This is a genomic window from Tamlana flava (assembly GCF_041287255.1).
In the GTDB taxonomy this organism is placed as follows: Bacteria; Bacteroidota; Bacteroidia; order Flavobacteriales; family Flavobacteriaceae; genus Tamlana; species Tamlana flava.
Genome location: NZ_JBGGTX010000006.1, coordinates 1 through 57,671 on the forward strand (window position 1 = coordinate 1; position 57,671 = coordinate 57,671).

Consider the following 57,671-nt stretch of genomic DNA (forward strand, 5'->3'; position numbering starts at 1 on the left):
CATAGCCACAGTTGTCAAGACCGCTCATATCGTCACTGTAGGTCGGTACAAGTGTACCGTCACAGTTGTCCTCTGCTGTTGCCATACCGGCATCGCCCAAGCTACATTCGAAGCTGGTGTCCGCTGGTAAGGTCAATTCAGGTGCAGTGTCATCGTAGATGGTGATCGTTTGAACACCACTTGAAGTGTTGCCCGCACAGTCAGATACTGTCCATGTTCTTAATATGTCACCGTAACCACAGTTGTCAAGACCTGATCTGTCGTCACTGTAGGTCGGTACCAAGGTACCGTCACAGTTGTCCTCTGCCGTTGCCATACCGGCATCGCCCAAGCTACATTCGAAGCTGGTGTCCGCTGGCAAGGTCAATTCCGGTGCAGTGTCATCGTAGATGGTGATCGTTTGAACACCACTTGAAGTGTTGCCCGCACAGTCAGATACGGTCCATGTTCTTAATATGTCGCCGTAGCCACAGTTGTCCAATCCTGAGGTATCATCACTGTAGGTCGGTACCAAGGTACCGTCACAGTTGTCCTCTGCCGTTGCCATACCGGCATCGCCCAAGCTACATTCGAAGCTGGTGTCCGCTGGTAAGGTCAATTCAGGTGCAGTGTCATCGTAGATGGTGATCGTTTGAACACCAGTTGATGTATTACCCGCACAGTCAGATACGGTCCATGTTCTTAATATGTCGCCGTAACCACAGTTGTCCAATCCTGAGGTATCATCACTGTAGGTCGGTACCAAGGTACCGTCACAGTTGTCCTCTGCCGTTGCCATACCGGCATCGCCCAAGCTACATTCGAAGCTGGTGTCCGCTGGTAAGGTCAATTCAGGTGCAGTGGTATCATAGATCGTGATGGTCTGTACGCCTGTAGAGGTGTTGCCCGCACAGTCAGATACTGTCCATGTTCTTAATATGTCACCGTAACCACAGTTGTCAAGACCTGATCTGTCATCACTGTAGGTCGGTACCAAGGTACCGTCACAGTTGTCCTCTGCCGTTGCCATACCGGCATCGCCCAAGCTACATTCGAAGCTGGTGTCCGCTGGTAAGGTCAATTCCGGTGCAGTGTCATCGTAGATGGTGATCGTTTGAACACCACTTGAAGTGTTGCCCGCACAGTCAGATACTGTCCATGTTCTTAATATATCGCCGTAACCACAGTTGTCAAGACCTGAAGTATCGTCACTGTAGGTCGGTACCAAGGTACCGTCACAGTTGTCCTCTGCCGTTGCCATACCGGCATCGCCCAAGCTACATTCGAAGCTGGTGTCCGCTGGTAAGGTCAATTCAGGTGCAGTGTCATCGTAGATGGTGATCGTTTGAACACCAGTTGATGTATTACCCGCACAGTCAGATACTGTCCATGTTCTTAATATGTCACCGTAACCACAGTTGTCAAGACCTGATCTGTCGTCACTGTAGGTCGGTACCAAGGTACCGTCACAGTTGTCCTCTGCCGTTGCCATACCGGCATCGCCCAAGCTACATTCGAAGCTGGTGTCCGCTGGTAAGGTCAATTCCGGTGCAGTGTCATCGTAGATGGTGATCGTTTGAACACCACTTGAAGTGTTGCCCGCACAGTCAGATACGGTCCATGTTCTTAATATGTCACCGTAACCACAGTTGTCAAGACCTGATCTGTCGTCACTGTAGGTCGGTACCAAGGTACCGTCACAGTTGTCCTCTGCAGTGGCCTCTCCGGCATCGCCCAGGCTACATTCGAAGCTGGTGTCAGCTGGTAAGGTAAGTACCGGTGCAGTGTCATCGTAGATGGTGATCGTTTGAACACCAGTTGATGTGTTGCCCGCACAGTCAGATACTGTCCATGTTCTTAAGATGTCGCCGTAGCCACAGTTGTCAAGACCTGAGGTATCGTCACTGTAGGTCGGTACCAAGGTACCGTCACAGTTGTCCTCTGCCGTTGCCATACCGGCATCGCCCAAGCTACATTCGAAGCTGGTGTCCGCTGGTAAGGTCAATTCAGGTGCAGTGTCATCGTAGATGGTGATCGTTTGAACACCAGTTGATGTATTACCCGCACAGTCAGATACGGTCCATGTTCTTAATATGTCGCCGTAACCACAGTTGTCCAATCCTGAGGTATCATCACTGTAGGTCGGTACCAAGGTACCGTCACAGTTGTCCTCTGCTGTTGCCATACCGGCATCGCCCAAGCTACATTCGAAGCTGGTGTCCGCTGGTAAGGTCAATTCAGGTGCAGTGTCATCGTAGATGGTGATCGTTTGAACACCAGTTGATGTATTACCCGCACAGTCAGATACGGTCCATGTTCTTAATATGTCGCCGTAACCACAGTTGTCCAATCCTGAGGTATCATCACTGTAGGTCGGTACAAGTGTACCGTCACAGTTGTCCTCTGCCGTTGCCATACCGGCATCGCCCAAGCTACATTCGAAGCTGGTGTCAGCTGGTAAGGTCAATTCAGGTGCAGTGTTGTCTTCTATAGTAATAATTTGTGAACAAGTCGCCGTTAAACCAACTGCATCTTCTGCTTGCCAGGTTCTAGTAACAGTTCCCAATCCGCACTCGTCCAAATCTTCAACTGTACTCAAAACAGTAACAGTAGGCTCACTACAATTATCAGAAGCAGAAGGTGCATCCCAAACTATTTCAGCCGGACATTCTATTGTTTTATCATCAGCACAATCTATTGTTGGAGGTAAATCATCAACTTCAACAGAAACAACAGCTACATCACTACCTTCACATTCATCTCCATTTATAACGGTATAAGTTACTTCATAGTTTCCTGCTACGCCAGGAGAAGTAAATAAACCAGTTGGGGTAACATACCCATTTGTATCACTCCAAGTTCCTCCTTCTGGACTTGCGGTAAGTTGTACAGAATCCTCATCACAGGCAATGGAAGCATCATTGGCCATTGGATCAGGCAAGGGGTTGACAATTAGTATACCAGTGGCATCTCCATCTTCTGGAGGACATCCAAAAGGACTAGTAACAGCAACCGAATATTCGCCTGCATCACTCAATTGAGCATCAGTAATAGTGATAGTTGGTGTACCTTGTCCTGTAAACAATCCTGGACCCGACCAAACAAAGGTATAGCCCGCTAATATCGGATCGGCAACAACTTTACCTTTCTGCGTTACTGTGGCTGATAACATGGCTTCACCACCTACACAAACCTCATCGCCCGTAACGTCTACCACTGGTGGTAAATCAAATCTTCCTCCTACGAAATCTTTGGAATCCGCTGTTATTTCATCAGAAGATCTTGTTTCTAACATCCATGTTGCTCCACAAATGGCAGATGGATTATTTTGTAAATCAAACACCTCTGTAATATCTATAACACCTTCGTAAAATTCATTCGTGTCATATTCTATTTGTCCTGCTGGAACGATAAAATTTGAAGGTACAGGAACAGGACCTGCATTATTCTGTCCAACTTGGGAATTAATACCAATTTCATATAAAGAATTATTATTGCCTCTATTCCCATTGCCAGGACCTACCCATTTTAGTACAGTAATGGCTGCATTTCGCCCACCACCAGTAAAATCGGCCAAAACCAAAAGGTCACCTATACAGGTATCAGCGTTCAATGGTGTTCCTGGATTACTGGGATCATCTTCACCAAAATTGGTATAATGATCTGGACTAAAATATTTGTCCTTTCCTCCATCAACAGCTGCAGAGCCATTTAACAGGAACCAAAAACCAATATATCCGGTACCATTGTTACTTTCTCTATCTCCCGCAAAAAATAGATACGTGTGTGTTGGGTCATAAGTATTAAATGGTGGATCCGCAGAACACAAAGGAGCCCCAGTAATGCCTGTGTAGACAACTGCAGCTGCATTCATGATATCACTCTTGGCCTGCATAGGGCTGTAGGTCCAATTACTGTAATCTGGTGTTGGAGAAACCTGCCCCCAACTCTTAAAATCTTTACCTCCTGTAAAGATGTCGTCTTGATTACCAGTAAAAACATCGTGTCGCAATTCGAACGAGGTTGCGCCTGTAACCGCAGTGCCATCCCATTCGCCAGAATCCCCATCAATACAAGGCACTCCCACTTGGGCATTTAAGCTAGCACTAACCAATAAAAAAAGCATAACAATGGCCAAACCGGTCATGCTTTTGGCTTGCTTCCTTAATAAACTAAGACGGCATGCAATCAAATTCAAACAGGCAATAGCCTTTGATTTTTTTGTAAAATTGTACATTAACATAACATTTTTAATTAATTAATAAAATACCATGTTAACATAAATAAGATATACAACGAACGCTTAAATGTATGTATGTTTCATACAAATAACCTTGTTGTTAAATTTTGGTAAGACGAGGGCATCTTTCAATTTGCTATTAATCAAAATATGCTCTAAATTCAAATAAGAAGGAAAGTGTAATTAGCAGAAACGAGGGCAATCAAAACTAGAAATTACATGCTCAAAACACAACGTAATTTCTCTACTTTTAGATTATCTGTATTAAAAATTAGACGATTTACTCTATTTTTTTTATTTTCTACTCGACGAATAGATTATCCACATTTTTTAACGATAACAGGTAATTTATTCTAAAAAAGGTCTAAAGCCTCTTATTTGACAGGTATTTTCGAGGTGCTTAAAAACCAAGACGGTGGCCAAAAATTATAGTTTTAATTTTAGCAATCTAAAAACCCCATAGAGCAAGAAGTAGAAACCATGGTGAAAAACCAAAACAACATATTCTCCTCTATCATTCTAGGTTTCAGAAGGTTCTTGTACAATTCAATTAAAAGTGTTTGGTCTAGATTATTTGCAATGTATTCCATAAGTTCGTAAGCCATTTTCAGGCTCTCAAATATTCCATAAAAAGCAAAAATGTTGAGCAAAAGTTATAGGGCTGGCATTACCATAATTTCTGCAATGATTTTGTACATTTGTGTTATTACCCTTAAAAATAAAATTTTATGACTTCCATTCCGAGTGTCAATTTAAACGACTTTCTTTCTGATGATCCTAAACGAAAACAAAATTTTGTTGATGCCATTGGTAAAGCCTATGAGGAAATAGGTTTTGTGGCTTTAAAGGGTCATTTTTTGGATGACAATTTAGTTGACAACCTTTACAGCGAGGTAAAGAATTTTTTCAGTCTTCCTGTTGAAACCAAACAGAAATATGAAATCCCAGGAATTGGAGGTCAGCGTGGTTACGTGTCCTTCGGAAAGGAAAGTGCCAAAGGCAAAAAGGAAGGTGATTTAAAAGAGTTTTGGCATTTTGGCCAATACGTTGAAAATAACGACAAGCTAAAAGCCGAATATCCCGATAACGTTTTGGTTGAAGAACTGCCAAATTTCAATAAAGTTGGAAAAGAAGCCTATAAAATGCTTGAGAAAACAGCAAAATATGTTTTGCGCGCTCTTGCTCTCCATTTAGGACTGGAAGAAACCTATTTTGATGAATATATCCACAACGGAAATTCTATTTTGCGCCCCATCCACTATCCGCCCATTAAGGAAGAACCAAAAGAAGCTGTTCGGGCTGCAGCGCATGGTGATATCAATTTAATCACTTTGCTGATGGGTGCCCAAGGAAGAGGACTTCAAGTTCAAAACCACAAAGGAGAATGGATTGATGCCATTGCAGAACCCGATGAATTGATGATTAATGTTGGTGATATGCTATCTAGGCACACCAATAATAAATTGAAATCCACCATTCACCGTGTGGTCAATCCGCCTAAAGAGTTGTGGGGAACATCACGATATTCCATTCCATTTTTTATGCATCCCATTAGCGACATGAAGCTAAACGTTTTGGAAGGGTGTGTTGACGAGAGCAACCCAAAACAATACGAGGATATTACGGCAGGAGAGTTTTTAAACGAACGATTAATAGAATTAGGACTCATAAAAAAGTAACCCACAAGTCTTAATTTTTTGAACACAGAGCACATGGACTTAAAAGACCAATTGAAAAACTTATTTCCAGAACATGTTGAGGAAGAAACCCCATCTGAAACGAATGACGCTCCTGAGATTTGGATACAAGACGACCCCATAATTTGCAAATATGAAAAGCGAAAAGGAAAGCCAATAACCATTCTTGAAGGGTATAACGGCGCACAAGAAGATTTTAAGATTCTGGCCAAAGAGATAAAAACCAAACTAAGTGTTGGTGGAAGTTTTAAGGACGAAAAAATAATTATTCAAGGGGATTATAGGGATAGAATCATGCAAATACTCAAGGAAAAAGGGTTCAAAGTAAAACGAGTTGGGGGCTAAATCATGGAAAAAAAACCACTTCATATAACCAATGGTAGCGTTTTAACAAACGTTTTAACCGATTTAAAAGTTGAAGGTGACATGTTGACCTGGCAGGAAATGCTTTGTGAAGGCCCAACAATAGAGCATATAAATTCTGAGGAATTTCTTGAAATCCGAAAATCTTTCCTAAATGAATTCTATGAAATAGAATTGAATATAGACGAAATTAAAGAAGAGCTTGATAAACTAAATCACGTTGAAAACTATTCAGAAATTGTGCTCTGGTTTGAATACGATTTGTTTTGCCATATTAACATGGTGGCGGTGATAAGCCTGCTTCATCAGAAAAAAATAAACCTTCCACTTTATTTGGTGTCCAGTGGACGAGGCGAAGGAAGTAAAGGACTAAAAGGGCTTTCTGAGCTTTCTACACAGCAACTTATAAAGCATTACAAAAAGAAAGTTCGCCTAACTGATGAAGATATTGAAATAGCCACTACGGTTTGGGGCATCTATTGTGGTGTTGACCATAATTTACTAAAGCCCTTTATTGTGAAAGCATCTTCTTTCGACTATTTGAGCAATTGCCTGAAAGCGCATCTAGAGCGATTTCCAAATTCAATTGACGGCTTAAATGTCATGGAAAGAAATATTTTGGAAATCATCAATAATTACGGCATAACATCAAAAAACCATTTATTAGGCTATGCCCTGAATTATCAGGGATACTATGGATATGGCGATTTGCAACTTTCCCGAATTATTGATTATCTGGAAGTATTTTATACGGTTGAAGAGGATGGATTAAAACTAAACAGAAAAGGTCATGAGGCACTTTTACGGAGCCATAATTTTTCTAGAGACATTGATAGCAATATGGTTTTTGGCGGTGTTAAAAAGTCTGATTTCTTTTTCAGCGTAGAGAAAAATAAACTCATAAAGTCTGTTATAAATGCCGATTAAGGATTCTGAGCTTATTTTAAATGCCGATGGCAGTATTTACCATTTGAATTTAAAGCCCGAGAACATTGCCAATACTGTCATTCTTGTTGGCGATCAGGATAGGGTTGAAAAAGTGACTAAACATTTTGAAACCATTGATTTTGAAACTCAAAAACGTGAGTTTAAAACCCAGACCGGAATTTATAAAGGAAAACGCCTAAGTGTGATTTCAACAGGCATTGGCCCGGATAATATTGATATTGTTTTAAATGAATTGGACGCTTTATTGAATATAGATTTTAAAACCAAAGAAATTAAAAACCAGCTTAAAAGTTTAAACATTGTTCGAATAGGAACTTCCGGTTCATTGCAAAAAAACATTCCTGTAGATTCTTTTTTATCAAGTAGTTATGGCCTAGATATTAATGGAATGCTTCATTCTTATAAAATAGAATCCATTACGAATCCAGATATTGAAAGCGCATTCATAAACCATACCAATTGGAGTAAGGATAAGGCTAGACCAATTGTTGTTAAAGCTAGCGAAAAACTGCTCGAGGTTTTTAGAGGCAGTCAAATGTTTGAGGGCCTCACTGCAACCGCAGGAGGGTTTTATGGTCCACAAGGCAGGGTTCTTCGTCTGCCAATTCAAGACGAAAATCTGAACTCTATAATGGGTTCTTTCAATTTTAAAGGTACCCAAATTACAAACTTTGAAATGGAAACATCTGCCATATACGGCTTGTCAGAGTTGCTTGGGTATCATGCAGTTTCATTAAATGCAATCATAGCCAACAGGGCAAATGGAACATTTAGTAAAAACACATCTAAAGTCATAGACGATTTAATTGTTTATGCTTTACATAAAATAGTGGAAAAAATTACAGATTAATGAAGAAAGTGAAAATAGGTGGTGTGCCGGAACATTTTAATTTGCCGTGGTACTTAACGTTAAAGGATGGCGAATATAAAGACAAGGGTATCAATCTAAGGTGGATTGATTATCCGGATGGGACCGGCGCCATGTGCCATGGACTAAGAAATGGTGATATTGATATGGCCGTTATTTTAACAGAAGGCATTATTAAAGACATTATTGCTGGTAATCCTAGTAAAATTGTACAAACATTTGTTGAGTCGCCTTTGGTTTGGGGCATTCATGTTGCACACAAATCAAGTTACAAAGCCATTGAAGATTTGAAGGGCACCAAAGCCGCCATTAGCCGATATGGCTCGGGGTCACATTTAATGGCCTATGTAAATGCGAAGAACAATAATTGGGATTTAGAAAAAGACTTGGATTTTGAAGTCATTAAAGATTTGGAGGGTGCCGTCGAAGGCTTAACCAATGGTGCTGCAGATTATTTTCTTTGGGAAAAATTTACAACCAAGCCATTGGTTGACAAAGGTGTTTTTAGAAGTATTGGCAATTGCCCTACTCCATGGCCATGTTTTGTAATAGCCGTACGTGAGGATTTTATTCAATCAAACAAAGATGATTTAAAAACTATTCTGGAAATCATCAATAACACAACTACCGATTTTAAAAACATACCTAGCATAGACAAAACCATTGCCAACAGATATGAGCAAAAGCTTGAAGACGTTCAGGAATGGCTCACAATTACAGAATGGTCACAAGAGTTAATTGATGAAGAAACCATCAATACAGTGCAAAATCAATTATTTGCGTTAAACATTATTCCAGAAATTGTTGCTTATAAACGATTGACTCACAAATTATAATGCAAAGTCTTTAAATTCTGGACATCCTCTAAACTATTGTTAAAATTTAACGTTTAAGTCTGGTATTGCTTATTTTTACCAAAAATCAATATAGAAAAATGAAGAAGCTTCTTATAGTTGCCTGTGCAGTGGCACTAATGAACTGCAATGAAAATCCAAAATCCGGTTACGCCATCATATCAGGTAAAATCAGCAACAAAATCCCTAATGAGCTTTCTATCAATAGCTACGACCAAAGCTTCAAGGAAGTTCTTGCTGTTTCTGCTGACGGAACTTTTTCAGATACTTTGAGTACAAATAGAAGCAACTACGTACTTTTCGATGGTAAGAACCCTGTATTTTTGTATGTGGAACCAGGTTTTGATTTGAATATAAATTATAACGCCCAGGACTTTGCCAACACACTTAATATTACAGGAAACGGCGCTGAAATAAGCAATTACCTTTCTGAAAAAAGAAAAGAGGAACAAGAGCTACTAGGAAACTTGAGAACTATTTATGCACTTGATGAAGCTGAATATTTAGACAAGCTCAATTCTTTTAAAGCTAAGCAAGAATCATTGTTGCACAATGCCAATAATATCCCTGAAAATTTTATTAAAAAAGAGGAAAGAAATATCCATTACAACTATTTAAGGATGCTTGGTGTTTATGAAATGGCACACATACAGTTGGCACAAGATGCAAACTTTAGGGTCTCAGAAGATTTTCTAAAAGAGTTGAATGAAATAGATTATTCAAATGAAGAGGATTTTGAATTTTCCCATCATTATAAGGCCTTGGTTTCAGAATATTATAAAAAGAAAGCGGACAACCTCTCAAAAACGGAAGGTATGCCTTTTGATTTAGCCCTTTTGAAAACCCTTGGTGAGATTCCAAATAAAGCTATAAAAAATGGTCTTTTGTTTGATTTCGCTAATTTCCATTTGGTTAAAAGTGAAAATGTAAAAGAGTTTTACAAACTGTATTCTGAATATTCTACTGATGAGGAAAACAACAAATTAATCGCCGATAAATACAAAAAACTAACCGCTATAGAAATTGGGAAAGCTTCGCCAAAATTTGTTGATTATAAAAATCATAAAGGTGGCACAACTTCACTGGACGACCTTAGGGGAAAATATGTTTATATTGATGTTTGGGCAACATGGTGCGGCCCTTGTGTTAGGGAAATACCTGCTTTAAAGAAAGTTGAAGCCCAATTCCATGACAATAACATTGAGTTCGTTAGTATTTCAATTGATAAGGCCTCAGATTTTACAAAATGGCAAAACATGGTTGCTGAAAGAGAACTTCAGGGTATCCAGCTATTTGCAGATAACGATTGGAACTCTTCTTTTGTTAAAGACTATGGCATAAATGGTATTCCACGATTCATTCTTTTGGATCCGAATGGGAACATTGTAAATCCAGATGCGCCAAGACCTTCAGACCCTAATCTTGTGAAGGTTTTAAGCGAATTGGGCGTTTAAAATATTGACATGGCCTGGTTTTTTTATCTAAACTGAAGCTTTCGTTACCTTTTTTTAAAAATTGAGGTTTTGTTTCGCCAAAACCATTCTAGTTTATAATATTAATGATAATTCATTTTTATCTTGTTTTGACTTAAAATAATGCAGCCAAAATAAAATATAATTTGTTTTTCATTAATTGCAAAGGTTAAAATTTTGTCAGAATAATTCAGTTTTATTTATATTTGAGAACCTAAAAAAATTGTAATGCTAAAAAATTATTTTAAAGAAAGCCTGTGTGCGGTTATGTGCATGCTTTTCGTTTCCGTTGGTTTCTCGCAAACCCAAAAGGAACTTAAAAAAATCACCCAAGATTATAATTCCGAAAAATTAGAAAAGCTTCAAACTAGATTTGAAACCACTTTCAAAGCTAAGTATAATGCGGCAATCAGATTGGCAAACCAAAATGGTTGGCCAATTAGCTTCAAAGAAAACGCTACAGCTTACAGATTAAAGGAAGTTGTAAAAGGAAAGCCTATTTATTGGAAAACAGATAATGCCAATGCTGCCATATCAACTCGAACAAACTTTTTGCATACTGGAGGCAGTTTAGGTTTAGATTTGGAAGGCCAAAATATGACCGTTCATATTTGGGAGGTTGAAGGTGTTGGACTTGTAGAACATAATGAATATGATGGAATTGGGGGCGAAAACAGGTTGTCTATTGGAGATGATGAAACTGCATTAAGCGACCATGCTGCCCACGTTACCGGTACAATAATTGCTTCTGGTTTACAGGCAGCTGCCAAAGGAATGGCACCTCAAGCATACGCCATAAATTACAATGTAATTAATGATTTGGGAGAAGCCACTACCGCGGCAAACATTGGAATGCTGCTCTCTAACCATTCCTATGGTGTCGACCCTCAAAACTTAACTGGAGACCTTAGTTTTTATATAGGTGCCTATACCCAAGATTCTAGGGATTGGGATGAATTAATGTATAATGCACCTTATTATTTACAAGTTACGTCCGCAGGTAATTCAGGAGACGATAATACCTCAAATACTTCTCCACTTGGAGGAAATGCCAATTTTGATAAATTAACTTATAATGCTACTTCCAAAAACAATTTGGTTGTTGCCAATGGAGAGGACGCTTCCATAGATGATGATGGCTCATTAATCAGCGTTATTCGGAATTCAAGTAGCTCTGAAGGCCCAACGGATGACTTTAGGGTTAAACCAGATATTATGGGTAACGGAACGGCTCTTTATTCTTCATTTAGTAGAAGACCTTTTTCATACGGTACGACTACTGGAACATCCATGTCCTCCCCAAATGTATGTGGTTCTTTACTATTGTTACAACAGCATTACCACAACGTCAACAATAAATATATGAAGGCCGCAACCTTGAAAGGTCTTGCTTTGCATACAGCAGATGATACCGAAATGACAGGACCAGATGCGACAACAGGATGGGGCTTGCTTAATGCCAAAGCAGCTGTGGAGACCATTTCTGAAAATGGTTTTTCATCTTGGGTTTCTGAAGAAGTCTTAGAGAATGGGGAAACATTTACATTAGAAGTTGAATCTGATGGAACCAGTCCATTATTGGCATCCATTTCTTGGACGGATATGCCAGGTGAAGCAATCACAAATACTGGAATTCCAAATGACGGAACGCCAGTTTTGGTAAACGATTTGGATATAAGAATTAGCCAATCAGGAACTGCTTATAGACCTTGGAAACTAACAGGGGTTGATTCAAATACCCAAGCAGATAATATTGTTGATCCCTTTGAGCGAATTGATGTTGTAGGTGCTTCTGGAACATATACCATCAGGGTTACACACAAAGGAACACTTGTAGGTGGTTCCCAGAATTTTTCCTTGATTATTACAGGTTTGTCCTCAAACTTTACATTTAACACCCAAGAATCAGCGCAAGCAATATGCTCTCCAAATGAGGCAACTTATAGCTTTGATTATTTGCAAACTGGTGGAGGTACTACTAATTTCTCATTGAGCAATGTTCCAGCTAACGCTACGGCAAATATAACGCCAACTTCTTTGAATGCTGATGGAAGTTTTGATGTTACTTTTGGTAATCTATCGAATGTACCTGCCAATACTTATCTTATCGATGTCATTGGTGATGATGGCAATGAAACCGAAACCAGATCAATCGAATTAAGGGTGTTGCATTCTGATTTTTCGCCGTACCCAATGATTTTGTCCTATCCAGTAAATGGTAGCGCTACATTGCCTTCATCATTATCCTTGGAATGGCAAGAGAATTTAAATGCAGAAAATTATTTGGTTGAAGTGTCTACAAGTCCGTCATTTTCATCAATCGAATTTTCAGGCACCGTAAGTAATTTAAAATTTGATCTGTCTGGGCTTGTTGGACAAACCGTTTATTATTGGAGGGTTAAACCAAGTAATAGCTGTGGTAATGGCACTTATTCAGAAATATTTAGTTTTCAAGTTGGGACGATTGATTGCGGCAATAATGTGTTTAGCGCCACGGATTTTTCAGATGCCAATATCCTAACAACACCAAACGATGCGGCTTCTGTGCCTGTGACTGTGGATACAGGAGGATTGACTGTTAATTCCATTGAAACGAGCTTTGAAATCAACCATACTTGGGTGAACGATATTTCCATTGCTTTAGAAGGCCCAATCAGCATAGGTAATGCCAATGTGTTGCTTTTTGATAGTTCATGCGACACTGATACGGGAGGTGACACCACTAATCCTGGAGATGGTGATGATTTTAACGTTACTTTCTCAGATAATGGCGCAGCTTTATATTGCGATGATGCTGCAATTCCAAGTATCAGTGGTACGGTTTTGCCTCTGGAAAGTCTATCGTCCTTTAGCGGAGTGGCTGCGGATGGTGTTTGGACACTTAGAGTTTTTGATCCTAATAATAATGACGGTGGAGATATTATAGCATTTAGTGTTGATATATGTGTTGTAGAGGCTGTAAATTCTATTCCTAATTTTGAAAATAATGGGTTTAATGCACCATTAAATAGCACATACACCTTTTTGAGCTCAGACATTGAAGCAACATCTACAAGTGAGACCGCTTTACAACAAATATATACTGTAGTGACATTACCAAACGGAGGCACACTTGAAAAGGAAGCTATTGTTTTATCGGTTGGAGATACCTTTACACAAGATGATGTAAATACAGGGAAATTAGCCTATAAAAACAGCAACACAGTTGCTTATGCCGATAGTTTTAAAGTCGACATAAAGAACGGTGCAAACGGATGGTTACCTAACCAAGTTGTCAATTTGAATAGTACTTTAAGCACAAACGAGTTTGAATTGGCCAATGTTTCCATTTGGCCAAATCCAACAAATAGAGATATCAATATTAAACTGGATAATTTATTAACTAATAATAAGGTTTCCGTTAATCTTTATGATATCCAAGGAAGGTTAATCAATAGCTTTGAATACAAAGTAAACTCCAAAGTTCTTTACAAAACCATTGAATTGGACGATATCCAAAATGGCTTATACCTAGTTGAAATAAGACAGGACAATTTAAAAGCCACAAAACGAATTATTATTAATCACTAATAAAAGAATACTAAAAATTAAAAGCCACAAATTGCGGCTTTTTTTATTTACCATCAGCTTGTTCTTCCTCTTGCTGTGGTGGCTCGGGTTGTTTAAACAAATCTAAATAAGCCTCGCCCAAATATTCAATAATATGGCTTGCAATCAAACTTTGATAACCAATGTCTTCAACAGCAATATCGGCCGACTTTCCGTGCAAATAAACACCAAAAATAGCTGCAGCCAAAGGATGATAGCCTTGTGATATCAATCCGGTTATAATACCCGTTAACACATCGCCACTACCCGCTGTGGCCATTCCCGGATTTCCTGTGGTATTTACATAAAGTTTTTCTTCAAAAACCACAATGGTGTGTGCTCCTTTGATAACTACAATAACATGGTGTTTTTTTGAAAATGCTTTTACCTTTTTAAGTTTATCAAAATCGTCTTTCCATTTACCAATCAGACGTTCCAATTCATTTGGATGGGGTGTTAAAACGGTTGGGGGTTCAGGTAATAATTTTAAAAACGCTTTGTTTTTGGATAATATGTTTAACCCGTCTGCATCCATAACCAAAGGTGCATTATTGAATTTTAGGAAACCTTCTAAGGCTTTTGTTGTTTCAGGATTAGTCCCCAAGCCAATTCCCAGCCCAACAACAGTGGGTTCAAAATCCAGTTTTATTGATGTTATTTTTTCTTCATCGGTATCCGTTAAAATCATGGCCTCTGGAAAAGACGTTTGCAAAGGCACATAACCACATTTAGGAATATAGGCAGAAACCAATCCTGCTCCCGATGATAACGCTGCCCTGCTTGCTAAATTCACTGAGCCAATTTTCCCATAACTGCCACCAATAATTAATACATGACCGTAAGTTCCTTTATGGGCGTATTTTTCTCTTGGAATATAATTTGGTAGAACTTCAAGTTTTCCAATAAGTTCAGATTCTGTTTCCGTGGTTTGCAAAAATTCCTGATCTAATCCAATATCCAAAACTTCCCATTGCACCGTGTATTTTGCCGTTTCGGGTAAAAAGAAGACTAACTTTGGCGAAGCAAAACTCAAAGTAAATCCAGCCCAAACCACCGCGTTTTCATCTTCCACAGCCTTATCCGTGTACAGTCCAGAAGGGATGTCAATTGAAAGTGTAAAAGCTTTCGTTTCTCTGAAATGCACAAACAAAGCTTTTACCCAATCGTCAACGGGTCGATTTAAGCCAATACCAAAAACGCCGTCAACAATAATGTCCTCTGGCTGAATTACTGGAAATTCGTCCTCATCCTTCAATAAAGTTGGCCAATGCTTGGTAACATTTTTTATTCTATCATAATTAATTAAAAAATCCTTGGAGCGCTTGTCACTATAATTTACCACATAGGTTTTCACATTGTAACCATGCGTAATGAGGTGTCTTGCAATGACCAATCCGTCTCCACCATTATTACCAATGCCACAAAAAACATGAACAGGCACTTGGGCACCTTGCATTCGCATATGCATCCAATTGAAAATTTGCGTTCCGGCACGCTCCATTAAATCTGTCGACGAAATATTTTGTCTTTCAGTGGTAAGTTTGTCGCCTTCGTATACTTGTTCTTTGGAAAAAATCTTCATTTTAATCGATTATAGATTTTTCAGTTCTTATTGGGGTTTGCCGTTTATTTTCTACAAAAGATGCCTCAATATAAGAATACTGCAAAAAAAATATTTTAGTTTTTTTATTAGCTTAAAAGTAATACTTTTGAGGTGTATTATTCACTACAATGAGTTATTTAAGCCAAAATATTGCAACTGTTGTTTCTGTTACTCCTAAAGGAGCTGCATCTTTTTTTGGTACAATCACAAATATTACAACCCCTTGGGGTTGCTAATTATATACTCTTCAGGCTATCTTTGTAATTTTAAGAATTACAATATTTCAAGTATTTTTTCAATTATTCAACATATTAAAACATGAAAGTTTTAAAATTTGGAGGAACTTCAGTAGGTTCTTCAAAAAACATAAATAACGTCATCAACATTTTAGAAAATTATGGTAAAAGCGGCAATATAGCTTGTGTTGTTTCTGCCGTTGGTGGGATTACCGACAAACTGCTTTTGGCCGGAAAACAGGCTCAAAAGAAAGATGATGCTTTTATTGATACGTTTAATTTGATAAAAGACATCCATTTTAATATTATAAAAGAATTAAATCCTGGTAAATACGAAGCTATCATCAATTATACTATTGAAAAGCTTAATGCATTAAAAAGTTTATTGGACGGTATTTATCTGATTAACGAATTGTCGCCCAAAACATCTGATAAATTGGTGAGTTTTGGCGAGATTCTTTCATCGTTCATTATCGCAGAAACTATGAAAAATAGAGGCTTATCTGCGAACAGAAAAAATTCTCAAGAATTAATTACCACAAATTCAAACTTCACTAAAGCGGAAGTTGACTATAAAATCACAAACAAAAATATTCAAGAGTATTTTAAATCTGCTTCTGAAAAGATAATCATACTCCCAGGGTTTATTTCTAAATCAAAATCAGGGGAACAAACTACCTTAGGCCGCGGTGGTTCAGACTTTACAGCAGCCATTGTTGCCGCAGCATTAAACGTTGAGCAACTTGAAATCTGGACAGATGTAAGTGGTATGTTTACTACCAATCCGAAAATGGTGAAACAGGCCTACCCTATTGAGAAAATATCTTATCAAGAGGCGATGGAACTTTCGCATTTTGGTGCCAAGGTTTTATATCCACCAACTGTACAACCTGTATTGAGTTTGGGTATCCCCATCCATATTAAAAATACTTTGGAGCCTGAGGCTGTTGGCACCATCATTTCTAACGATCCTGTTAATACAAACGGACCTGTTAAAGGCATAAGTAACATCAACAATATTGCTTTACTTACTTTACAAGGAAGTGGTATGGTTGGCATTCCTGGTTTTTCTAAGCGTTTGTTTGAAACCTTGTCACAGGAAAAAATCAATGTTATTCTAATTACCCAGGCTTCTTCAGAACACTCCATTTGTCTTGGTATAGAAGCGAAAGATGCCGAATTGGCCAAAAGCTCTATTGACGCTGTTTTTGAAAATGAAATTGCATTAGGCAAAATCGACCCCATTATTGTTGAAACAGGATTGTCTATAATTGCGTTGGTTGGTGATAATATGAAAAACCATCAAGGCATAAGTGGCAAAATGTTCAGTAGTTTAGGAAAAAACAACATTAATATTAGAGCGATTGCCCAAGGTGCTTCTGAAAAGAATATTTCTGCAGTTATTTTAGAAAGTGATGTAAAAAAAGCGCTAAACACATTACACGAGCAATTTTTTGAGTCAAAAACCAAACAGTTGAACGTTTTTATTACAGGAGTTGGAAATGTTGGTGAGCGTTTGGTTGAACAGATAAAACAACAAAGAAAGTACTTAAAGGAAAACTTAAAAATAAACTTGCGCGTTATTGGGTTGTCAAATTCCAGAAAAATGGTTTTCAATGAAGATGGCATCGATTTAAAAACTTGGAAAGAACAACTCGAAAATGGTGAAAAAGCTACTTTGCAGGGTTTCTTCGATAGAACAAAATCCTTGAATTTACGAAACAGTATTTTTGTTGATGTAACCGCAAATAAAGATGTAGCTGATTTATATGCCCAATATCTAAAAGAAAGCATCGGCATTGTTGCTTGTAACAAGATTGCATGCTCAAGTGATTTTGACAATTATAAATTGCTAAAGCGTTTATCGTTGGAATATAATGCGCCTCTTTTATTTGAAACTAATGTTGGCGCAGGTTTGCCTATTATTGATACGCTTAATAATTTAATAGCCTCTGGAGATAAGGTGACGTCTATTCAAGCAGTATTGTCGGGTAGTTTAAATTTTGTTTTCAACAATTTTAATAATCAGACAAAATTTTATGATGTTGTGAAACAAGCAGGAGTTGAAGGCTATACTGAGCCTGACCCAAGAATTGATTTGAGCGGTGTTGATGTGGCCAGAAAGATTTTAATTCTCGCCAGGGAAAGTGGAACACAAATGGATTTGGAGGATATTGAAAACACATCTTTCCTATCTGAAGCCGGCTTAAAAAGTGACACAGTTGATGATTTTTATAAAACGTTGATTGCCGATGAAGCGCACTATCAGAGCTTATATACTTCTGCAAAAACAAAGAATTGTCAATTAAAGTATGTTGCCCAATTCAATAACGGTAAAGCAAGTGTAGGTTTACAGGAAATCCCAGAGGGACATCCATTTTACAATCTTCAGGGGAGTGACAATATCGTGATGTTTTACACCCACCGTTACGTCAACCAACCCATGATTATTAAAGGTGCAGGTGCTGGAGCAGACGTTACGGCATCAGGTCTGTTTGCTGATATCATTAGATTAGGAAATGATTAAAAACTTAATTGATGACTTTGCTTAAAAGAAGTTCCAGCTACTGTTCGAGTGCCGCCGAGAACTATTTAATAGATAAAATGAACGAAATAAAAATATTTTCACCAGCTACGGTAGCCAATGTGGCTTGTGGTTTTGATGTTTTAGGATTTTGCCTGGACAGTGTTGGTGACGACATGGTTATACGCAAAATTGATAAAAAGGGAATCCATATCACTCATATTGAAGGTTTCGATTTACCTTATGAAGCTGAAAAAAATGTCGCAGGTGTTTCGGCTCTTGCGATGTACAATGCGATTGATGTCGATTTTGGTTTTGAAATAGAAATTTACAAAAGAATTAAACCAGGAAGTGGAATTGGAAGTAGTGCGGCAAGTGCTGTAGGCAGTGTTTTTGGGATGAATGAATTATTGGGAAGACCTTTCAATAAAACCCAACTGACAGAATTTGCCATAAAAGGGGAGGCTTTAGCTAGTAAATGTGAGCATGCCGACAACCTCGCTCCTGCTCTTTTTGGTGGATTTACATTGGTAAAAAGTGTTGCACCTCTAAAGGTTTTGGAAATTCCTTGTCCAAATGATTTGTATACCACTATTATTCATCCTCAAATTGAAATAAAAACATCTGAGGCTAGAGCTGTTTTGCCAAAGGAAGTCCCTCTCGCCGATGCTATTACGCAATGGTCTAATTTAGGAAGCTTGGTTCATGGCTTGCATACAAGTGATTATGATTTGATAAAAGATTCCCTTAAGGATGTAATTATTGAACCTCACAGAAGCAAGCTCATCCCTTTTTATAATGAGGTTAAAAGTGAAGCCTTAAAAGCAGGGGCTTTAGGAGCAAGTATTTCTGGTTCAGGACCTTCAATTTTTTCTTTAAGCAAAGGATTTGAAACTGCTAAAAACGTGAAAGATGCGATTGAATATATATATGAAAAATCTGCAATTGATTTTGATATACATGTTTCCAAAATAAACACTAAAGGCATAAAAATAATCGACTAAACAAAAAATGAATTATTACTCATTAAACCATAAAGCGCCTAATTCAAGTTTTAAAAATGCTGTTATAAAAGGGTTAGCTCCAGACAAAGGCCTATACTTTCCTGAAAATATAACACCATTACCCAAGTCATTTTTTGACAATATCGATAATTTGCCATATTCTGAAATTGCATTTGAAACCATAAAACAATTTGTGTCGCCGGAAATTCCAGATGATGTTTTAAAAACGATTGTTGAAGAAACCTTGTCTTTCGATTTTCCTGTAGCAAAACTTAGTGATAATATTTCCACTTTGGAATTGTTCCATGGGCCAACTATGGCGTTTAAGGATGTTGGTGCGCGCTTTATGGCACGTTGTTTGGGCTACTTTAATCAAAATAACGATAAGGAAGTTACCGTTTTGGTGGCCACTTCTGGCGATACCGGAGGTGCTGTAGCCAATGGCTTTTTAGGCGTAAAAGGGGTTAATGTCGTCATTCTATATCCTAGCGGAAAAGTTAGTGATATTCAAGAGAAACAGCTAACTACACTGGGGCAAAACATCAAAGCCTTGGAAGTTAATGGCACTTTTGATGATTGCCAAGCAATGGTTAAAACTGCATTTTTGGATGAAAGTTTAACAAGCAAAATGCAGTTGACATCAGCTAACTCTATTAACGTAGCACGTTGGCTACCACAGTTGTTCTATTTTATTTTTGCTTACAAACAATTGCATAAACAGCATAAAGACATTGTGTTTTCTGTACCTAGTGGCAATTTTGGTAATATTTGCGCCGGTATGATGGCGCAACAATTAGGTTTGCCTATTAATCATTTTGTTGCTTCAAATAATGTAAATAACGTGGTAACCCGTTACTTAGTATCACAGTTATACGAACCAAAACCATCTATACAAACCATTAGCAATGCTATGGACGTTGGAGCACCAAGTAACTTTATACGCATCCAAGAAATCTACAGAAACAATTTTGAAACCTTAAAAAATAATGTTTCTTCTTACAGTTTTACCGATGACGAAACGAAAGAAGCTATGTTGGAGATTTACAACAGCTATGATTATGTGGCCGATCCCCATGGCGCTGTTGGCTATTTAGGTTGTAAGGAATATTTAAAGGAGAATCCTAATGCGCACTGTGTGTTTTTGGAAACAGCACATCCAACCAAATTTTTGGATGTTGTAGAGGAAGTTATTAACGAAAAGCAGCCTTTGCCCGAACAAATACAATCAGTTATGGGAAAAGATAAGGAAGCTTTTGTTATTTCAACATACGAAGACTTAAAAGGCTTTTTGTTGCGCAGTTAACGGTTCATTTCCAATGATAAACAGTAACTTCTATCTGAGCAAAACTGAACTGAACAAAAGCTGTTTGCTCACCCTCAGAAAGTTATTCTGAATCAAGGCTAAAGCGTTTCGGAAACAACAAAATATGGCATGCCATGTTTTTGCTACAGGAAAAAAATGTTCTGCTACCTTTGGATCGATAAAGAAACAGATGAACCTTATCTGCTTTTTGTTGAAGGCAGCTATTTGAACCATCAAAATTGGAAGCAGGCAACCGAAATAGAATGAAAATTTTCAGGGTGAACCCCAACAAAGATATTCCATTAAATACTATAGAAAATTTGTAGAAGAAAGCGTTAGACCTTTATAGAAGTGGTGCTATAGCTATCAAGTAGAAACATAAAATCCTCCCAAATTTATTGAGAGGATTTTACTCCAAAAACTAATGTTAATAACGGTTAAGTTATCAATAATTACCAGTTTAATTTAATCTTGGCTATTAATCAGTAAATCAAATGGTTAATTTTAATTGTTTCAATGCGAAATAATTTTATTTTTTTATAAAGATATTGGTGTAATACCATCTACCTTCTTCGTTTTTTTCAGCGGAAATATCAAAGTTTGTGTAATTTCCTTCTAAATTTTCTTTATGTGCTTCACTTTTAAGCCAGGCGTTTACAACAGATTCTGCCGAGCTATAGCCATAAGCCACATTTTCAGATACACTCTCTGCTCCGGCATGTGACTTTAAGTAATTGCTTCTAGTATAGAAGTTAGCGTGCGATACTTCACCCGTACCCACCATATAGTCGGTATGACTGAAAGCAACAGATTTTATAATATTCATGCCTTCAAGAGGACTTAATCCTTGAGAAAGTCTATGGTCGTTGATAAGATCAAGAATTTCAACTTCAATTGATTTGGCCTGAACGGAAACAAGATTCATTTCCACAGCTTCGGCCATGTCGTCTAGGTTGTCTGTTGAACATGAAGAAAATGTCAACACAGCCAATAGAGCCAATAACGGCAGTTTGATTGGTAACTTCATAGGTTAAGTCATTTAGATTTGGGATCATAAATTTATTTACCCTAATGACTATTTGAACTATTGAAGCTTTACAATTCGATGAACGACAAGCTTAAAATCGATGAAATACACAATACATCGATGTAATGCATTATAAAATTAAAATATGAGTATTTTAACGGTGTTTTATGGAGATAGTCGATTAATCAACCAATTATAGTCTTTTTGTAAAGTATACAGAATTCTATCGTGTAGCCTATTGGGGCGCCCTTGCCAAAATTCAATTTCAACAGGCTTAACAATATAGCCTCCCCAATGTTTTGGTCGTGGAATGTCCTTGCCTTCAAATTTAGTTTCCAATTTTGACAATTCCGATTCAAGGTATGCTCTATTCTTCACCACCTCACTTTGATTGGAAACCAAAGCACCCAATTGGCTTCCCCTAGGTCTCGACTCAAAATAGCCATCGCTTAAATTCTCTGCTATTTTTTCAGCCGTACCCTTAATTATAACTTGTCTTTCAGCCGCATGCCAAAAAAAGGAAAGACAAACGTTTGGGTTCGCCTCAATAGCTTTTCCTTTCTCACTTTTATAGTTGGTATAAAAGATGAAACCCTCATAGGTGTATTTTTTTAACAGTACTACCCTATTTTTCGGGTAACCGTCTAAACCTATTGTTGCTAAGGTCATGGCATTGGTTTCATCTTCACTAAAATACATATCCACTTCATAAAACCACTTTTGGAACAATTCCAATGGGTTTTCGGGTACTTCATGTGCACGCAACTCTCCTTTTTGGTAAGTTTTTCGGTAATTGCTTAAATCCTTATCCATACTTTAATCTTAGCAAATTATTGATGCTTTAGTGAAACCACTAATTTACTTAAAATGATTTATTAAATCTTTTTAGCAAGCCTTGAATAACTCATAAGTTTTGTAAAAATAAGTTAGAAGCTAAAACTCAAAAAACTTACCATCTTCAGCCAATTCAACGTTTTCAAATACTTCCTGGGCTTCTTTCTTGAACAAATTTAAGCTATCGTATCGTGTTGAATAATGCCCAAGAATCAATGTGCCTACATGCGCCTTTTTTGCAATTAATGCCGCTTGTTTTGCCGTGGCATGCTTGGTTTTTATAGCCAAGTGCTTATGTTGGTTTAAAAATGTGGACTCGTGATATAATACATTCGCATTTGCTATAATTGGAACAATATCCTCTTTATACATCGTGTCACTGCAAAACGCATAACTTTTGGGTTTTGGCCCTGGTTTTGTTACTGTTTCATTTTTTATCAGAATGCCATCTTCATTTTCAACATCAAAACCTTGAGTAAGTTTTCTGAAGTAGGCCACATCAATATTGGCTTTTTCGGCTGCTTTTCTGTTGAGCTTTCTCAGTCCTTCCTTTTCCTTAAACAAATACCCATTGGTATAAATTCTATGATCTAAAGGAACGGTATACACTTCAACCTTATCATCCTCAAATATCAATTCAGATTGCTTGGAAGTCAATTCATGAAATATCAAATTATAATTTGTCCATGAATCAGACAATTTCAATTGAAGCGTAACTACTTCCTTAATTCCTTTAGGCCCATAAACATGCAAGTCCGCTTCGCGCGTGAGTAACCGAAATGTAGAAATCAAGCCAACCAATCCAAAAAAATGGTCGCCATGAAGGTGCGAAATAAAAATATGCTTTATTCTATTGAATTTTATTTTATGTCTGCGCAATTGCACCTGCGTACCTTCACCACAATCGATTAAAAACATGTGATTATTAATCTCTAAAACCTGTGCCGTTGTATTGTTTAATGTTCTTGGTGTGGCACTATAACAGCCTAAAATGGTTAATTTCATAATATTGTATGTTGTAAAGCTGTTAAGTTGTTAAGTCGAAAAATCTACCAAACGACAAACAACTAAGCAACAAACATTAGAACCCTAAATCACGCTCCATTTCTTCCATTTCTATAATATCGTAAGCTTCTTGGGTGGTAGGAACAACAACAATTTCATCTGGAACAATGTCAAGGTCTATCTTGTCTGAAACGATTACAAAGGAATGCTTTGCGCCTCTGTGTTTGTTTGAAATTTGTAAAAACTCAACAATATCATCTAACCCCAAAGGTTTTAAGGAGGTTAAAGAAACAATAACATTATCGTTTTTAAACTTTGGATATAACTCTTTGAGTTTTTTAACCAGTTCTACAATCGTGGCTTTTTCTTGCGTGATTGTGGCTATATTTCCGTCTTGGTCTAAAATCATAATCTACTGTTTTATTTTTGACGCCAATAAGTATATAACGGCCATTCTAACGGCCACACCATTTTGAACTTGGTCTAGGATTATGGATTGTTTTGAATCGGCCACATCACTAGTAATTTCAACACCTCGATTTATGGGACCAGGATGCATAATTGTAATTTCCTTGTCCAAAGAATCGAGCAGTTCTTTGTTTACACCAAACTGTTGCGTGTATTCTCGTGTTGATGGAAAATAACTAATATCCATTCGCTCATTTTGCACACGTAACATGTTAGCTACATCACACCAATTTAATGCTTTACAAAGATTTGTTTCAACCTTTACTCCAAGCTTGTCAATGTATTTTGGCAAAAGTGTTTTTGGCCCACAAACCATAACTTCAGCACCTTGAAGTTGAAGTGCGAATATATTGGATAGCGCTACCCTACTGTGCAGAATATCGCCAACAATAACCACCTTTTTTCCTTTCACCTCTCCCAGTTTTTCCCTTATAGAATATGAATCCAGCAAGGCTTGCGTGGGATGTTCGTGGGCGCCGTCACCAGCATTTATGATTCGGGCATTGACATGTTTTGACAAAAATACTCCTGCTCCAGGGTTTGGATGGCGCATCACAACCATATCTACCTTCATGGACAAAATATTGTTAACCGTATCAATCAAGGTCTCTCCTTTTTTAACTGATGATTGTGCCGAAGAAAAATTAAGCACGTCAGCGGACAAACGTTTTTCAGCCAATTCAAAAGATAATTTTGTTCTGGTAGAATTTTCAAAAAACAGGTTGGCAATGGTAATATCCCTGAGCGAAGGCACTTTTTTAATGGGTCGGTTAATCACTTCCTTAAAATGATCGGCAGTTTCAAAAATAAGTTGGATATCCTGTTGGTTAAGATATTTAATTCCCAATAAGTGATCTACACTTAATTCGCTCATTCTATTTTATTTTTCAATTAAGTAAACCGAATCTTCTTTGTCGTGTTCTGCCCAGTTTACTTTTACTTTTTCGTTATTTATAACATCTACTTGACGACCTCTATAATCTGGCTGAATAGGTAAATGTCTACTAAAACGTCTATCTATAAGGGTTAATAGCTCAATTTCATTCGGTCTACCAAATGATTGTATGGCTGTTAAAGCCGCCCTGATACTACGTCCCGTATACAAAACATCATCAATAAACACAATGTTTTTATTTTCCACCAAAAAGTTGATTTTCGTTTTATTGGCTTCAAGCGGTTTGTCGCCTCTTCTAAAATCGTCGCGGAAAAAAGTAATATCCAAATACCCCAGTTGGATATTTTTCACTTTATAATCTTCCCGTAAAATTTTGGCCAAACGGTCTGCCAAATAAACTCCACGGGGCTGCAGCCCAATTAAAACAGTATCTGAAAAGTCGTTGTGTTTTTCAATAAGTTGACAAGCCAAACGGTGTAGAATGATGTTTACCTCTTTTGCGTTAAGTAAAACTTTTTGACTCATATAAATCCAAACGTATCTGGAAAACAAAGGTAATGTAAAATTTTAGAAGTTGAAAGATGTTTAGAGATATAAAGTTAATACGGATTTTTAACGAACCCATAGCTTCGCAACACTTGCATTGATAAACAAAAAGCCCCGCAAATTGCGGGGCTTTGTTCATTTAGGATGAATATAGAATCTAATTATTTTTTAGATTTCTTTCCGTCCATTTTATCCTTAAGCGCTTGTAAAGCATCGTTGGCATCTCCTAAAGTTGGTTTAGCTTCTGCTGCTTGAGCTTCAGCTTTTTTAACAGCTTGCTTCACTATTTTTGCTTCTTCAGCTTTAAACACAGCAGTATGCGAAGCTACAACACGTTTAAACTCTTTGTTGAATTCAATGATTTTAAACTCAGCTTTCTCTCCCTTTTTAAGTTTGCTTCCGTCTTCTTTTTCAAGGTGACGAGATGGTACAAAAGCAACGATGTCTTCATTAAACTCTACAGTAGCACCTTTGTCAACTATTTCAGAGATTTCAGCTTCGTGGGTTGTATCTAAAGCGAATTCAGTTTCATATTTATCCCAAGGATTGTCAGTAGTTTGTTTGTGACCTAAACTTAATTTACGTCCTTCAACATCCAACTCTAAAACAACAACATCTAATTTGTCGCCAACAGCGCAGAATTCAGATGGGTGTTTGATTTTCTTAGTCCAAGATAAATCTGAAATGTAAATCAATCCGTCAATACCTTCTTCCAATTCAACAAAAACACCAAAGTTTGTAAAGTTACGTACAATACCCGAATGTTTAGAACCTACTGGGTATTTACCAGTAATGTCTGTCCATGGATCCGGTGTCAATTGCTTGATACCAAGAGACATTTTTCGGTCTTCTCTATCTAAAGTCAAGATAACTGCTTCAACTTCATCACCTACAGAAACGAAATCTTGAGCAGAACGTAAGTGTGTTGACCATGACATTTCAGAAACGTGGATTAAACCTTCAACGCCATCAGCAACTTCAATAAATGCACCGTAATCTGCTATTACAACTACTTTACCTTTTACTTTGTCACCAACTTTTACCTCGTCTGCAAGAGCTTCCCAAGGGTGTTTGCTCAATTGTTTTAATCCTAATTGGATTCTTGATTTATCTTCATCAAAATCAAGGATTACCACATTAAGTTTTTGGTCTAACTCAACAATCTCGTTCGGATGATTGATTCTAGACCAAGAAAGATCTGTAATATGGATTAATCCATCAACACCACCAAGATCAATAAATACACCGTAAGATGTGATGTTTTTAACAACACCTTCCAATACTTGACCTTTTTCTAATTGGCCAATGATTTCTTTCTTTTGTTCCTCGATATCAGCCTCAATAAGTGCTTTGTGAGAAACTACTACGTTTTTGAATTCGTGGTTGATTTTAACCACTTTAAATTCCATTGTTTTATTTACGTACTGGTCGTAATCTCTAATTGGCTTAACATCAATTTGAGAACCAGGTAAGAACGCCTCGATGCCAAATACATCTACGATCATACCACCTTTAGTTCTGCATTTCACAAAACCGTTTACGATTTCGCCAGTTTCGTGTGCTTTGTTTACACGGTCCCATGCTTTAATTACACGCGCTTTTCTGTGAGATAATACCAATTGACCTGTAGCGTCTTCGCGTACATCAATTAATACCTCAACTTTATCGCCTACTTTTAAATTAGGGTTGTAACGGAACTCGTTTAAAGAAATAACACCTTCAGATTTTGCGTTGATGTCTATAATGGCATCGCGGTCTGTAATATGCACCACTACACCAGTTACAACTTCATCATCCAATGTGTCAACAAAGTTTTCCGCTACTAATTTTTCAAATTCTTTTAATTGTTTGTCATCAACTTCATCAATACCTTCTTGGTAGTTATGCCAGTTGAACTCTTTTAAGAATTTTTCAGGATTTGCTTGAGCTTCAGATACTTTTGGAGCTTCGGCAGCTTGTGCTTCAGTTGCTACAACTTCAGCTTGGTTTTCGTTTTCAGCCATGTGCTGATTAATAATTTGTATTCTGTATGCCTCGGAAGTTTTAAGCGATTAACACACAGAAGTGTTATTTTTAGTTTAAATACTGCTCCTTCTATTTTTCCGACGATTCGCTAAAAGGAGTGCAAAATTAAACAATTTTATTATAATTACCTAAAAACGAGAAAATAAAAACAATTGTGACTTTGTATTAATTCTTGTGTCTTAAAATTGAAAGAAATCTTAATATTTTAATAAAACTTTTAATACAAGAAATTAATATATTTAATACTCATTAAAAAATTAATAATTATGGCAGTAAAAGAAAAATATCAGCCTGTTTTAGATCTGGGGGAACAATTGAACATTCAAGATGGTGACGTTACGGTTGAAGGCGACATCCTTAAAATTAAAGGCACCGCTAAAACACAGTACGAAAAGAATATACTTTGGGACAAAATAAAGGAAATTGGAGGCGAAAATCCAAGCGACATCAAGGCTAACATTAAAGTGGCAGACGAAAGTGTTTATGCCCGACATATTGTTAAAAAAGGTGAAACCTTAGGTAAAATAGCCAAGCACTATTACGGTAATGCCGCAAAATACCAAGCCATATTTAAGGCCAACACCAATATTTTAAAGAACCCAGATTTAATTTATCCGGACCAAGAATTGGTTATTCCAAATCTATAAGATTCAAAAACATTGAAGCATCAAGCGAAACTGCAAAAGTTTCGCTTTTTTTATTTTATTACATTTGAAAAGCATTCTTTTTAAACCTTATGGAAGCACCAACCCTGGAAAATCATCGTGTAAAACTAACGCTATTCGGCATGGGCAATTACAAGCATTTAACCGATATTGCCAAAGAAAGCAATTTAGTGCAATACTCCCCTAGTAAAATTAATACGCCTGAAGATTTAAAGGAATACGTTCAAGAAGCTGTTGACGCCTATTACCATAAAACTGCCATACCCTTTATTGTTTTTGATAAGAAAAGAAAAGCCTTTGCTGGTTGCACTCGTTTCGGGTTAATCAATTGGCACAATAAAGTATTACATATTGGCTGGACATGGATCGGCGACGCATTTCAAGGTACGGGACTAAATAAACACATGAAGTTTTTAATGCTGCAATATGCCTTTGAAACCCTGAAATTTGATAAAGTTGAATTTCGGGTTGATGAGCGCAACATAAAATCTAGAAAAGCCGTTGAAAAACTGGGTGCCAAACTGGAAGGTATTTTACGTAAAGACACGTTGATGTTGGACGGTTTTAAACGAAGCACCTGCTGTTACGGTATTTTAAGCGAAGAATGGGCGAAAATTAAACGCACTGTTTTTGGTGGGTTTTAGGGTATTGCGCTTATCAATGATAATTAAAAACTAGTTATCAACAATTTAGCCCGTAAGCATATTTTTTCTAATTTTAAAGAAACCTAAACAGTTATGCAAGTAGATATCCAAAAGCAATTATTAAAACAGCGCAACAAGCACAACAAGGGCGTAGATATTTTACAACAGGTGCAAGAGGTTTTGGCACAAGATTTCGCCCACGAAACTTCTATTCAAAACGCTTTGGCAGATAACACAACTAACCTTGAACACAACACCTTGAACCTAGATTTGCTGGAAACCAACAGGATTTTCCATATTGAGGATATTAAAAATATTTGTATTACCTACCGTTTACGTTTTTTGGAAAGCCATTTGTTTAAAAACGATATCCCAGCTGAAGCTATTCGTAAAATAAAACAAATGGAAAAAGCGCACAACACTACCCTAGGCGGTTTTAAAATTATGGCACCCAGCAAATTGTTCCGTTTAGAAAACTACGACGACCCTTTACTTTTTGCGCCCATTGGCAATGGCTATTACTATTTAATCCACAAATGGGGCAAAGATTTAAGCGTGTGGCGCAAATGGCTTATGTATCCGTTTAGAAACCTGGATACCATTATTGTAAGTACCGTTGTGGCGGCCATTTTAATTGCCCTTAGTTTTCCAGAAAGCTATTACCACCCCGATTATAAAACCACGCAATTTATCTTTCTGTGCTTTTTTTGGTTTAAGGTTATTGGGTTCTGCCTCATTTTCTTTGGGGTAAGCCGTGGCAAGAATTTTAATTCCGCTATTTGGGATAGCCGATATGTGAATCATTAAAGAACAGGAGACCTATATTCTATTTTCGGTTTTTTTATACATACATTCGGCCAAAAAGCACACGAAAACAATAGCTGCAGAAACCACGACTCCTATGAAATTTGAGGCATATTGTTGGTTTATTAAAACAATTGAAGCCACAATACACAGTACAAAACCAATTAAAGGAATGGTTTTATTGCTTTGTGTTTTCTTTGACAATCGATAGCCTGCTAAATTAACTATGCTAAAAATGATTAAAAAACCAACACTTCCCGCCGTTGAAATACTTTCCAAGTCAAGCGTATTCACCAAAATTAAGGTCGCTACTGAGGTAATCAACAAGCCAATGGGTTGGTTCCATAATTTAAAGGTGAAATGTTCCGGTAGTTCGTCGTCTTCAGCAATCTCATAATTCACCCTGCTGCCTCCGTAAAGCGAGGCGTTAATGGCTGAAAACGTTGAAATTAATGCTGCAATGGTGATAATGGTAAATCCAATACTGCCTAACATCGGTTTTGCGGCTTCGGCCAAAACATAATCTTCGGCTGTTTTAATTTTATCAAAAGATAACGAACCTACCGTTACCAAAGCAATAACAACATAAAGTACAATTACGAAGATTACCGAATAATAATAGGCTTTTGGAATATTTTTATCGGGATTTATTAGATTTCCGGCAACATTTGCTATTAGCTCAAAACCTTCATAAGCAACAAAAATAACCATCCCACCAGCAAACAATTTTACAGGTGCTTGCCAATTAGAAATTGCCAACTGCGTTAAATTAGGATTACCAAACAATCCGTAAACACCAATGGCCACAAAAGCCAAAAGAATAATTAACTTAATGATTACGGCAAAGGATTCTATTTTCCCAACAACAGCAATGCTGTAATAGTTGATGGCTGTAGCAAAAATAATGATGAAGCTGCTGTAGATATGGAAATCGACACTTTTATCCTGAGTGATTTCCCATAAATTGGGCGCATATGAGCCAAATGCCGAAGCATAAAGAGATAACATAATCATGTAACTGACCCACAGCAGATTGTTTATACCACCACTAAAGACAGATTTTCCAAATCCTTGGTTGATAAATTTAACCGTACCACCACTTTCAGGATATTTTTTGGACAAATGAACATAACTGTAAGAGGTAATCAATGCCAAAAGACCCGCCAATAAAAAAGCGATTAGTGTACCGCCCTGCGCTAATGAAACGGCCAACCCCAATACGGCAAAAATGCCACCGCCAACCATGCCACCAACACCTATGGAAATGGCATCCTTTAGTTTTATTTTATCGCTCGTTTATACTGCAATTATAGCTTAGATCAATACCCACCACGTATATGTTGGTGCACTTGGGTTTCATAAAGTTTCTTTAACTGTTCGTGTATTTGAGGTGATAAATGCTCTAAATTTGAAACCACGGCATTACCAATAACTTGTTTTGGCGAGCTTGCCCCAGGAATGATGGTGCTAACCGCATCGTGGTCCAATATCCAACGCAAGGCCAATTGCACCATAGTTAAGTCATCAGGGAGGATGTCTTTCTTAATAGTTTCAACAAGTTCTAAACCTTTTTTAAAAGGCAATCCGGCAAACGTTTCACCCACATTAAAAGACTCACCATCTTTATTGAAATTTCTATGGTCGTTTTCTGGAAATTTAGTTTCAGCATCAAACTTCCCGGTCAGCAAACCACTGGCCAATGGCAGTCGGACAATAATCCCAACTTCCTTTTCTTTTGCTTGAGGCAATAACTCTGAGACTAATTTTTGCCTAAAGATGTTAAAAATAACCTGCAAGGACAGCAAGCCTTCTTGCTTCATACAAATTAGTCCTTCCTCTACCGTTTCAACACTGGCACCAAAATGTTTGATGAGTCCTTCAGTTTGTAAATCGCGCAGCCAATTAAAAACTTCTCCATCTTTTAAATATTGGGTAGGAATGCAATGCAGTTGCAACAAATCCAAAGCATTCACCTGTAAGCGCTGTAAAGAACCTTCCACGGTTCTTCGCAAAACATGTTTTGAATATTTATCGGGATAAGCATTTCCTGCCCTTCCAAACTTGGTTGCCACGCGGATATGCGCGTCGCATGTTTTTAAAAATTCGCCAATAAGGGTTTCACTTTTGCCGTTACCGTAAACATCGGCCGTATCAAAAAAGGTGATGCCATTATTAACAGCTTCATCTAAAATATCGAACGCTCTATCTTTGGAAATAGCTTCGCCCCAATCAGCTCCCAATTGCCAGCAACCTAAACCGACTTCACTCACTTTAAAACCTTTTTCACCTAATATTCTTTTTTTCACACGTTTGAATTTTATTAATTACCTGATTATAAATTAATTATAAAATTAAGAACATGTGTAACCACCACGTTCTCACATTAAAAATTTTAAACATTCCCTTTTGTGAATGTACTTTTAAAATTTATTTATGCTCGTTTTATCTATTTAATTTTTTGCAGCAACTTATTTTTCAGATATTCTAAATCGTATTGATAAAGATTCATTAAAATTACATTTATTAAATTGAAAATATCCTTTAAAATGAAAATGTTTGTCTTAATCATGACTTTGTGTTTTAGTGGTTATTGTCAGGCCCAATTCATATCCGTGGGCGATGAATTGCTTTTTGGAGCAGCATATTAATATCGGGCACCACCTATGGTGTAGTGTACACCGCAACAAAGGACAAGAAAAAAACGTTTTAGTATAGTTTTGGTGCTTCGGTACTTACTGGTGTTGCCAATGAAGCTGTGGATAGCCAAGAGGAAAATAATAAGTTTTATACCGGAGAGGTCATTGCCACAGGAATTGGCGGACTAGTGTAAGCACAACTTTAAGCCTATTTGTTGGGAAAAAGAAAGACAAAAGACGTGAGGAAATTGCTTTGGTTAACTAAATAATATTTTAGTTTGGAATAAGTTCATAATAATTTTTATTTTGAGAATAAAAAAGCATGATTGTTGAGTTTAAAAGTTCATCAATCATGCTTTTCGCTATTAATCTTACACCATAAATTTACGGTGTTAATACGGCTGTAATTACATGAATAACACCATTTGTAGCCTGAACATTTAATAAACCAGGAACTAGCATGGCACTGTCGTTGATAGTTAAGGTTTCTAAATCCAAATCAAAATCTCCGTTAAGGGTAGTTACAGAGCCGCTAGATAAATCACTTGAATATACACGACCTTCAACAACATGATATAATAAAATAGGAGCTAAATCATCAGCTGTTAAGCTATTAACCACTTCTATGGCCTCATCAACAGTTGAAACCCCAAGAAGATCTATAAAAGCTTGATTTGTTGGGGCAAAAACAGTTAATTGGTCAAATGGACCGTCACCCATAAGTACTCCTGCTAAATTAGCCTTTGTTGCTGCAGCTAACAAAACTGAAAACTCAGGGGCAAAACTACTAGCCAATTCAACTAAATTTTGAGTTGGAGGAAATAAAATGTCGTCAATCGCATGAATCACTCCATTACGAGCTTCAATATCTGCTATAATTACATTAGATGAATTAATCATAACGCCAGAATCCAAATTAACTTCAATAGCGGCACCATTTAATGTTGGCACTAATCCGTTTGATAAATCAGTACTAAAAACCATACCTGCAACGACATGATATAATAGGATATCTTTGATGCCCGGAAATGAACCTATGTTCTTTTGGTCTAGACCATATTTTGCAAATGCAGCATCGGTTGGTGCAAATACAGTTAATTGATTTGATGATACCGTTCCTGCCAATTGGGTTTTGGCCAAAGCAACGCTTAAGGTCTTAAAAGTCGGTTTCTTCTCTATTTTTTCATTTGATTTTAGAGAACCAGCAGATGAAGATTCGTAATTTTTTAGTACATCAACGATTGATGGCTTTTCTATTGAGTCATTTTGAGGCACGACTGCTTCGTTACTACAGGAAAATGTAAAAATTGATAAAACAAAAATAAGTATCATGGAAAGCAAGGTGGTAGAAGTCTGGGGTTTCAAATAATGGACAGTTGTTTTCATTTTATTGTTTTTTGTTTAATGTTATTTAATTTTAGTTAAACATAATAATATTGTTTAACTTTATGAAATATTTATTAAACAAAAAGACGAACCGTATAATATAATCCACCAAAAACCTAATTTGTGAGAAAAAAGAAAGAGTCAGCCAACTAAACGACTAATAATCTGTTTTGTAGGAAGAATTCGGGTCGTGTATTCTATACTTGGACCAGCAACCCAAACGGTCTTGTATGTTGCTTGTTTTGCAGCTTTTTCGGTAGCCCGCATACCAATTGAAAACCGAATCATCTTCACCCATTTTTTAAGCTTCTTGTTTTTATTCAAAATAGATTCAAGCCACGTTTGTTTCGTTCCTATTTTTTGCACGTAAGGTGTGTTTATAACGGTGCAAGGCGTGCCTGAAATGCGCTCGGTCATGACAATATCATCGGCTCCATAATCCACACAAGCTTGTTTGTATTCTTCGGTAACATTGGCTTCCTCCGAGGCTATAAACGGACTTCCCACAGAAACCCCGGCTGCACCATAGCCCAACATTTTATCAACATCGGCCTTGCACCCTACACCACCAGCAGAAATAATGGGAATATTGCAATGAACCTTTAATTCTTTGATTAGTTTTTCAGGAGCAATGTTTCCACGATGTCCTCCTGCCTCATTGTTTACAGCAATTATGGCATCTGCCCCCAAATCTTCCACCTTTTTGGCAAAGTTTAAATCTACCACATCACAAAACACCTTGATACCAACTTCATGCGCGCGATTAATGGTTTCGGCAGGATTGCCCAATGACGTAATGATAAAATCACAGCCTTCTTCACAAATCACATCCAACTGCCCTTTATATTTTACGTTGGATTTGTTTACAATGAGATTAAACCCAAACGCCCCTCCTTTTGGCTTGGCGGCTTTTAACTCTCTCAAAGCTACTTTCAATTCATCGAGTGTTCGGTAATTCAGTGCAGGAATACAACCCGCAATACCACTATTCATGGCTTCTTTTACCATGGCCACATTGGAAACCAAAAACATGGGCGCTTGAATTATTGGATGCTTAATTTGGAGTAATTTAGTTAGTTCGGTTTCCATAGTGAAATTGATTTCAACAAATATATAAAATATTATGCGTGCATAATACTTGATTATTAATTAGTTGCAAAATTATACTATACAAATTTATAAATATCTGATTGCATGATATTTATCATGTTTTTATTATGCGTGCATAATTATTTTTGACAATCAAATTTATTAATTGTATTACCATGAAAAATCTATTTTTAGGTGTAATGACTTTAGTTGTTGTCATTAAAGCCTATTCACAAACTATTAACTTGCCTGAAACAATAATTACTATTAATTCAGATTATTTAAACGCCATAAATTTAAACGATTCTAACTTTTATGTAGCAAAGTTAGAACAGGCTTTGTTGAATTATAATCATTCTGACATATCGGAGCTTTATGATGATAAAAATGATATCTATAATGTGTCATTTAAACTTCCTGAGGCTGAAATAGTTGCTTCTTTCAACAAAGATGGAAAAATAGTAAAAACCTTTGAAAAATATAACAACATGCCTTTACCACTTGTTGTTATGAAAACCATTGCCGAAAAATATCCCGGTCATGGTATTATAGAGGGTGTTTACCTTATTAAATACTACAGCCAAAAAGAGATACTACAACAAGAGTATAAAATTAAACTCAAAAACAACGATAGTATTCTTACCGTTAAAATCAATGAAAAGGGAGAGTTTATCTAGTTGTCAAAACGGTAATACCCACATTTTAAATAGGCCCCTTCAAGAAAACCGATGGGGTGGTCAATATCATGAAAGGTTTGCAGAATAAGGTCAAATCTCCTGTTCGTGCTATTTAAAACTTGATGATTAATATCAAAAAATTCTTGTGAAACCACACGGGATGAACAAGACGCCAAAACCAATAAACCATCTCTTGCCGTCAGTTTTTCACCCAATTCAGCCAATTGAGCGTACTTTTTTTTTGCCAATTCTATTTCCGAAGCTTGTTTGGCAAAACTAGGCGGATCAATCACAACCACGTCAAAAGTAGTTTTCGTTTCAATAAGCTTATTGAGTTCCTCAAAAGCGTCGCCAGCAATGGTTCTATGGATTCCTGAATAATCATTTAATTTTCCATTTTCAATGGCAATTTCCAAAGCTTGTTTGCTGACGTCTAAACTGGTCACTTCCTTTGCCCCGTTTGCCAATGCATGCACCGAAAAACCGCCTGCATAGCTAAATACATCCAAAACTGTTTTGTTTTTGCTCCACTCACCCACTTGCCTTCTGTTGGCCCGATGATCTAAAAAGTAACCTGTCTTATGGCCCTTAATTACATTGGCTGAAAAGTTTATGCCGTGTTCCACAAACTCCACAACCTCATTTTCAAGTATTCCGTAAACAACCTCCCCGTCTTTTAATTGATTTGATTTCGAGTTTTCTAAACTTCGACTTAACCGAATAACTACCGTTTGGGCTCTGGATGTTTCTTGTAAACTAGGAAGAACAGTTTCTAAATAAGGTAACCAAATTTCAGAATATAGTTTTACCACCAAAACAGAGGCATAGACATCGGCTATTAATCCAGGAAAGCCATCGTTTTCACCAAATATTAAGCGATAACTATTGGTGTCTGTTTTTAATAAAGGTGCCCTTTTATTGAAGGCTTCCTTAATTTTCCTTTGAAAAAACGTGGCGTTGATTTCAACTTTTTCAGCTCCACTATGAAGCATTTTTATTTGGATTGGCGAATCAGCATCATAAAAACCCAAACCAATTACCCGATTTTTGCTTTTACTAAATATAATGGCTAAATCGCCAGTTTTGGCATCTTCATTTATTTTGGTAATGCTATTTGAAAACACCCATGGATGACCTTTTAACACAAATTGTTCGCCCTTGGCATTAAGCTTAATAGCCAGTCGCTTTGGGATGTATTGAGATTTAATCTTATCTGAAAAAAGCATTACAATATTTTGCTTGCAAAGAAACTAATTTATTTGCCATTTCTCCATCCCGCTGATATATATCATTGCGAGTGCCGTATTTAACAAATAAATTTAGACTATTAACCTTAAAATCTTTGTATCATGAAAAAATTAATTTTTAGTCTGATTGGTTTTGGCCTTTCTCTAGGAATGTATGCACAAATACAATTACCTGAGGTAGAAATTACGGCCGTAAACTACAAATACCTGAACAGCGTTGATAGCGGAGACAATGATTTGTCGGTTCAGATGTTGGAAGAACAAGTAGCCATGTATGATTTGAAAAATTCTGATCTTTATAGTGATGAATATGATACTTATACGGTATCGTTCTATATTCCACAAGGAAAGATATTGGCTGCTTACGATAAAAATGGAAAAGTAATACGCACCATTGAAAGATTTAAAAATATAAAACTTCCAAAAGATGTACGCAATGCACTTGCCACCCGATTCCCAAATTGGGATTTAGACAAGGATGTATATTCAGTTACTTACCATACCGTAGGACCTAATGTAAAAAAACAATACAAGGTGAAACTTACCAACGGCGATGAAGTTGTTAGAGTAAAAATAAATGAAGAAGGTGATTTTCTTTAATTAATTAACACCTTGAAAACAAAAAGCTCAACCATTTTGGTTGCGCTTTTATTCACTTATCAAAACCTAGACATACAAAAACCAATTTATTTCTCTGCTTATTGATTAAGTGAAGGTTTAATCATCCCTGATATATCATTGCTGGGGCTGTTTAAAAAAATAAATTTAAACTATTAACCTAAAAATCTTAAATCATGAAAAAATTAGTTCTAAGTCTGATTATTTTTAGCTTGACATTTGGGATGTATTCTCAAATAGAGCAACTATCTGAAGTGATTATTGCGCCATTAAACTACAGATACTTGAATGCTGTAAACACTGAAGACACAGATTCGGCTGTTAAGTTGTTAGAAGAAAAAGTAGCGATGTACGATTTGAAAGGCTCTGAACTTTATGATGATGAGTATGAAACTTACACTGTATCTTTTTATATTCCTGAAGGAATAATTTTAGCAGCTTATGACAAAGATGGTAAGGTAATAAGAACTATTGAAAAATTTCAAAATGTAAAATTACCAATAGCCGTACAAAATTCTATTAATAGGAGATTTCCAAATTGGAAGTTAGAAAAGGATATATACTTCGTTACTTATCATTTGGACAATGATGATGCCAGCAAGGTAAGAAAACAATATAAGATGACACTTAGAAATGATGATGAAGTTATTAGAATAAAAGCAAATGAAGATGGTGATTTCCTTTAATTAATTACCATCTTTAAAACAAAAAGCGCAACCAAAATGGTTGCGCTTTTTTCTTTTATCATAAATCTTTAGATATTAAGCTTATTTTACTTCTTCGAAATCTACATCTTCTACATCACTGCTCTCTCCTTGACCATTTTGACTGGCATCAGGTCCTGGTTGAGCTTCGCCACCAGCTTGTTGTGCTTCCGCTTGTGCTTTGTACATTTCTTCTGAAGCTACTTTCCAAGCTTCGTTTATTTTATTTAAAGCAGGCTCTATAACTGCAATATCTTTGCTTTCATAAGCTTTTTTCAATTCTTCCAGAGCATCCTCGATTGGTTTCTTTTTATCATCTGATAATTTATCGCCAAACTCTTCCAATTGCTTTTCCGTTTGGAAAATCATAGAATCTGCTTCATTCAATTTTTGAGCTTTTTCAGCTGCAGCTTTATCTGCTTCTGCATTAGCTTCAGCATCTGCTTTCATTTTTTGAATTTCTTCCTCAGTCAATCCAGAAGAAGCCTCAATTCTGATATCTTGTTTTTTACCAGTTGCTTTATCTTCGGCAGACACTTTGATGATACCATTGGCATCAATATCAAAAGTTACTTCAATTTGAGGTGTACCACGTCTTGCTGGTGGAATACCATCTAAGTGGAAACGTCCAATAGTTTTGTTATCGGCTGCCATAGCTCTTTCACCTTGTAACACATGGATTTCTACAGAAGGCTGATTATCGGCCGCAGTTGAGAAAACTTGTGATTTTTTAGTTGGGATGGTTGTATTTGCCTCAATTAATTTGGTAAATACGTTACCCATAGTTTCAATACCAAGAGATAGTGGAGTGACGTCCAATAACAATACATCTTTTACATCTCCGGTTAATACACCACCTTGGATACCAGCGCCTAAAGAAACAACTTCATCTGGGTTAACACCTTTGCTTGGTGCTTTTCCGAAGAATTTCTCAACCGCAGCTTGTACCGCAGGAATACGCGTAGAACCACCTACCAAGATGATTTCATCAATATCACTTTTGCTTAAACCAGCTGCTTTGAGTGCAGATTGGCAAGGCTCAATAGTACGTTTCACTAAATCGTCAATTAATTGTTCGAATTTAGAACGTGTTAGCGTACGTACCAAGTGTTTTGGTCCACTGGCTGTAGCCGTGATATATGGTAAGTTGATTTCTGTTTGAGAAGAAGAAGATAATTCAATTTTGGCTTTTTCAGCAGCTTCTTTTAAACGTTGAAGAGACATTGGGTCTTTTCTTAAATCCATACCTTCTTCAGCGTTGAACTCATCTGCCAACCAGTTGATGATTTTTTCATCTACATCATCACCACCTAAGTGTGTATCACCATCGGTAGATAATACTTCAAAAACGCCATCACCTAATTCAAGGATAGAAACGTCGTGTGTACCACCACCAAAGTCGAATACCACTATTTTTTGGTCTTTTCCTTTTTTGTCCAATCCATAAGCCAATGCAGCAGCAGTAGGCTCATTGATAATACGTTCTACTTTTAAACCAGCAATCTCACCAGCTTCCTTTGTAGCTTGACGTTGACTGTCGTTAAAATAAGCAGGCACAGTAATAACAGCTCTAGTTACATCTGTTCCTAAGTAATCCTCAGCCGTTTTCTTCATTTTTTGAAGAATCATAGCTGACAATTCTTGAGGCGTATATAAACGTCCGTCTATATCCACACGAGGTGTGTCGTTGTCACCTTTTACTACTTTATAAGGAACACGTTCTGCCTCTTTTTTAGATTCAGAATATTTATTACCCATAAAACGTTTAATAGAATAAACAGTTTTTAAAGGGTTGGTCACTGCTTGTCGTTTTGCTGGGTCACCAACTTTAATTTCGCCACCTTCCACGAAAGCGATTACAGATGGTGTTGTTCTTTTACCTTCAGCATTAGGAATAACTACAGGCTCGTTACCTTCCATTACCGAAACGCAAGAGTTGGTTGTTCCTAAATCGATTCCAATAATTTTACTCATAATATTTTTATTAATTGTGTTGAATGTTCGTTTTAATTGTCGGTTTGTATAAGTCAATCATTATGCCAACAAAAAAATGCTGACACAGTGTCAGCATTTTGATATAAAATATATAATAGTTCTTTATTTTTCACAGGTTGAACGTCGCCGCGTGTCAATTAAATAAATGATTTTCCATTGTTCACCATCTTTAAACAGTTGAAACGAATTTACCCCACAATGACTAAAAGTGTCATTAAACCAAAACTCATATGGTGTCCAAGCATTGGCCATATTACCATCTACTTGAATGCTATAATCCAATAAACGTTCATCCCATTTTTGGTCATCTGGTCTATTAGCAATGGCATTAATGAGTTTTTCAGGTTCGTCCGTAACTAAAATAGCTTTGCCTTCCTTGCTTTTATAGGCTGTTTGTAATAGAACTTTATCCATCATAACCGATTTCATTAACGTTGTATCGCCCTTATGAAAGCCTTCAAAAAAGGTATCTACTGCTGCTTTAACTTCAAATTCCTGACTGGTTTGACCAAAAATTGCTGAGGTGATTAATAGTGCCAAATAGAATATTGCTCTTGTCATCTTATTTAACTTTTGGACTAAATTAATTGATGTACAACGATATAGAACCCTTTTAAAGAAAAGTTTAACAGTATCTTCTTATTTTAGTACTTTTACGGTCAACCAAGAACTAAACATTTCCTGAAAAATGAAGCATTTTTTCCTTTTACTTACTCTTGTCGTATTAACTTCTTGCCAGCAAACCACCAAACAAGAAACTAAAAACAGCAATACTGATTTATTTCCTGATGGCACCGAAATCCCAGAATGGTTTAAGGATGATTCAAAAATAGACCCAACTTCTCTCGGAAAACAATATATCATTACGGACTATGAAGTAAGTACCGATAGCACTGTGGTTCAAACAAAAGCCATACAAAATGTCATTGATGAAGCGTATAGAAATGGCGGAGGCGTTGTGGTTATTCCAAAGGGCACTTTTTTAAGCGGTGCGTTGTTTTTCAAGCCCAACACACATTTACACGTGGTAAAAGGCGGAACTTTAAAAGGCTCGGACAATATTGAAGATTATCCTTTTTTGCCATCAAGGATTGAAGGTCAAAGTATCGAATATTTTTCTGCATTGGTTAATGTCAAAGCCGTTGATGGTTTTACTATTACTGGTGATGGTATTATTGACGGTAATGGTTTAAATTATTGGAAAGCCTTTTGGCAAAGACGTAAAGAAAACCCAAAATGCACCAATCTTGAAGTGTCACGCCCACGTTTGGTGTTCATTTGGAAATGTAATAATGTACAAGTGCAGGATGTGCATCTTCGCAATTCCGGGTTTTGGTCCAGTCACTACTACCAATGCAATAATGTAAAAGTGCTTGATTTACGCATTACATCACCACATGAGCCCATAAAAGCGCCAAGCACCGATGCTATTGATATTGATGTGTGCTCTAATTTTTTAGTTAAAGGTTGTTATATGGCTGTTAATGATGATGCCATTGCACTTAAAGGCGGTAAAGGCCCTTGGTCTGACAAAAATGCCAGCAATGGAGAAAATACAAATATCATCATTGAGGATTGCGAGTTTGGTTTCTGCCATTCTGCCCTAACCAACGGTAGTGAATCTTTGCACAATAAAAATATTGTTATGCGCAATTGCAAGGTTAGTGAAGCAAAACGATTATTGTGGCTTAAAATGAGGCCGGATACACCCCAACATTACGAATATATTACTGTTGAAAACATTACCGGGCAAGCCCACAGCTTCATTTATATTAAACCATGGACACAGTTTTTCGACTTGAAAGGCCGTGAAGATGTGCCACTATCCTATTCCGATCATATTACCATGAGAAATATTGATTTAAAATGTGATATTTTCTACGATATGAAAATCACGGAATACGACAAACTTTCCGATTTCACATTTGAAAATATAAACGTTGAAGCCGAGGATGGCACCTATGATAAAAGTATTATTGATGGCCTAACCTTTAATAATGTTAAGGTAAATGGAAAGCTTATTGAATAAAATTGCATTCAATCATAATCACAAAAATCAAGACATATGTCAGTAGCAAATAAAGAGTACAAGCGCATCACCGTAAAAACATTGGTTGACATGAAAGCCAATGGCGAAAAGATTTCTATGCTAACGGCATACGACTATAGCATGGCCAAAATTGTTGATGGAGCAGGCATTGATGTGATTTTAGTTGGTGACTCGGCCAGTAATGTTATGGCGGGGCACGAAACCACATTGCCCATTACGTTAGACCAAATGATTTACCATGCTTCCTCGGTCATTAGAGGCATTGAAAGATGCTTGGTAGTAGTCGATTTACCCTTTGGAAGCTATCAAAGTGACCCTAAGGAAGCGCTTCGTTCGGCCATTAGAATTATGAAAGAAAGCGGTGCGCATTCGGTAAAAATGGAAGGAGGTAAAGAAGTTAAGGACTCTATAAAACGTATTTTGAATGCAGGTATTCCTGTTATGGGGCATTTGGGTTTAACACCACAATCCATTTATAAATTTGGCACATATTCCGTTCGTGCCAAAGAAGAAGAAGAAGCTGAACGTTTATTGGAAGACGCCAAAATGCTTGAAAAAATTGGCTGTTTTGCCATTGTTCTTGAAAAAATTCCAGCGGCTCTTGCTGAACAGGTTGCCGATAGCGTTAGTATCCCAATCATTGGTATTGGTGCAGGCCCTGATGTGGATGGCCAGGTTTTAGTGCTTCACGATATGCTTGGGATGACCCACGAATTCAATCCAAGGTTTTTAAGAAGATATTTGCACTTATATGAAGATATGACTAAAGCTATATCTCAATATGTTGATGATGTAAAATCTAGGGATTTTCCCAATGAAAGTGAGCAATATTAACTTTAACAGATTTGACTATAAAAAGGAGGTGTGAAAAATTAAAATTAGTAAAAAAACATATATTTAAATGTTAGCTATCTAACATTTAAATATATGTTTTTAAGATAGTTTTGATGTCATTAATCATAAACTATGTATCATGAAATCAACAATCTCATTCTTTTTATTAATAGGATTATTAATGACCAGTATTGGCTGTTCAAGCGAGTTAGAAACTACTACCCCTACTGCCAAAATCAGCAATCAAGAACTTATTCAATATTTAACAAAAGTTTCTTCAAGCAATGGCTTAGCCAGTAAATCAAATAATGCCGAAAATTCAAAACTTGATGAACCTCCAATTTGGGGCGATTGCATTTTGTATTCAGGACTTGTTGTTCCTGCCACATTTAAACCAACAAGTGGAAATTTTGATGAATTATATGTCATGCCAGAAGCAATGTTTTATGGAGGCATCCCATTAATTTCTGATTCCAAACCTGGCGATAAGGACTATAATGGAGGCCGTTGGCATTTAAATGTTTTAAAAGCAGGAGTTGACCCAACAAAATATTCCGAGGCGTGTTCTGTTGAATCTTTAAATGTTACAGATTTTCATTCAACCGACATGTATTTTGAATGCCCTATGCGGCCAAGAAAAAATTAAATATAACATTACGTTTTCATTGAAACGAGAATGCCTTAGGTATTCTCGTTTTAATTTAGAATAATAACCCTTTAAATTATTAAATGATTATTTTTACGCGCCAACAAAACCAGAATATTTCAAAATATGAAAGTGGTCTCCAATAGTTTCAACCTGCAAGTGCTATATGAAGACAACCATATCATCATTGTAAACAAACGGGCAGGCGATATTGTGCAAGGTGACAAAACAGGTGACAAACCCTTAAATGATGTGGTTAAAGGCTATATAAAAAACAAATACAATAAACCCGGAAATGTTTATCTGGGCACTGTACACCGCTTGGACAGACCAACTACAGGCCTGGTTATTTTTGCCAAAACAAGTAAAGTCCTACCGCGATTAAACAAACTATTTTTATCAAAAGACATAAAAAAGACCTACTGGGCGATTGTAAAAAATGCGCCACCAAAAAATGAAGATACCCTGATTAATTGGCTAAAAAAGAATCCAAAAAACAACAAATCTTATGCACATCCAAAAGAAGTTGAAGGCAGCAAAAAAGCCATTCTGCATTACAAACTATTGAAAAAGTTAGATAATTATTTTTTGCTTGAAATTAACTTGGAAACAGGTAGACACCATCAAATTCGATCTCAACTTTCCCAAATTGGATGCCCAATTAAGGGTGATTTAAAATATGGTTTTGACCGGAGTAACAAAGATGCCAGCATCCATTTGCACGCCAGACATATTGAATTTATTCATCCTGTAAAAAATGAACCCTTGACAGTTACGGCACCGTTACCAGACGACGCAATTTGGAATGCTTGTTTGGTTTAAATCCTTATATTTATAAAAAACTCTCCTTTGAATTCCATTCCCAAAATCATTGCTGCCCAAAAAACATTTTTCGCATCCCAAAAAACCAAGGATGCTAATTATCGACTTAAGTTTTTAAAGGCATTAAAAGATGAAATCTTAAATAATGAGCAAGCGGTTTATGATGCACTGAAACAAGATTTTAAAAAGTCAGAATTTGAGGCCTATTTAAGTGAATTCGGTTTGGTAATTTTAGAGTTAAATTTGGCTATAAAAAACCTCAAAAAATGGTCAAAGCCAAAACGGGTAAAATCGTCCATGCTAACCTTTCCTTCTTCAGATTTTATTTATAAAGAACCTTACGGGAATGTGTTAGTGATTGCTCCTTGGAACTATCCTTTTCTCTTGGCGATGGCCCCTTTTATTATGGCGGTTTCAGCTGGAAATACAGTAGTTTTAAAACCGAGTGAACTTACCCAAAACACTTCAAAGTTATTGGTAAAAATCATAGAAAATATTTTTCCTGAAGATTTGGCGAAAGCAGTTGAGGGTGATGCTGAAATTGGTACTGAATTGCTCGCACAAAAATGGGATTATATATTTTTTACAGGCAGTGTTGAAGTTGGTAAAATAGTTGCGAAAGCTGCAGCTAAGAATCTAACCCCTATTACACTTGAATTAGGCGGAAAATCACCATGTATTGTAGATGATTCCGTTGATTTAAAACTCATCGCGCGTCGAGTGGTTTGGGGGAAATTTTTAAATGGTGGGCAAACCTGTATTGCACCAGACTACTTATTGGTAAAAAGCAGCATTAAAAATGAACTTATTGATGCTTTGAAAACTGAAATCCTGATGCAATATGGACAAATCATTAAAAAATCAGAAGATTTTCCTCGGATTATAAACCATAAAAATTTTGAACGATTAAAGAGGCTTTTAAACAATGAGTCTATTGCCTTTGGTGGCGAAATTGACGAAAATGAAAAATTCATCGGTCCAACAATCATAGACCAACCCGATTTGGATAGCTCAGTTATGAGTGAGGAAATATTTGGGCCTCTACTGCCCATTTTAACTTTTGAGAATGAAGCTGACATTGAAAAAGTCATTTGGTATTTCCCAAAACCACTTTCGCTTTATGTATTCTCCAAAAACTCAAGTTTTGTAGAGCACATCCTTGGAAAATATAGTTTTGGAGGCGGCGTTGTTAACGATGTCTTGATTCACTTTGGAAACCAGAATCTGCCTTTTGGAGGTATAGGCGCCAGTGGTATGGGCAAATACCATGGTAAATATGGCTTCGATACCTTTTCGCATCAAAAAGCCATTATAAAGCGCGGCACATGGGTTGACCCAAAATTAAGGTATGCACCAAACAAAGGCAAACTGAGTATCATTAAAAAAATGTTCAAGTATTTTGGTTAGGCTTAAACTATCTCATACTTCTTCAAATTAAGTTAAAATATGTCCAGTTTTGCATGGTTCATATTTCAATAAAAACTACTTTCGCAGGCGCTAAAAATAAAATACTTTGTATATTAACCTTGATTTTAAATAAACAGAATGCCAAGTAAAACATACAAAATTTCGGTTATCCAATTAAACTTGAATAACACCCCAGAAAACAACTTAGAAAAATGCATTAAATGGGTAAAAGACGCTGCCAAACAAGGTGCAGAAGTTATTTTATTGCCCGAATTATATAGTAGCCATTACTTCTGCCAAAGTGAAGACGTGGACAATTTTGCTTATGCAGAACCTCTCTACAGCACCTCCTTCAATGCGTTTAGTGCATTGGCCAAAGAATTGGGCGTGGTTATTATTGTTCCGTTTTTTGAAAAACGTATGGCTGGCGTCTACCACAACAGCGCTTACATTATTGATGCCGATGGTTCCGAAGCTGGATTATACCGCAAAATGCACATTCCGGACGACCCACATTTTTATGAAAAATTTTATTTCACACCTGGTGATATCGGTTTTAAGTCCTTCTCTACCAAAAAAGGAAATATCGGTACGTTGATTTGTTGGGACCAATGGTATCCGGAAGCAGCACGATTAACGGCCCTACAAGGTGCCGAAGTGTTATTTTATCCAACGGCTATTGGTTGGCACCCTCAGGAAAAAGCGGAGTTTGGCAAAAACCAACAAAGCGCTTGGATGAACGTGATGCGTGGGCATGCCGTAGCCAATGGCATTTATGTGGCTGCTGCAAACCGCATTGGATTGGAAAAATATCTACCAAATACAAATGGCATTGAGTTTTGGGGCTCGTCGTTTATTGCTGGTCCGCAAGGTGAAATTTTAGCGCAGGCCTCAGAAGATAAAGAGGAAATTTTGATTGCTGAAGTCGATTTAAACCTTCAAGAAAACGTACGCCAGAATTGGCCATTTTTACGCGACAGACGTATTGATAAATATGGTGAAATCACTAAACGGGTTATCGATTAATGAAGACCGAAAACTGGATATTTCCTGCCGAATGGGAAAAACAACAGGGCATTTTATTGTGCTTTCCGCATAACGGAAATGACTGGCCAGGGAAATATGGCGCCATTAAGTGGGCGTTTGTTGAGTTTATTAAAAAAATAACAGCCGTTGAATCCGTTTTTTTAGTTGTTGCTGATAGTGCCTTAAAAAATAAAGTGACTACCATGCTTGATTTGGCTGAGGTCAATACAAAAAACGTAACCTTTATTATCCATAAAACCAACCGCAGTTGGATGCGCGATTCGGGACCAATTATTGTTAAAAATGTGAAACAACGCAAAGCGATAAACTTCAATTTCAATGGTTGGGCAAAATATAGTAATCACCGTTTGGATAAAGGCGTTCCAGTCAAAGTCGCTGAAACTTTAAATATTCCAGTAGAGCAAGCCATGATTAACGGCAAGCCCTTTGTTTTGGAAGGTGGCGCCATTGATGTCAATGGAAAAGGCACGCTCATTACTTCGGAGGAATGCCTACTCCACCCTAGCATTCAAGTTAGAAATTCCGGTTTTACCAAAACCGATTATGAAGATGCTTTTAAAACATTTTTAGGCGTAACCAACGTGATTTGGTTGGGCAATGGCATTATTGGTGATGACACCCACGGACACATTGATGATTTGGCACGTTTTGTAAACGCAGATACCATCATTACCGTAATAGAAACCAACACCAAAGACCCTAATTACAAACCCTTGCAAGACAATTTAAAACGCTTGCAAAATGCGGTTTTAGAAAACGGAAAAGCACCAAATATAGTCACCTTACCTATGCCAAAACCACTTTGGTTTGATGGTATTACATTACCGGCAAGTTATGCCAACTTCTTAATTTTAAACAAAACGGTTTTAGTGCCCACCTTTAACGATGCTAACGACCGTGTGGCTTTAAACACCATTGCCGATTGTTTCCCCAAGCATGAGGTTATTGGTATTTCTGCTATAGATTTTATTTGGGGTTTTGGCTCGTTACATTGTTTAAGCCAGCAGATTCCTGAGTAGTAAAAAAAGTATAATTACTTATATACTACTTAACAAAAAATCTCGAACTTGCTCATTGTCTGATATAAATAACTTAAACGACGTCATATAATTAAAGTTAAATGTAATTAATAGATGACCTGGCTGAAAAGAATATTAATTCTTATTTGTGCATTAATAACAGTTTATGTGTTATTCATAACCTTTTTAGTATTCTCACCAACAATTTCGGATTATTTTAATCGGAATGATTTCGATAGTCAAACTTGGATTGAGTGGAAAGAAGCTGAATCTAGTATGAAGGTTCGATGGAATATGACTCATGATTTAACTAATAATTATAATCTTATCGGGAAAAAAGCATCGGATTTAAAAATGTTATTAGGCAAACCATCAAGAGAGAATAAGAATGAAATTAGTTATTATTTAGGAATGACAGGACATGGAATAAATACTGGTTCTATAACTTTTAAAATATTGGAAGGAATTGTGATTGAATATAAAATCTGGCAAGGATAAATAACATTAATACTTAAAGATAAAAGCTAATTAAACTTAGCTTTCTTACTCCCTTCATAAATCACGTACTTAACCAACCGCGACTCCAATTTGGCATTGTACAAAGGTATTTTTCTTGAGGGGCGTAAACCAACATGTTTTAAAGCATCCAAATTGCTAGTAATAAACCAGGCATCAGTACCGGGGTAGTTTTGCTTTAGGGTATCGCCAATATTTTTGTAAAACTGTTCCATGTCAATGTTTAAACGCTCTCCGTAAGGTGGGTTAAATACCATATGCAACTTCGCTTCACCTGCTTTTTGGGTTTTAAAGAAGTCCTCGTGCTTTACTTCTATAAAATCCTCCAATTGGGCATTTTTAACATTGTCCTTGGCCTTAAACACGGCACTCGGGGCTTTATCGTAGCCTATAATTTTATAATGAAAATCGCGTGTTTTTTTAAGCAGTGATTCTTCAATTTTCTCAAACAAATCCACATCCCAATCTGGCCAGCGTTCAAAAGCAAATTCCTTACGCATTAGGTTTGGCGGTATGTTGCAGGCTATCATGGCTGCCTCAATAAGAATGGTACCCGAACCACACATGGGATCCATAAAATCGCATTGACCATCCCAACCCGAAACCATAATCATACCTGCTGCCAATACTTCGTTTATGGGTGCAATATTGGTAGCCATTTTATACCCACGTTTATGCAAGGAATCACCCGAAGAATCTAAAGAAATGGTACAATGTCGCCTATCAATATGCACATTGATTTTCACATCGGGGAATTTTAAATCCACATCGGGGCGTTGCCCTGTGGTATCGCGAAACTTATCTACAATGGCGTCCTTGGTTTTTTGGGCAATAAACAACGAATGAGAAAACAAATCGGAGTGAATGGTAGCATCTATAGCCAAAGAACCTGAGGGCTTCAGGTAATTACTCCAATCCATAGCATATATCTTATTGTACAGGTCTTTTTCGTTGTTCACATTAAAACCATGTATGGGCTTCAAAATCTTGATGGCCGTACGCAAGCCCAAATTGGCCTTATACATAAATCCTTTATCCCCCACAAAGGAAACATTGCGTACACCCTTGGTTACCTTTTGCGCGCCGAGTTGCGTGAGTTCGTTTGCCAATAAATCTTCAAAGCCAAATAAGGTTTTGGCCACCATATTAAAATTTTCTTCCATAAAATCGCTCCAATAGATTGCAAAAATAATGTAATTTTACGGCATACATTAAGTATATTGATATTTAGGTTAAGGATTGAACGATTTGTTTGAGTTCTTTATGTTTTGTCTCCTTGAGCATTGGTTGAGATAAAATATATTTTATTGAAACCACGCTGCATGGCAAGCAGAAAGGTTGTCAAAACAAAAAAACGAGTAGTGAAAGCCTGACCACGCCCAAGCGTGGGAACCTCCAAAAACATCTATGACAAAGCATACTACAACTTGGTTTACTTCTTGGTTTGATACACCATTTTACCACATTTTATATAAGGAAAGGGATGAATCTGAAGCGCATGCCTTTATGGATACCTTAACGGATTATTTGAATGTTCCGGAACATGGCACCATTCTGGATTTGGCCTGTGGAAGAGGACGTCACGCTCGATATTTGAACAAAATGGGCTATGACGTAACAGGTGTGGATTTGAGTGAAAACAGTATTAATTTTGCGAAAAAGTTTGAAAACCACCGACTGCATTTTGAGGTGCATGATATGTGCAAACCCTACCGCAAACAGTTTGATGCCGTTTTTAATTTATTTACCAGTTTTGGGTATTTTGAAGACGATGCCGATAATTTGAATACCATTAAAGCGATTAAAGCTAGCTTAAATGACAATGGTTTTGCGGTGATTGATTTTATGAACAGTGAATTTGTGATTGACACTTTGGTGCCAGAGGAAGTAAAAACCGTTGATGATATTGAATTTAACATAAAACGCTATGTAGAAGGCGCATACATCATCAAAGACATAAGGTTTTCTGATGATGATAAAGATTATTATTTTCAGGAGCGTGTACGGGCGTTTACTTTAAAGGATTTTGAGGAACTTTTTGAACAAGCTGATGTATATTTATTGGATGTTTTTGGCGACCACAAATTGCGTAAATTTAGTCCGAAAACCTCCGAGCGTTTAGTTATGATTTTTAAATAAGTCGGTCGATAATCAACATTTAATTAAACCCAATTTTATGGGTTATTTTATCAATAAATGAACAAATTTTTATTTCCCATTCTTGCCGTTGTTTTAGGTTTTGTCTTGGCCTTTTGGACCAAAAAACACAAATCTTGGAACACCAAGCTCCTACTCTCTTTTAGTGGGGCATTTTTATTGGCTTTAACGCTTTTTGAATTGCTTCCTGAGGTTTACAGCCATTTAAAAACAAAACAAACCGGACTGCTTATTATGTGCGGTATTTTGCTCCAAATTGTTTTAGAGCTGTTTTCAAAAGGTGCAGAACACGGCCATGTTCATATACACAAGCATGATACCAAGTTTCCTTGGTTATTGTTCATTAGTTTGTGCATCCATAGTTTATTGGAAGGCTTTTCCATTCACGACCATAACGATATGGTTTACGGGGTTTTGGTGCATAAAATTCCCATAGCATTGATTATTACTTTATTCTTGATGCAATCCAATTACAGCAAATTACAAATGGCCAGTTTTTTAATTGTATTTGCATTAATGACGCCTTTGGGAACCTTTATTTCGCATGAATCGGTCATGATTGGCCATTACGGTCATGCTATAAATGCCGTAGTTATTGGTATATTTTTTCATATTTCTACCACCATTTTATTTGAAAGTGGTGAAGGTCACAAGTTTAATCTATCTAAGTTTATATCCATTATTTTAGGGGTTGGCATTGCTTATTTGATATAATTGCCAAGGTCGTCAACTTTTATATAATCAGTGTTTAGCAAAGAAGAATCGTGCATATTACGACAAGAGTTCTGGACCAGTTTTGGAAAATCATTTCCACGCAAATGGATTTTGTACGATACTAAACTGAAGGGTTTCAGTTTTAAATTTCATTTTGACACCAAAACAGCTTTAGTGGCTATAGATTTGGAAGATGACTTGGAAAATCGAATTAAATATTGGGAAAAACTGCTGGCTTTAAAATCTATTTTGCTTGATGATTATCTTCCTGAGGCCATTTTTGAAGAAGAATATTATTTGGACAACAAAAAGGAAATTTCAAGGATTTATGTGCTATTAGAACAAAAGGTTTCCATTCACAACAAAAACTCTTGGCAAATTGTCATGGAATTTTTCAATGAAAAGATGGGCCTATTCGAAGCTTTCTTTGAAGAATATAAAGATATTATTGAGGGTTAATATACAACCTCTTTTACCATCACAAAATCATCCATTACAAAACCATTGCCAATATCTATGACTATTGCTCCATCTTTAATAAAATCCAGTTTCTCATAAGCTTTAATGGTTTTTGAATTGTTTTTGTTGACGGTCAACCTAATAATTTTTAAACCATAATCTTTGGCTTTTTCTTCAACAAAATTCATAGCTGTTTTGCCTATTTTTTTTCCTCTAAAATCATATAAAATATAGATTTTGCTCAAAAACAGTTCAGTCTCTTCAGCTTTTATAGAAATGTAGCCCACAGGAGTCTCGTCGAAATACAATAAAAAATATTCAAATCCGTCCAATACTTGATTTTCAACAGCTACAGCCGATTGGAATTTTTCTAGCATGTAATCAACTTGGGGTTTACCAATAATCGGAATGTAATGTTCGCGCCAAATGGCATCCGCCAATTGCTTAATGAGCAAATAATCCTTTTTTGTTTTGGCTTGGCGTATTTCGATCATAATTAAATCACAAACAGGTAAATCATAAAAAAGTGGAATATTGCACCCGCTAAAACAAATAGATGCCAAATAACATGGTTATAAGGTATTTTGTGAATAGCATAAAAAACAATGCCAACCGTGTACGCCAAACCGCCGGCAAACAATAATAAAATCCCATTGGCACCTAATGCATTGGAAAGGTTTGAAAAATCAAATACAATGAGCCACCCCATAATCAAATACAGAAGCGTTGAAAAAACCTCAAATCTTCCTGTGAAAAACAATTTTAAAATGACTCCAAAAGCGGCAATACCCCAAACAATATAAAACAGAAGCCAACCATTACTCACTTCCAGCGAAATAAGCAAAACGGGCGTATATGTTCCAGCAATCAAAAGGTAAATGCTAATATGGTCAATGACCCTAAAAATATGTTTGCGGTTCTCCCCTTTTACGGCATGGTAAAACGTGGAGGCAGTAAAAAGCACAATTATTGAAATACCGTAAACAATAACACTAAACAAACTCCAATCCGTTTTATGCGTATCACCAATAATTAAAAGAATAAGGGCTACAATACCAAACAAGGCGCCAAAGGCATGCGATAAAGTGTTGAGTTTTTCTTCAAGTGCCGATTGATTCCGCATTAATTTGGGTTTGGATTTTCAGAATAAACCCATTTATTGGTCAATTCGTAAAAATCAAATTCTATGGCAGGTTTTTGCTCTTCCAGCCTACCACTTTGAAAATTACGCTGTAAAATATCCTCGATTAAGTAATCTTCTTTTTCATTCATGGGGTCGAACTCCCGTTTCAATGAAATATCAAACATACTGGCCGTAGTATTGTACCAAAAGGCTCGCCAACCGCTGCGGAGCTCCTTAACCAAGTCAAATGCCGTTGTTCCCGTTTGTCGGTGTATCAATTTTACCAATATTTGCCCTTCAGTTCGGGTCATTTTTTTGAGTTCTTCAGAAAACTCACCCTCAATATATTTCTGTACCTGTTTGGTGTAGCGTTTTTTATCTCTGTTTCTGGTTAGTTTGGCCATGCGCTGGTTCATGGAATCCAATCGTTCCGCAGCCAGTTTTGCATACGGATATACCTTTATGGTTTTTCTTCTTAGAATTAAGTATCTAATTCTATCTTCCTTGCTATTGAATTTTAATTTATGCAACAGCATCACTTCATCCAAATTAATGGCCGTTCTTGGTACCGAATCACCTTCAATAATAAGATACTCCACATCAGTAGAATCCTGCTCAAAATCATTCACTTGGGCATACAGCAATACAGGAAAAAGAAGGATTATAAATCTTAAATAGTTCATCTATAAAACATTGGAGCATATAGCATGCCAAAATTAAGAATTTACAAGGTTTAAAACATTTTTTTCTATAGATATTATTATTTTAGTGCAAAACTTTTACACATGGCGAAGAAGAGCATTCTGAATAAAAAGTCGATGGACTTTTTAGAAAAATATTTAAACAATGCGGCCCCAACAGGATATGAGTGGACGGGGCAAAATTTATGGATGGATTACCTAAAACCTTATGTAGATGAATTTATTACAGATACTTATGGCACTGCTGTTGGCGTAATAAACTCAAAAGCAAAATACAAAGTGGTAATTGAGGGGCATGCCGATGAAATTTCATGGTACGTCAATTATATCTCAGACAATGGGTTGATCTATGTGATTAGAAATGGTGGTAGCGACCATCAAATAGCTCCGAGTAAGGTTGTAAATATCCATACCAAAAAAGGTATAGTTAAAGGTGTTTTTGGTTGGCCGGCAATCCACACAAGAGATAGAGCAAAAGAAGAAGCTCCGAAACCAGAAAACATTACCATTGATATTGGTGCAAAGGATAAAGCCGAAGTTGAAAAAATGGGGGTTCACGTGGGCTGTGTGATAACTTATCCGGATGAATTCCACATTTTAAATGGCGATAAATTTGTTTGTCGTGCACTAGACAACCGTATGGGTGGTTTTATGATTGCCGAAGTAGCCAGATTATTGAAAGAGAACAAAAAATCATTGCCATTCGGACTTTACATTACTAACTCCGTACAAGAGGAAATTGGATTGCGTGGTGCCGAAATGATTACCCAAACCATAAAACCCAACGTGGCCATAGTTACCGATGTAACGCATGATACCACAACGCCAATGATAGAGCAGAAAAAAGAAGGTCATTTAGAAATTGGTAAAGGTCCAGTTGTAGCCTATGCTCCTGCTGTACAACAAAAATTACGTGATTTAATTACAGATACGGCTGAAAGCAAAAAAATACCTTTCCAACGTTCTGCATTATCAAGGGCCACAGGAACAGATACGGATGCTTTTGCCTACAGCAACGGTGGCGTAGCTTCAGCATTAATTTCCCTGCCCTTGCGTTATATGCATACCACAGTGGAAATGGTTCATAAAGATGATGTTGAAAACGTCATTAAACTGATTTATGAAACATTATTAAATATTAAAGACGGCGAGTCTTTTAGTTATTTCGATTAAATATTGATTCCCGCTTGTCGGGAATCTTTTTTTAAATTAAAATATGGACGAATATATAGACGTAGTAGATAGAAACGGTAACCCAATTGGAGTTTCAGAATTGAAATCCGTTATCCATCAAAAAGGTCTCTATCACCATACTGCACATCTTTGGCTCTACACCAAAAAAGGTGAAATTCTACTATCCCAACGTTCAGCAAAAAAGGCCATTTGCCCATTAATGTGGGATGTTTCGGTTGCTGGGCATATTGATGCTGGTGAAACAGCAAAACAAGCTGTATTAAGAGAAACCAGCGAAGAAATTAGCTTAAAGCTTTCTAAAACAGATTTGAAAAAAATTGGCGTTTTTGAGTGCTTTCAAAGTTATGATAATGGCATTCAAGACAATGAATTTCACAATACATTTATCGCCGAATTAAACGTTTCGGTTTCCGAATTAGTGCCACAAGAAGAAGAAGTTGAGGCTTTAAAATTGGTTACGCTTCATCAATTTCAAACACTTATTGACACAATCGGCAACAACAACAATCATTTTGTGCCTTCTAACAAATCTTATTATGAGTTTGTATTACAAGAAATTCAAAATAGTTTTCATCTATCCAAAAGTTAGTCAGCATTGGTATGGAATAATTGAAAATGCTGTTTAAAATTCCTATATTTACTTCTACCAATAGTTTTGTAAATGAGTGAAAAATTTAAGGTGAAAGTCAACAGTTCTTTTGATTTTGACATTTCTGGAGACCAGATTTCAAATCTAGATGCACTTCAAGTTTCAAAAAACAACTTTCATATACTTCAAGAGAGTAAATCGTACAAAGCGGAAATCGTTGCTTCTAATTTCAACAATAAATCATATCACATAAAGATCAATAATAATACCTACATGGTGAATATTATGGACAACTTGGATTTATTGATTAAGAAAATGGGGTTAGGCACTAAATCTTCAAAACTAGTAGATTCCATAAAAGCGCCAATGCCTGGCTTAATTCTAGAAATGCATGTTGCAGTTGGCCAGGAAGTAAAAGAGAACGATTCACTATTTATTCTTGAAGCCATGAAAATGGAAAACAGTATTTTATCGCCAAGAGATGGTTTGATTAAATCCATTTCCGCAAAAAAAGGTGATGCTGTTGAGAAAAATCAATTGTTAATTGAATTTGAAAGCCCATAATGGACATTTTTCAGACCGTGAACGTTATCCACTAATATAATTAAATTACCGAACCACATGTTCTTGAAAAGATTTAAACAAATAAAATTTAAAAAATCTTCCCTTTGGGAAGGTTAATATGGGAATGAAAAAAATATTAGTTGCAAACCGTGGTGAAATTGCTATTCGTGTGATGAAAACGGCAAAAAAAATGGGCCTAGAAACCATTGCTGTTTTTTCTACTATTGATAGAAATGCACCGCATGTTAAATTTGCTGATGAAGCTGTTTGTATTGGTGAACCACCTTCTAATCAATCTTATTTGAGGGGGAATAAAATTATTGAAGTAGCTAAAAATCTAGGCGCTGATGCTATCCATCCAGGCTACGGCTTTTTGAGTGAAAATGCTGCTTTTGCTGAATTATGCGAAACTAATAAAATCATTTTTATTGGTCCGCGCTCCAAAGCCATAAAAATTATGGGAAGTAAATTGGCTGCCAAAGAAGCAGTTAAAAAGTACAACATCCCCATGGTTCCTGGAATTGATGAAGCTATAACCGATGTGAACAAAGCAAAATCCATTGCCTTGGAAATTGGTTTTCCCATTCTTATTAAAGCATCTGCGGGTGGTGGCGGAAAAGGTATGCGCATTGTTGAAAGAGAAAAAGATTTAGAATCTCAAATGAACCGTGCCATAAGTGAAGCCACTTCTGCATTTGGCGATGGATCCGTTTTTATCGAAAAATACGTGGCCTCGCCACGACATATCGAAATTCAGGTTATGGCAGACAGCCACGGTAATGTTCTCCATTTTTTTGAACGTGAATGCAGTATTCAGAGGCGTCACCAAAAAGTAGTTGAAGAAGCACCTTCTTCTATTTTAAGTCCAGAACTTAGGGCAAAAATGGGAGAAGCGGCTATAAAAGTCGCTAAATCTTGTGATTATTTAGGAGCAGGAACTGTGGAGTTTTTGTTGGACGCCGACCATAATTTCTATTTTTTGGAAATGAACACACGACTGCAGGTAGAACATCCTGTTACCGAACTTATTTCGGGTGTGGATTTGGTAGAATTACAAATAAAAGTAGCGCGCGGAGAATCATTAAGCATAAAACAAGAAGATTTAAAAATAAGCGGTCACGCTCTGGAACTTCGTGTTTACGCGGAAGACCCTTTGAATGATTTTCTACCTAGTGTTGGAAACTTAAACATATACAAAATACCAATTGGCCCCAATATTAGGGTGGATAATGGTTTTGAACAAGGCATGGATATCCCTATTTATTACGACCCCATGCTTTCAAAATTAATCACCTATGGAAAAACACGTGAAGAGGCTATTCAACTTATGATAGAAGCCATTAATAATTACGTAGTAGAAGGAGTTGAAACCACGCTCCCATTCGGTAAATATGTTTGTGAACATGAAGCATTCCGCTCAGGAAATTTCGATACGCATTTTGTTAAGAATTTCTATACACCAGAGACTTTAAAATCAGAGATACAAAACGAAGCAAAGATTGCCGCGCTCATAGCTGTAAAGCAATATTTAACAGATCAAAAACTTTTGCGCTTACCCTATTAACAGATATGGATTCAAAACAGGAAAAAATAAATAAATTGAATGAGCGTATTGCACTTGCCAAATTGGGCGGAGGGCAAAAACGTATAAACAAGCAACATGCCAACAAAAAGCTTACGGCACGAGAACGCATTGAATACCTTTTGGACGAAGGGTCCTTTGAGGAGATAGGCGCTTTGGTAACGCATCGAACAACAGATTTTGGTATGGAAGACCAAATATTTTTTGGGGATGGCGTAGTTACTGGTTACGGCACAATCAACAACAGATTGGTATATGTTTATGCTCAAGATTTTACGGTTTTTGGCGGTTCACTTTCTGAAA

53 protein-coding genes (1 of these 53 running past the window's edge) are annotated in these 57,671 nt (G+C 36.8%); 32 read left to right on the forward strand and 21 right to left on the reverse strand.

The genetic code is table 11. The annotated features are described in order from the left end of the window. Together ACB104_RS15080 and ACB104_RS15085 are read right to left on the reverse strand one after the other, a co-directional pair. A partial coding sequence (locus ACB104_RS15080; RefSeq protein WP_370480052.1) for an HYR-like domain-containing protein occupies positions 1–4,216 on the reverse strand: 4,216 nt, incomplete at its 3' end. 443 nt (positions 4,217–4,659) lie between these two features. After that, positions 4,660–4,824: a hypothetical protein gene (locus ACB104_RS15085; RefSeq protein WP_370480053.1), complete on the reverse strand. Its 165-nt coding sequence runs from the start codon at positions 4,822–4,824 to the stop codon at positions 4,660–4,662. A 123-nt stretch (positions 4,825–4,947) separates the two neighbouring features. Between ACB104_RS15085 and ACB104_RS15090 the strand changes: the two genes are divergently transcribed. The 7 genes from ACB104_RS15090 (at position 4,948) to ACB104_RS15120 (ending at position 13,991) form a co-directional block, all read left to right on the forward strand. Beyond that, positions 4,948–5,898, forward strand: coding sequence for an isopenicillin N synthase family dioxygenase (locus ACB104_RS15090; protein ID WP_370480055.1), 951 nt, complete (start codon positions 4,948–4,950; stop codon positions 5,896–5,898). A gap of 33 nt (positions 5,899–5,931) precedes the next feature. After that, on the forward strand, positions 5,932–6,261 hold the full coding sequence (locus ACB104_RS15095) for a translation initiation factor (protein ID WP_370480056.1): 330 nt from the start codon (positions 5,932–5,934) through the stop codon (positions 6,259–6,261). Between the two features lie 3 nt (positions 6,262–6,264). After that, positions 6,265–7,206, forward strand: a complete 942-nt coding sequence (locus ACB104_RS15100; RefSeq protein WP_370480058.1) for a DUF1835 domain-containing protein — start codon at positions 6,265–6,267, stop codon at positions 7,204–7,206. Continuing rightward, positions 7,196–8,077: a nucleoside phosphorylase gene (locus tag ACB104_RS15105; RefSeq protein ID WP_370480059.1), complete on the forward strand. Its 882-nt coding sequence runs from the start codon at positions 7,196–7,198 to the stop codon at positions 8,075–8,077. The genes ACB104_RS15100 and ACB104_RS15105 overlap by 11 nt, the downstream gene beginning before the upstream one ends. Beyond that, entirely contained in the window at positions 8,077–8,931 is an 855-nt protein-coding gene (locus ACB104_RS15110) for a substrate-binding domain-containing protein (protein ID WP_370480061.1), read from the forward strand. Before ACB104_RS15105 ends, ACB104_RS15110 begins: the two co-directional genes overlap by 1 nt. A 98-nt stretch (positions 8,932–9,029) precedes the next feature. After that, complete coding sequence (locus tag ACB104_RS15115) at positions 9,030–10,403, forward strand: TlpA family protein disulfide reductase (RefSeq protein ID WP_370480062.1); 1,374 nt, start codon at positions 9,030–9,032, stop codon at positions 10,401–10,403. Between the two features lie 246 nt (positions 10,404–10,649). Continuing rightward, complete coding sequence (locus ACB104_RS15120; protein ID WP_370480064.1) at positions 10,650–13,991, forward strand: S8 family serine peptidase; 3,342 nt, start codon at positions 10,650–10,652, stop codon at positions 13,989–13,991. Between the two features lie 43 nt (positions 13,992–14,034). On the opposite strand, the gene ACB104_RS15125 is transcribed toward ACB104_RS15120, so the two are convergent. Then, positions 14,035–15,591 (reverse strand): NAD(P)H-hydrate dehydratase, encoded by a 1,557-nt coding sequence (locus ACB104_RS15125; protein WP_370480065.1) that lies wholly within the window; start codon positions 15,589–15,591, stop codon positions 14,035–14,037. 339 nt (positions 15,592–15,930) lie between these two features. Between ACB104_RS15125 and thrA the strand changes: the two genes are divergently transcribed. From thrA to thrC, 3 genes are all read left to right on the forward strand, one after another. Beyond that, positions 15,931–18,375, forward strand: coding sequence for a bifunctional aspartate kinase/homoserine dehydrogenase I (gene thrA / locus ACB104_RS15130; protein ID WP_370480067.1), 2,445 nt, complete (start codon positions 15,931–15,933; stop codon positions 18,373–18,375). A gap of 77 nt (positions 18,376–18,452) precedes the next feature. Continuing rightward, a complete protein-coding gene (locus ACB104_RS15135) occupies positions 18,453–19,376 on the forward strand; it encodes a homoserine kinase (protein WP_370480188.1) in 924 nt (307 codons plus the stop codon). Positions 19,377–19,383: 7 nt separating this feature from the next. Further along, positions 19,384–20,679 (forward strand): threonine synthase, encoded by a 1,296-nt coding sequence (thrC, locus tag ACB104_RS15140; protein WP_370480069.1) that lies wholly within the window; start codon positions 19,384–19,386, stop codon positions 20,677–20,679. Between the two features lie 529 nt (positions 20,680–21,208). Here thrC and ACB104_RS15145 read toward each other — a convergent pair. From ACB104_RS15145 to rpsA, 7 genes are all read right to left on the reverse strand, one after another. After that, on the reverse strand, positions 21,209–21,706 hold the full coding sequence (locus ACB104_RS15145) for a CAP domain-containing protein (RefSeq protein WP_370480071.1): 498 nt from the start codon (positions 21,704–21,706) through the stop codon (positions 21,209–21,211). Between the two features lie 165 nt (positions 21,707–21,871). Continuing rightward, the gene (gene pdxH / locus ACB104_RS15150) at positions 21,872–22,519 is read right to left on the reverse strand and encodes a pyridoxamine 5'-phosphate oxidase (RefSeq protein WP_370480072.1); all 648 of its coding nucleotides are present in this window, start codon (positions 22,517–22,519) and stop codon (positions 21,872–21,874) included. 120 nt (positions 22,520–22,639) lie between these two features. Continuing rightward, entirely contained in the window at positions 22,640–23,545 is a 906-nt protein-coding gene (locus tag ACB104_RS15155; protein WP_370480074.1) for a ribonuclease Z, read from the reverse strand. A 76-nt stretch (positions 23,546–23,621) separates the two neighbouring features. Then, positions 23,622–23,954: a ribonuclease Z gene (locus ACB104_RS15160; protein ID WP_370480076.1), complete on the reverse strand. Its 333-nt coding sequence runs from the start codon at positions 23,952–23,954 to the stop codon at positions 23,622–23,624. 3 nt (positions 23,955–23,957) lie between these two features. Beyond that, positions 23,958–24,887, reverse strand: coding sequence for an aspartate carbamoyltransferase catalytic subunit (locus tag ACB104_RS15165; RefSeq protein WP_370480077.1), 930 nt, complete (start codon positions 24,885–24,887; stop codon positions 23,958–23,960). Positions 24,888–24,893: 6 nt separating this feature from the next. Next, entirely contained in the window at positions 24,894–25,433 is a 540-nt protein-coding gene (pyrR, locus tag ACB104_RS15170) for a bifunctional pyr operon transcriptional regulator/uracil phosphoribosyltransferase PyrR (protein WP_370480079.1), read from the reverse strand. Positions 25,434–25,615: 182 nt separating this feature from the next. After that, complete coding sequence (rpsA, locus tag ACB104_RS15175) at positions 25,616–27,457, reverse strand: 30S ribosomal protein S1 (protein ID WP_370480081.1); 1,842 nt, start codon at positions 27,455–27,457, stop codon at positions 25,616–25,618. A 288-nt stretch (positions 27,458–27,745) separates the two neighbouring features. On the opposite strand from rpsA, the gene ACB104_RS15180 reads away from it, so the two are divergent. The 3 genes from ACB104_RS15180 (at position 27,746) to ACB104_RS15190 (ending at position 29,595) form a co-directional block, all read left to right on the forward strand. Next, positions 27,746–28,126: a LysM peptidoglycan-binding domain-containing protein gene (locus ACB104_RS15180; RefSeq protein WP_370480083.1), complete on the forward strand. Its 381-nt coding sequence runs from the start codon at positions 27,746–27,748 to the stop codon at positions 28,124–28,126. Positions 28,127–28,215: 89 nt separating this feature from the next. Continuing rightward, entirely contained in the window at positions 28,216–28,788 is a 573-nt protein-coding gene (locus ACB104_RS15185; protein ID WP_370480085.1) for a GNAT family N-acetyltransferase, read from the forward strand. A 93-nt stretch (positions 28,789–28,881) separates the two neighbouring features. After that, the gene (locus ACB104_RS15190) at positions 28,882–29,595 is read left to right on the forward strand and encodes a hypothetical protein (RefSeq protein ID WP_370480087.1); all 714 of its coding nucleotides are present in this window, start codon (positions 28,882–28,884) and stop codon (positions 29,593–29,595) included. Between the two features lie 12 nt (positions 29,596–29,607). Here ACB104_RS15190 and ACB104_RS15195 read toward each other — a convergent pair whose 3' ends face one another. The 4 genes from ACB104_RS15195 to ACB104_RS15210 all read right to left on the reverse strand — a co-directional run bounded on the left by ACB104_RS15195 (position 29,608) and on the right by ACB104_RS15210 (position 34,703). Continuing rightward, positions 29,608–30,876, reverse strand: coding sequence for an APC family permease (locus ACB104_RS15195; RefSeq protein ID WP_370480190.1), 1,269 nt, complete (start codon positions 30,874–30,876; stop codon positions 29,608–29,610). Between the two features lie 35 nt (positions 30,877–30,911). Next, positions 30,912–31,898: an aldo/keto reductase gene (locus tag ACB104_RS15200; protein ID WP_370480089.1), complete on the reverse strand. Its 987-nt coding sequence runs from the start codon at positions 31,896–31,898 to the stop codon at positions 30,912–30,914. Positions 31,899–32,612: 714 nt separating this feature from the next. Next, on the reverse strand, positions 32,613–33,614 hold the full coding sequence (locus ACB104_RS15205; RefSeq protein WP_370480091.1) for a fasciclin domain-containing protein: 1,002 nt from the start codon (positions 33,612–33,614) through the stop codon (positions 32,613–32,615). Positions 33,615–33,755: 141 nt separating this feature from the next. After that, positions 33,756–34,703: an NAD(P)H-dependent flavin oxidoreductase gene (locus ACB104_RS15210; RefSeq protein WP_370480092.1), complete on the reverse strand. Its 948-nt coding sequence runs from the start codon at positions 34,701–34,703 to the stop codon at positions 33,756–33,758. A gap of 176 nt (positions 34,704–34,879) precedes the next feature. On the opposite strand from ACB104_RS15210, the gene ACB104_RS15215 reads away from it, so the two are divergent. Continuing rightward, complete coding sequence (locus ACB104_RS15215; RefSeq protein ID WP_370480094.1) at positions 34,880–35,380, forward strand: hypothetical protein; 501 nt, start codon at positions 34,880–34,882, stop codon at positions 35,378–35,380. On the opposite strand, the gene ACB104_RS15220 is transcribed toward ACB104_RS15215, so the two are convergent. Continuing rightward, positions 35,377–36,606 carry a class I SAM-dependent rRNA methyltransferase gene (locus ACB104_RS15220; protein ID WP_370480096.1) on the reverse strand — a complete coding sequence of 410 codons (1,230 nt, stop codon included), beginning with the start codon at positions 36,604–36,606 and terminating at the stop codon, positions 35,377–35,379. The two genes, ACB104_RS15215 and ACB104_RS15220, sit on opposite strands and share 4 nt — an antisense overlap. Before the next feature lie 123 nt (positions 36,607–36,729). Here ACB104_RS15220 and ACB104_RS15225 point away from each other — a divergent pair, with 123 nt between their 5' ends. Together ACB104_RS15225 and ACB104_RS15230 are read left to right on the forward strand one after the other, a co-directional pair. Then, the gene (locus ACB104_RS15225) at positions 36,730–37,227 is read left to right on the forward strand and encodes a nicotinate-nucleotide adenylyltransferase (protein WP_370480098.1); all 498 of its coding nucleotides are present in this window, start codon (positions 36,730–36,732) and stop codon (positions 37,225–37,227) included. 194 nt (positions 37,228–37,421) lie between these two features. Continuing rightward, positions 37,422–37,931 carry a nicotinate-nucleotide adenylyltransferase gene (locus tag ACB104_RS15230; RefSeq protein ID WP_370480099.1) on the forward strand — a complete coding sequence of 170 codons (510 nt, stop codon included), beginning with the start codon at positions 37,422–37,424 and terminating at the stop codon, positions 37,929–37,931. Between the two features lie 81 nt (positions 37,932–38,012). On the opposite strand, the gene dnaK is transcribed toward ACB104_RS15230, so the two are convergent. Then, positions 38,013–39,923: a molecular chaperone DnaK gene (gene dnaK, locus ACB104_RS15235; RefSeq protein WP_370480101.1), complete on the reverse strand. Its 1,911-nt coding sequence runs from the start codon at positions 39,921–39,923 to the stop codon at positions 38,013–38,015. A gap of 123 nt (positions 39,924–40,046) precedes the next feature. After that, positions 40,047–40,505, reverse strand: a complete 459-nt coding sequence (locus ACB104_RS15240; protein ID WP_370480102.1) for a nuclear transport factor 2 family protein — start codon at positions 40,503–40,505, stop codon at positions 40,047–40,049. Positions 40,506–40,632: 127 nt separating this feature from the next. Between ACB104_RS15240 and ACB104_RS15245 the strand changes: the two genes are divergently transcribed. The 8 genes from ACB104_RS15245 to ACB104_RS15280 all read left to right on the forward strand — a co-directional run bounded on the left by ACB104_RS15245 (position 40,633) and on the right by ACB104_RS15280 (position 48,267). Next, complete coding sequence (locus tag ACB104_RS15245; protein WP_370480104.1) at positions 40,633–41,973, forward strand: rhamnogalacturonidase; 1,341 nt, start codon at positions 40,633–40,635, stop codon at positions 41,971–41,973. A 36-nt stretch (positions 41,974–42,009) separates the two neighbouring features. Then, the gene (gene panB, locus ACB104_RS15250) at positions 42,010–42,828 is read left to right on the forward strand and encodes a 3-methyl-2-oxobutanoate hydroxymethyltransferase (RefSeq protein WP_370480106.1); all 819 of its coding nucleotides are present in this window, start codon (positions 42,010–42,012) and stop codon (positions 42,826–42,828) included. Positions 42,829–42,967: 139 nt separating this feature from the next. Further along, on the forward strand, positions 42,968–43,474 hold the full coding sequence (locus ACB104_RS15255; protein ID WP_370480108.1) for a hypothetical protein: 507 nt from the start codon (positions 42,968–42,970) through the stop codon (positions 43,472–43,474). A 126-nt stretch (positions 43,475–43,600) separates the two neighbouring features. After that, on the forward strand, positions 43,601–44,296 hold the full coding sequence (locus tag ACB104_RS15260) for an RluA family pseudouridine synthase (RefSeq protein WP_370480109.1): 696 nt from the start codon (positions 43,601–43,603) through the stop codon (positions 44,294–44,296). A gap of 27 nt (positions 44,297–44,323) precedes the next feature. Then, on the forward strand, positions 44,324–45,703 hold the full coding sequence (locus ACB104_RS15265; RefSeq protein ID WP_370480111.1) for an aldehyde dehydrogenase: 1,380 nt from the start codon (positions 44,324–44,326) through the stop codon (positions 45,701–45,703). Positions 45,704–45,841: 138 nt separating this feature from the next. Beyond that, entirely contained in the window at positions 45,842–46,729 is an 888-nt protein-coding gene (locus ACB104_RS15270) for a carbon-nitrogen hydrolase (protein WP_370480113.1), read from the forward strand. Continuing rightward, positions 46,729–47,769: an agmatine deiminase family protein gene (locus ACB104_RS15275; protein WP_370480115.1), complete on the forward strand. Its 1,041-nt coding sequence runs from the start codon at positions 46,729–46,731 to the stop codon at positions 47,767–47,769. The genes ACB104_RS15270 and ACB104_RS15275 overlap by 1 nt, the downstream gene beginning before the upstream one ends. Positions 47,770–47,883: 114 nt before the next feature. Next, positions 47,884–48,267, forward strand: a complete 384-nt coding sequence (locus ACB104_RS15280; RefSeq protein ID WP_370480116.1) for a hypothetical protein — start codon at positions 47,884–47,886, stop codon at positions 48,265–48,267. A gap of 26 nt (positions 48,268–48,293) precedes the next feature. On the opposite strand, the gene ACB104_RS15285 is transcribed toward ACB104_RS15280, so the two are convergent. Continuing rightward, positions 48,294–49,448 (reverse strand): THUMP domain-containing class I SAM-dependent RNA methyltransferase, encoded by a 1,155-nt coding sequence (locus ACB104_RS15285; RefSeq protein WP_370480118.1) that lies wholly within the window; start codon positions 49,446–49,448, stop codon positions 48,294–48,296. Positions 49,449–49,692: 244 nt separating this feature from the next. Here ACB104_RS15285 and ACB104_RS15290 point away from each other — a divergent pair, with 244 nt between their 5' ends. The 3 genes from ACB104_RS15290 to ACB104_RS15300 are packed head-to-tail and all read left to right on the forward strand — an operon-like array spanning position 49,693 to position 51,615. Beyond that, complete coding sequence (locus tag ACB104_RS15290) at positions 49,693–50,424, forward strand: class I SAM-dependent methyltransferase (protein ID WP_370480120.1); 732 nt, start codon at positions 49,693–49,695, stop codon at positions 50,422–50,424. Positions 50,425–50,481: 57 nt separating this feature from the next. Beyond that, positions 50,482–51,156, forward strand: a complete 675-nt coding sequence (locus ACB104_RS15295; RefSeq protein ID WP_370480122.1) for a ZIP family metal transporter — start codon at positions 50,482–50,484, stop codon at positions 51,154–51,156. Positions 51,157–51,186: 30 nt separating this feature from the next. Then, positions 51,187–51,615 carry a DUF4268 domain-containing protein gene (locus ACB104_RS15300; protein ID WP_370480123.1) on the forward strand — a complete coding sequence of 143 codons (429 nt, stop codon included), beginning with the start codon at positions 51,187–51,189 and terminating at the stop codon, positions 51,613–51,615. Here ACB104_RS15300 and ACB104_RS15305 read toward each other — a convergent pair. Genes ACB104_RS15305 through ACB104_RS15315 form a run of 3 tightly spaced genes read right to left on the reverse strand, consistent with a single transcriptional unit; the run spans position 51,612 to position 53,421 of the window. Further along, the gene (locus ACB104_RS15305) at positions 51,612–52,109 is read right to left on the reverse strand and encodes a GNAT family N-acetyltransferase (protein WP_370480125.1); all 498 of its coding nucleotides are present in this window, start codon (positions 52,107–52,109) and stop codon (positions 51,612–51,614) included. The genes ACB104_RS15300 and ACB104_RS15305 overlap by 4 nt on opposite strands. 2 nt (positions 52,110–52,111) lie before the next feature. Beyond that, the gene (gene trhA / locus ACB104_RS15310) at positions 52,112–52,738 is read right to left on the reverse strand and encodes a PAQR family membrane homeostasis protein TrhA (protein WP_370480126.1); all 627 of its coding nucleotides are present in this window, start codon (positions 52,736–52,738) and stop codon (positions 52,112–52,114) included. Then, on the reverse strand, positions 52,738–53,421 hold the full coding sequence (locus ACB104_RS15315) for a DUF4294 domain-containing protein (RefSeq protein WP_370480128.1): 684 nt from the start codon (positions 53,419–53,421) through the stop codon (positions 52,738–52,740). The genes trhA and ACB104_RS15315 overlap by 1 nt, the downstream gene beginning before the upstream one ends. Before the next feature lie 102 nt (positions 53,422–53,523). Here ACB104_RS15315 and ACB104_RS15320 point away from each other — a divergent pair, with 102 nt between their 5' ends. The 5 genes from ACB104_RS15320 to ACB104_RS15340 form a co-directional block, all read left to right on the forward strand. Beyond that, the gene (locus ACB104_RS15320; RefSeq protein WP_370480129.1) at positions 53,524–54,612 is read left to right on the forward strand and encodes a M42 family metallopeptidase; all 1,089 of its coding nucleotides are present in this window, start codon (positions 53,524–53,526) and stop codon (positions 54,610–54,612) included. A 43-nt stretch (positions 54,613–54,655) separates the two neighbouring features. Beyond that, positions 54,656–55,222, forward strand: a complete 567-nt coding sequence (locus tag ACB104_RS15325) for an NUDIX hydrolase (RefSeq protein WP_370480131.1) — start codon at positions 54,656–54,658, stop codon at positions 55,220–55,222. A gap of 72 nt (positions 55,223–55,294) precedes the next feature. Beyond that, entirely contained in the window at positions 55,295–55,786 is a 492-nt protein-coding gene (locus ACB104_RS15330; protein WP_370480132.1) for an acyl-CoA carboxylase biotin carboxyl carrier protein subunit, read from the forward strand. 124 nt (positions 55,787–55,910) lie between these two features. Then, complete coding sequence (gene accC, locus ACB104_RS15335) at positions 55,911–57,350, forward strand: acetyl-CoA carboxylase biotin carboxylase subunit (protein WP_370480134.1); 1,440 nt, start codon at positions 55,911–55,913, stop codon at positions 57,348–57,350. 5 nt (positions 57,351–57,355) lie between these two features. Further along, on the forward strand, positions 57,356–57,671 hold the 5' end (the start) of the coding sequence (locus ACB104_RS15340) for an acyl-CoA carboxylase subunit beta (RefSeq protein WP_370480136.1). It continues 1,235 nt past the right edge of the window; only the first 316 of its 1,551 coding nucleotides appear in the window; its start codon is at positions 57,356–57,358; its stop codon lies off the right edge, out of view.

Bases quoted from the DNA above. Each gene is read 5' to 3' on its own strand.
- ACB104_RS15085 (WP_370480053.1), bottom strand. From the start codon at position 4,824: ATGGCTTACGAACTTATGGAATACATTGCAAATAATCTAGACCAAACA.
- ACB104_RS15090 (WP_370480055.1), top strand. From the start codon at position 4,948: ATGACTTCCATTCCGAGTGTCAATTTAAACGACTTTCTTTCTGATGAT.
- ACB104_RS15095 (WP_370480056.1), top strand. From the start codon at position 5,932: ATGGACTTAAAAGACCAATTGAAAAACTTATTTCCAGAACATGTTGAG.
- ACB104_RS15100 (WP_370480058.1), top strand. From the start codon at position 6,265: ATGGAAAAAAAACCACTTCATATAACCAATGGTAGCGTTTTAACAAAC.
- ACB104_RS15105 (WP_370480059.1), top strand. From the start codon at position 7,196: ATGCCGATTAAGGATTCTGAGCTTATTTTAAATGCCGATGGCAGTATT.
- ACB104_RS15110 (WP_370480061.1), top strand. From the start codon at position 8,077: ATGAAGAAAGTGAAAATAGGTGGTGTGCCGGAACATTTTAATTTGCCG.
- ACB104_RS15115 (WP_370480062.1), top strand. From the start codon at position 9,030: ATGAAGAAGCTTCTTATAGTTGCCTGTGCAGTGGCACTAATGAACTGC.
- ACB104_RS15120 (WP_370480064.1), top strand. From the start codon at position 10,650: ATGCTAAAAAATTATTTTAAAGAAAGCCTGTGTGCGGTTATGTGCATG.
- ACB104_RS15125 (WP_370480065.1), bottom strand. From the start codon at position 15,591: ATGAAGATTTTTTCCAAAGAACAAGTATACGAAGGCGACAAACTTACC.
- thrA (WP_370480067.1), top strand. From the start codon at position 15,931: ATGAAAGTTTTAAAATTTGGAGGAACTTCAGTAGGTTCTTCAAAAAAC.
- ACB104_RS15135 (WP_370480188.1), top strand. From the start codon at position 18,453: ATGAACGAAATAAAAATATTTTCACCAGCTACGGTAGCCAATGTGGCT.
- thrC (WP_370480069.1), top strand. From the start codon at position 19,384: ATGAATTATTACTCATTAAACCATAAAGCGCCTAATTCAAGTTTTAAA.
- ACB104_RS15145 (WP_370480071.1), bottom strand. From the start codon at position 21,706: ATGAAGTTACCAATCAAACTGCCGTTATTGGCTCTATTGGCTGTGTTG.
- pdxH (WP_370480072.1), bottom strand. From the start codon at position 22,519: ATGGATAAGGATTTAAGCAATTACCGAAAAACTTACCAAAAAGGAGAG.
- ACB104_RS15155 (WP_370480074.1), bottom strand. From the start codon at position 23,545: ATGAAATTAACCATTTTAGGCTGTTATAGTGCCACACCAAGAACATTA.
- ACB104_RS15160 (WP_370480076.1), bottom strand. From the start codon at position 23,954: ATGATTTTAGACCAAGACGGAAATATAGCCACAATCACGCAAGAAAAA.
- ACB104_RS15165 (WP_370480077.1), bottom strand. From the start codon at position 24,887: ATGAGCGAATTAAGTGTAGATCACTTATTGGGAATTAAATATCTTAAC.
- pyrR (WP_370480079.1), bottom strand. From the start codon at position 25,433: ATGAGTCAAAAAGTTTTACTTAACGCAAAAGAGGTAAACATCATTCTA.
- rpsA (WP_370480081.1), bottom strand. From the start codon at position 27,457: ATGGCTGAAAACGAAAACCAAGCTGAAGTTGTAGCAACTGAAGCACAA.
- ACB104_RS15180 (WP_370480083.1), top strand. From the start codon at position 27,746: ATGGCAGTAAAAGAAAAATATCAGCCTGTTTTAGATCTGGGGGAACAA.
- ACB104_RS15185 (WP_370480085.1), top strand. From the start codon at position 28,216: ATGGAAGCACCAACCCTGGAAAATCATCGTGTAAAACTAACGCTATTC.
- ACB104_RS15190 (WP_370480087.1), top strand. From the start codon at position 28,882: ATGCAAGTAGATATCCAAAAGCAATTATTAAAACAGCGCAACAAGCAC.
- ACB104_RS15205 (WP_370480091.1), bottom strand. From the start codon at position 33,614: ATGAAAACAACTGTCCATTATTTGAAACCCCAGACTTCTACCACCTTG.
- ACB104_RS15210 (WP_370480092.1), bottom strand. From the start codon at position 34,703: ATGGAAACCGAACTAACTAAATTACTCCAAATTAAGCATCCAATAATT.
- ACB104_RS15215 (WP_370480094.1), top strand. From the start codon at position 34,880: ATGAAAAATCTATTTTTAGGTGTAATGACTTTAGTTGTTGTCATTAAA.
- ACB104_RS15220 (WP_370480096.1), bottom strand. From the start codon at position 36,606: ATGCTTTTTTCAGATAAGATTAAATCTCAATACATCCCAAAGCGACTG.
- ACB104_RS15225 (WP_370480098.1), top strand. From the start codon at position 36,730: ATGAAAAAATTAATTTTTAGTCTGATTGGTTTTGGCCTTTCTCTAGGA.
- ACB104_RS15230 (WP_370480099.1), top strand. From the start codon at position 37,422: ATGAAAAAATTAGTTCTAAGTCTGATTATTTTTAGCTTGACATTTGGG.
- dnaK (WP_370480101.1), bottom strand. From the start codon at position 39,923: ATGAGTAAAATTATTGGAATCGATTTAGGAACAACCAACTCTTGCGTT.
- ACB104_RS15240 (WP_370480102.1), bottom strand. From the start codon at position 40,505: ATGACAAGAGCAATATTCTATTTGGCACTATTAATCACCTCAGCAATT.
- ACB104_RS15245 (WP_370480104.1), top strand. From the start codon at position 40,633: ATGAAGCATTTTTTCCTTTTACTTACTCTTGTCGTATTAACTTCTTGC.
- panB (WP_370480106.1), top strand. From the start codon at position 42,010: ATGTCAGTAGCAAATAAAGAGTACAAGCGCATCACCGTAAAAACATTG.
- ACB104_RS15255 (WP_370480108.1), top strand. From the start codon at position 42,968: ATGAAATCAACAATCTCATTCTTTTTATTAATAGGATTATTAATGACC.
- ACB104_RS15260 (WP_370480109.1), top strand. From the start codon at position 43,601: ATGAAAGTGGTCTCCAATAGTTTCAACCTGCAAGTGCTATATGAAGAC.
- ACB104_RS15270 (WP_370480113.1), top strand. From the start codon at position 45,842: ATGCCAAGTAAAACATACAAAATTTCGGTTATCCAATTAAACTTGAAT.
- ACB104_RS15275 (WP_370480115.1), top strand. From the start codon at position 46,729: ATGAAGACCGAAAACTGGATATTTCCTGCCGAATGGGAAAAACAACAG.
- ACB104_RS15280 (WP_370480116.1), top strand. From the start codon at position 47,884: ATGACCTGGCTGAAAAGAATATTAATTCTTATTTGTGCATTAATAACA.
- ACB104_RS15285 (WP_370480118.1), bottom strand. From the start codon at position 49,448: ATGGAAGAAAATTTTAATATGGTGGCCAAAACCTTATTTGGCTTTGAA.
- ACB104_RS15290 (WP_370480120.1), top strand. From the start codon at position 49,693: ATGACAAAGCATACTACAACTTGGTTTACTTCTTGGTTTGATACACCA.
- ACB104_RS15295 (WP_370480122.1), top strand. From the start codon at position 50,482: ATGAACAAATTTTTATTTCCCATTCTTGCCGTTGTTTTAGGTTTTGTC.
- ACB104_RS15305 (WP_370480125.1), bottom strand. From the start codon at position 52,109: ATGATCGAAATACGCCAAGCCAAAACAAAAAAGGATTATTTGCTCATT.
- trhA (WP_370480126.1), bottom strand. From the start codon at position 52,738: ATGCGGAATCAATCGGCACTTGAAGAAAAACTCAACACTTTATCGCAT.
- ACB104_RS15315 (WP_370480128.1), bottom strand. From the start codon at position 53,421: ATGAACTATTTAAGATTTATAATCCTTCTTTTTCCTGTATTGCTGTAT.
- ACB104_RS15320 (WP_370480129.1), top strand. From the start codon at position 53,524: ATGGCGAAGAAGAGCATTCTGAATAAAAAGTCGATGGACTTTTTAGAA.
- ACB104_RS15325 (WP_370480131.1), top strand. From the start codon at position 54,656: ATGGACGAATATATAGACGTAGTAGATAGAAACGGTAACCCAATTGGA.
- ACB104_RS15330 (WP_370480132.1), top strand. From the start codon at position 55,295: ATGAGTGAAAAATTTAAGGTGAAAGTCAACAGTTCTTTTGATTTTGAC.
- accC (WP_370480134.1), top strand. From the start codon at position 55,911: ATGAAAAAAATATTAGTTGCAAACCGTGGTGAAATTGCTATTCGTGTG.